The sequence below is a fragment of the Cellulomonas sp. NPDC057328 genome (assembly GCF_042667215.1).
Classification (GTDB): domain Bacteria; phylum Actinomycetota; class Actinomycetes; order Actinomycetales; family Cellulomonadaceae; genus Cellulomonas.
Genome location: NZ_JBHUZW010000024.1, coordinates 1 through 43,509 on the forward strand (window position 1 = coordinate 1; position 43,509 = coordinate 43,509).

At 74.2% G+C, this 43,509-nt stretch carries 37 protein-coding genes; 4 read left to right on the forward strand and 33 right to left on the reverse strand.

Annotated elements, in window-relative coordinates:
- Nucleotides 1–34 precede the first annotated feature (34 nt).
- The 19 genes from ACFUMH_RS06650 to ACFUMH_RS06740 form a co-directional block, all read right to left on the reverse strand.
- Nucleotides 35–844, reverse strand: a complete 810-nt coding sequence (locus ACFUMH_RS06650) for a hypothetical protein (RefSeq protein ID WP_378202285.1) — start codon at nucleotides 842–844, stop codon at nucleotides 35–37.
- Between the two features lies 1 nt (nucleotide 845).
- The gene (locus ACFUMH_RS06655; RefSeq protein ID WP_378202288.1) at nucleotides 846–1,535 is read right to left on the reverse strand and encodes a fimbrial assembly protein; all 690 of its coding nucleotides are present in this window, start codon (nucleotides 1,533–1,535) and stop codon (nucleotides 846–848) included.
- Nucleotides 1,532–2,596 (reverse strand): type IV pilus assembly protein PilM, encoded by a 1,065-nt coding sequence (pilM, locus tag ACFUMH_RS06660; RefSeq protein WP_378202291.1) that lies wholly within the window; start codon nucleotides 2,594–2,596, stop codon nucleotides 1,532–1,534. The genes ACFUMH_RS06655 and pilM overlap by 4 nt, the downstream gene beginning before the upstream one ends.
- Nucleotides 2,597–2,700: 104 nt before the next feature.
- Complete coding sequence (locus tag ACFUMH_RS06665) at nucleotides 2,701–3,498, reverse strand: prepilin peptidase (protein ID WP_378202294.1); 798 nt, start codon at nucleotides 3,496–3,498, stop codon at nucleotides 2,701–2,703.
- Nucleotides 3,495–5,288 (reverse strand): hypothetical protein, encoded by a 1,794-nt coding sequence (locus ACFUMH_RS06670; protein ID WP_378202297.1) that lies wholly within the window; start codon nucleotides 5,286–5,288, stop codon nucleotides 3,495–3,497. The genes ACFUMH_RS06665 and ACFUMH_RS06670 overlap by 4 nt, the downstream gene beginning before the upstream one ends.
- A complete protein-coding gene (locus ACFUMH_RS06675; RefSeq protein ID WP_378202300.1) occupies nucleotides 5,285–5,956 on the reverse strand; it encodes a type II secretion system protein J in 672 nt (223 codons plus the stop codon). Before ACFUMH_RS06675 ends, ACFUMH_RS06670 begins: the two co-directional genes overlap by 4 nt.
- Nucleotides 5,953–7,341 carry a type II secretion system protein gene (locus ACFUMH_RS06680; RefSeq protein WP_378202303.1) on the reverse strand — a complete coding sequence of 463 codons (1,389 nt, stop codon included), beginning with the start codon at nucleotides 7,339–7,341 and terminating at the stop codon, nucleotides 5,953–5,955. Before ACFUMH_RS06680 ends, ACFUMH_RS06675 begins: the two co-directional genes overlap by 4 nt.
- A 109-nt stretch (nucleotides 7,342–7,450) precedes the next feature.
- Nucleotides 7,451–7,909 carry a prepilin-type N-terminal cleavage/methylation domain-containing protein gene (locus ACFUMH_RS06685; RefSeq protein WP_378202306.1) on the reverse strand — a complete coding sequence of 153 codons (459 nt, stop codon included), beginning with the start codon at nucleotides 7,907–7,909 and terminating at the stop codon, nucleotides 7,451–7,453.
- A gap of 146 nt (nucleotides 7,910–8,055) precedes the next feature.
- Nucleotides 8,056–9,282, reverse strand: coding sequence for a type II secretion system F family protein (locus ACFUMH_RS06690; protein ID WP_378202309.1), 1,227 nt, complete (start codon nucleotides 9,280–9,282; stop codon nucleotides 8,056–8,058).
- Nucleotides 9,282–10,874, reverse strand: a complete 1,593-nt coding sequence (locus tag ACFUMH_RS06695; protein ID WP_378202312.1) for a type IV pilus twitching motility protein PilT — start codon at nucleotides 10,872–10,874, stop codon at nucleotides 9,282–9,284. The genes ACFUMH_RS06690 and ACFUMH_RS06695 overlap by 1 nt, the downstream gene beginning before the upstream one ends.
- Nucleotides 10,875–11,028: 154 nt before the next feature.
- Nucleotides 11,029–12,702 carry a GspE/PulE family protein gene (locus tag ACFUMH_RS06700; RefSeq protein ID WP_378202314.1) on the reverse strand — a complete coding sequence of 558 codons (1,674 nt, stop codon included), beginning with the start codon at nucleotides 12,700–12,702 and terminating at the stop codon, nucleotides 11,029–11,031.
- Between the two features lie 168 nt (nucleotides 12,703–12,870).
- A complete protein-coding gene (locus ACFUMH_RS06705; RefSeq protein ID WP_378202317.1) occupies nucleotides 12,871–13,740 on the reverse strand; it encodes a shikimate dehydrogenase in 870 nt (289 codons plus the stop codon).
- Entirely contained in the window at nucleotides 13,737–14,966 is a 1,230-nt protein-coding gene (gene mltG / locus ACFUMH_RS06710; protein WP_378202320.1) for an endolytic transglycosylase MltG, read from the reverse strand. The genes ACFUMH_RS06705 and mltG overlap by 4 nt, the downstream gene beginning before the upstream one ends.
- Before the next feature lie 7 nt (nucleotides 14,967–14,973).
- Nucleotides 14,974–15,543 (reverse strand): Holliday junction resolvase RuvX, encoded by a 570-nt coding sequence (ruvX, locus tag ACFUMH_RS06715; RefSeq protein WP_378202389.1) that lies wholly within the window; start codon nucleotides 15,541–15,543, stop codon nucleotides 14,974–14,976.
- 28 nt (nucleotides 15,544–15,571) lie between these two features.
- The gene (gene alaS, locus ACFUMH_RS06720) at nucleotides 15,572–18,265 is read right to left on the reverse strand and encodes an alanine--tRNA ligase (RefSeq protein WP_378202323.1); all 2,694 of its coding nucleotides are present in this window, start codon (nucleotides 18,263–18,265) and stop codon (nucleotides 15,572–15,574) included.
- A 112-nt stretch (nucleotides 18,266–18,377) separates the two neighbouring features.
- Nucleotides 18,378–18,764: a hypothetical protein gene (locus tag ACFUMH_RS06725; RefSeq protein WP_378202325.1), complete on the reverse strand. Its 387-nt coding sequence runs from the start codon at nucleotides 18,762–18,764 to the stop codon at nucleotides 18,378–18,380.
- Nucleotides 18,761–19,120: a DUF948 domain-containing protein gene (locus ACFUMH_RS06730; RefSeq protein WP_378202328.1), complete on the reverse strand. Its 360-nt coding sequence runs from the start codon at nucleotides 19,118–19,120 to the stop codon at nucleotides 18,761–18,763. Before ACFUMH_RS06730 ends, ACFUMH_RS06725 begins: the two co-directional genes overlap by 4 nt.
- A gap of 170 nt (nucleotides 19,121–19,290) precedes the next feature.
- On the reverse strand, nucleotides 19,291–19,917 hold the full coding sequence (rpsD, locus tag ACFUMH_RS06735) for a 30S ribosomal protein S4 (protein ID WP_378202331.1): 627 nt from the start codon (nucleotides 19,915–19,917) through the stop codon (nucleotides 19,291–19,293).
- 273 nt (nucleotides 19,918–20,190) lie between these two features.
- Nucleotides 20,191–21,579 (reverse strand): replication-associated recombination protein A, encoded by a 1,389-nt coding sequence (locus tag ACFUMH_RS06740; protein WP_378202334.1) that lies wholly within the window; start codon nucleotides 21,577–21,579, stop codon nucleotides 20,191–20,193.
- 80 nt (nucleotides 21,580–21,659) lie between these two features.
- On the opposite strand from ACFUMH_RS06740, the gene ACFUMH_RS06745 reads away from it, so the two are divergent.
- Complete coding sequence (locus ACFUMH_RS06745; protein WP_378202337.1) at nucleotides 21,660–23,903, forward strand: MMPL family transporter; 2,244 nt, start codon at nucleotides 21,660–21,662, stop codon at nucleotides 23,901–23,903.
- A 56-nt stretch (nucleotides 23,904–23,959) separates the two neighbouring features.
- On the opposite strand, the gene ACFUMH_RS06750 is transcribed toward ACFUMH_RS06745, so the two are convergent.
- From ACFUMH_RS06750 to ACFUMH_RS06775, 6 genes are all read right to left on the reverse strand, one after another.
- Entirely contained in the window at nucleotides 23,960–24,751 is a 792-nt protein-coding gene (locus ACFUMH_RS06750) for a GNAT family N-acetyltransferase (RefSeq protein ID WP_378202340.1), read from the reverse strand.
- Nucleotides 24,748–26,544, reverse strand: coding sequence for an aspartate--tRNA ligase (gene aspS, locus ACFUMH_RS06755; RefSeq protein WP_378202343.1), 1,797 nt, complete (start codon nucleotides 26,542–26,544; stop codon nucleotides 24,748–24,750). The genes ACFUMH_RS06750 and aspS overlap by 4 nt, the downstream gene beginning before the upstream one ends.
- A gap of 146 nt (nucleotides 26,545–26,690) precedes the next feature.
- Nucleotides 26,691–27,773: an Rv2578c family radical SAM protein gene (locus ACFUMH_RS06760; protein WP_378202347.1), complete on the reverse strand. Its 1,083-nt coding sequence runs from the start codon at nucleotides 27,771–27,773 to the stop codon at nucleotides 26,691–26,693.
- 31 nt (nucleotides 27,774–27,804) lie between these two features.
- Nucleotides 27,805–28,455, reverse strand: a complete 651-nt coding sequence (locus tag ACFUMH_RS06765; protein WP_378202349.1) for a hypothetical protein — start codon at nucleotides 28,453–28,455, stop codon at nucleotides 27,805–27,807.
- 87 nt (nucleotides 28,456–28,542) lie between these two features.
- On the reverse strand, nucleotides 28,543–29,928 hold the full coding sequence (gene hisS, locus ACFUMH_RS06770) for a histidine--tRNA ligase (protein WP_378202352.1): 1,386 nt from the start codon (nucleotides 29,926–29,928) through the stop codon (nucleotides 28,543–28,545).
- 103 nt (nucleotides 29,929–30,031) lie between these two features.
- Nucleotides 30,032–30,754 carry an MBL fold metallo-hydrolase gene (locus tag ACFUMH_RS06775; RefSeq protein ID WP_378202355.1) on the reverse strand — a complete coding sequence of 241 codons (723 nt, stop codon included), beginning with the start codon at nucleotides 30,752–30,754 and terminating at the stop codon, nucleotides 30,032–30,034.
- A 182-nt stretch (nucleotides 30,755–30,936) separates the two neighbouring features.
- Here ACFUMH_RS06775 and ACFUMH_RS06780 point away from each other — a divergent pair, with 182 nt between their 5' ends.
- The 3 genes from ACFUMH_RS06780 to ACFUMH_RS06790 all read left to right on the forward strand — a co-directional run bounded on the left by ACFUMH_RS06780 (nucleotide 30,937) and on the right by ACFUMH_RS06790 (nucleotide 34,293).
- Nucleotides 30,937–31,716, forward strand: a complete 780-nt coding sequence (locus ACFUMH_RS06780) for a peptidylprolyl isomerase (protein ID WP_378202358.1) — start codon at nucleotides 30,937–30,939, stop codon at nucleotides 31,714–31,716.
- Nucleotides 31,713–33,545, forward strand: coding sequence for a DUF349 domain-containing protein (locus ACFUMH_RS06785; RefSeq protein WP_378202361.1), 1,833 nt, complete (start codon nucleotides 31,713–31,715; stop codon nucleotides 33,543–33,545). Before ACFUMH_RS06780 ends, ACFUMH_RS06785 begins: the two co-directional genes overlap by 4 nt.
- Nucleotides 33,546–33,675: 130 nt before the next feature.
- Entirely contained in the window at nucleotides 33,676–34,293 is a 618-nt protein-coding gene (locus ACFUMH_RS06790) for a hypothetical protein (protein ID WP_378202364.1), read from the forward strand.
- Here the strand turns inward: ACFUMH_RS06790 and ACFUMH_RS06795 are convergent.
- From ACFUMH_RS06795 to ruvC, 8 genes are all read right to left on the reverse strand, one after another.
- Nucleotides 34,280–36,571 carry a RelA/SpoT family protein gene (locus ACFUMH_RS06795; protein WP_378202392.1) on the reverse strand — a complete coding sequence of 764 codons (2,292 nt, stop codon included), beginning with the start codon at nucleotides 36,569–36,571 and terminating at the stop codon, nucleotides 34,280–34,282. The genes ACFUMH_RS06790 and ACFUMH_RS06795 overlap by 14 nt on opposite strands.
- A gap of 292 nt (nucleotides 36,572–36,863) precedes the next feature.
- The gene (locus tag ACFUMH_RS06800) at nucleotides 36,864–37,412 is read right to left on the reverse strand and encodes an adenine phosphoribosyltransferase (RefSeq protein ID WP_378202367.1); all 549 of its coding nucleotides are present in this window, start codon (nucleotides 37,410–37,412) and stop codon (nucleotides 36,864–36,866) included.
- Nucleotides 37,409–38,506: a protein translocase subunit SecF gene (secF, locus tag ACFUMH_RS06805; protein ID WP_378202370.1), complete on the reverse strand. Its 1,098-nt coding sequence runs from the start codon at nucleotides 38,504–38,506 to the stop codon at nucleotides 37,409–37,411. The genes ACFUMH_RS06800 and secF overlap by 4 nt, the downstream gene beginning before the upstream one ends.
- Nucleotides 38,506–40,479, reverse strand: a complete 1,974-nt coding sequence (gene secD, locus ACFUMH_RS06810; protein WP_378202373.1) for a protein translocase subunit SecD — start codon at nucleotides 40,477–40,479, stop codon at nucleotides 38,506–38,508. Before secD ends, secF begins: the two co-directional genes overlap by 1 nt.
- A gap of 81 nt (nucleotides 40,480–40,560) precedes the next feature.
- The gene (yajC, locus tag ACFUMH_RS06815) at nucleotides 40,561–40,959 is read right to left on the reverse strand and encodes a preprotein translocase subunit YajC (RefSeq protein WP_378202377.1); all 399 of its coding nucleotides are present in this window, start codon (nucleotides 40,957–40,959) and stop codon (nucleotides 40,561–40,563) included.
- 145 nt (nucleotides 40,960–41,104) lie between these two features.
- A complete protein-coding gene (ruvB, locus tag ACFUMH_RS06820; protein ID WP_378202380.1) occupies nucleotides 41,105–42,160 on the reverse strand; it encodes a Holliday junction branch migration DNA helicase RuvB in 1,056 nt (351 codons plus the stop codon).
- Nucleotides 42,153–42,767 (reverse strand): Holliday junction branch migration protein RuvA, encoded by a 615-nt coding sequence (gene ruvA, locus ACFUMH_RS06825; RefSeq protein WP_378202383.1) that lies wholly within the window; start codon nucleotides 42,765–42,767, stop codon nucleotides 42,153–42,155. The genes ruvB and ruvA overlap by 8 nt, the downstream gene beginning before the upstream one ends.
- Nucleotides 42,768–42,861: 94 nt before the next feature.
- Nucleotides 42,862–43,428 carry a crossover junction endodeoxyribonuclease RuvC gene (gene ruvC / locus ACFUMH_RS06830; protein WP_378202386.1) on the reverse strand — a complete coding sequence of 189 codons (567 nt, stop codon included), beginning with the start codon at nucleotides 43,426–43,428 and terminating at the stop codon, nucleotides 42,862–42,864.
- Nucleotides 43,429–43,509: the final 81 nt, after the last annotated feature.

A 43,509-nucleotide genomic window follows, 5' to 3' on the forward strand; every position in this document is an offset into this window, starting at 1 on the left:
ACGTGGTCGCGCGGGCCGTCCGTGACGCAGCTGGTCAGCTCGTGACGCCCGTCCCACCCTCGACGGTGATGCGCGGGTCCTTGCCCGTCGGCAGCGGCGGGAGCGTCGGCTCGTTCGACGGTGTCGTGCCGTCGAGCGACGGCAGCACGTAGACGTAGCCGGTGAGCGTCATCTCGACGTCACCCTGCGCCACCGCGGGACGACCGCTCTCCGGCTCCGCCGCCTGTAGCCCCTTGGCGGTGAACTGGGTGACGAGGAAAAGACGCTCGTTCGCCGTCTGCAGCCGCTCGAGGAACGCGAAGGCGTTGGGCACGGACCCGACGACCGTGATGTTCAGCTGCGCGCCCGCGAACCCCTCGACCGGCGCGGGCCCGGCGGGTGCGGCCGGGGCCTCGGTCGCCGGGGCGGCCGCCTCGTCACCGCCGTCGGCAGGCGCGTCGGTCGACTCCGGCTCCTCGTCAGGGACGGGCGCTGCCTCGGGCACCACCTCGGCCGGAGCCACGGATTCCGGGAGGGCGGCGTCGAGGGTGACGACCGTCACGCCGCTGCCCTCCGCGGTCGCCTGGAGCGTGCGCGTGTACTCGGCGATCTGGGCGTCGGTGGGGATCTGACGTCCGATCGTCGCGAGCTCGGCCTTCGTCGCGTCGAGCCCTGCCGCCTGCTCGACCAGCCGGTCCAGCTGCAGCTGCAGCTGGGCGTTGCGGTCCTCGGCGGCGGCGGTCTCGGTGCGGGCCGTGGCGGCGGACGCCAGCGTCGGCGAGATGGCGAGGAACCATGCGAGCGCCGCGACGAGCACGGAGAGCACGACCGTGCCGCCGATCCAGGTGGTCGACTTCGCGTTCATCTCAGCCCTCCGGGGTGAAGCGGTCGGCGTAGGCGTCGGCGGAGACGAGGACACGACTGGTGTAGCCGTAGACCGCCTGACCGTCCAGATCCTCGACGGAGGCGCTGCTGACCCACGCACCGTGGAAGCCCGGGACGGCGTTCAGCGCGTCGATCCACGCCGCCGTGTCGACGAGCGTGGATGCCTTCGCCTGGAAGGTCAGCATCGCCACGCTGGGCTCGTCGAGCGGACTCTGCCGCGCTGCCGGCGCGAGCATCGGCGTCGCGCCGTCCATCGCGAACGCGGTGAGGCCGACACCCTCGGGCATGACGGCGCCGACCGCGCGCAGGTACGGCGCCCAGAGGACCTCGGTGGACATGCCGAGGGCGCGTGCGGCCGTTGCTCGCTCGAGCTGGCCGAGGACCTGTGGCACTTCGGAGTACTGCGCCTGCGCCTGGAGGAGCCGGGTGGTCTCGTCGTCGGCCCGTGCCTGCTCGGTCCTAGCATCGTTGAGCGAGACGACCGCGACCCCGTAGCCGACGGCGGCGAAGGCCACGACCGCCACCAGGACGAACGCCAGCCGCCGCTTGAGCCGGCGCAGTCCCTGACGCGCGAGGAACTCCGGCGGCAGGAGGTTGACCTGCGGCACCGCCGGGATGCCGGCGACGGGCGCGCCCTTGGCGCTGAGCGGACGACTGAGGATGGTGCTCATGCTGCCGCTCCCATCGCGAGACCCAGCGCGATCGCGAGCGTGTGCTGCTCGTCGGCGAACCGCCCGGACGCCAATGAGCGGTCCACGTCGACGTTGTCGAAGGGCTGCCCGGCGCTGACGGGCAAACGGGTCGCGGTCGACAGGTACTGACCGAGGCCCGGCAGGTGAGAGGCGCCTCCCGTCACGAGCACGTGCTCGACGGCGGCACCGGGGTGGCTGCTCGCGTAGTAGACCATCGTGTTCCGGACTGCCTCCACGAGCGCCGACACGACGGTGGTGATCTGCTCTGCCGCGCGCTCGTGCTCCGGTGCCGCCGCATACCCGACGCCGATGGAGCGCTTGGCGAGCTCCGCCTGGTCGAGAGGGATCTGGAGCGCGGCGGCGACGGCCTCGGTGACGTCCTGACCGCCGGACGGCAGCATGCGGACCATGCGTGGGACGCCCTGGGCGACGACTGCGACCGTCGTCACCCGGGCGCCTACGTCGACCACCGCCACCGTGTGGTCCAGGGCTTCGCCCCGGGCCATGGCGCGTGCCAGCGCGAACGCACCGAGATCCACGACGACCGGACGGAGCCCGGCGATCTCCACCGCGGCCGTGTTGGCCGTGACCGTGTCCTTGGTCGCCGCCACGAGTAGGCCCTGCATGACGTCTCCGCCTTCGCCTTGTCGGACGCCGGTGGGCAGGTAGTCGAGGATCGCGTCGTCGACTGCGACGGGAATAAGGTCGGCGACCTGGAACGGCAGCGATGACCGTACCTGAGCGAGCGGCATGGCGGGCAGGTCGAGGTCGCGGACGACGACTCGCTGGTTGCCCACGCCGATCACGACGTTCCTGTGGCTGAACTTCTGCTCCGCCCACAGGCGCTTGATGGTGCTGCCGACTGTCTGGCGCTCCATCACCTCGCCCTCCCGCACGGCCCCGGGGGGCAGCTGCGCCACGCCCAGCCGCACGAGCCGTGGCCGTGCCGTCAACGACGGCCCACCGCTCCCGAACTCCACCTCTGCGGCACGGACATGGGTGGTCCCGATGTCCAGGCCGATCACACGTGTCTTGGCCACGTGACATCCCTTCGTGCGGCGCGACGTCGACTGGTGTATCGGCCCCGGCGCCGTGCGCCTTGAGCCTTCCTGCGGACTCGGCGTGGAGCCGGCTCGGGCGTGCCTCAGCCGAGCAGCATCGCGTCGAGGTACGCGCCCCACATCTGCTCGCCGACGACGAGCCCCAGTGCGCAGCCGAGCAGCATCCACGGCCCGAACGGGACGCCCGACCCCCGGCGCGCGCGGCGCAGGACGACGAGGACGAGCGCGTACAGGCCGCCGCACACGAACGCGGCGAAGGCGCCGACGACCAGGGCGCCCCAGCCGACCCAGCCGAGGTACATCCCGAGCACGCCGGCGAGCTTGACGTCCCCAAACCCCATGCCGCGCGGGTACACGAGCGCGAGGAGGAAGTAGAAGACCCACAGCGCGGCCCCACCGAGGGCCGCCCGCAGCAGGGCACCCCAGTCACCCGTGCCGGCCGCGGCGACGGCGAGGAGGACCGCGACCACCACGTAGGAGGGCAGCACGACCGCATCCGGCAGCCGGTGCGTGTCGACGTCGATCAGCGTCAGTGCGACCCCGATGGTGACCAGGTACCAGACCGCGGGCAGGAGCCACAGGCCGTCGTCCCGGGACAGCACCCACGCGGTTGCGCCCACCAGGAGGACCGCCGTCGCGAGTTCGACGAGCGGGTACCGCGGCGAGATCGGCTCGCCGCAGTCCCGGCACCGTCCGCGCAGCACAAGCCACCCGAGCACGGGCACGTTGTCCCGCGGGCGGATGCGGTGGCCGCAGCGCGGGCACGCGCTCGGCGGGTGCACCACGGACTCGCCGCGCGGGACGCGCCAGACGACGACGTTGAGGAACGACCCGACCGCGAGGCCGACCGCTGCGCTCAGCGCGAGAAGGACGAAGGTCACGGGCCGTCCAGCGAGCTGCCGTCGGCGGCGAACGCCGGCTCGACCTCGACCCACACGTTCACACCGTACGTGGTGGTCACCGGGGAGAGGAACTTCGGCGGAGCCGTCTGCCGGAAGCGCTCGTCGTAGTTGTAGTTCTTCGCGAACCCCGTGGACATCGAGGCGCCCGACCCGGTGCCGACCGGCCCGCGGAACTTCTGGGCGATCGCGCCCGTGACGGTGAGCGTGCCCTTGTTGTCGCCGCTGTCCTTGTTGTAGTTCTGCACCATGAAGGTGTGCGCGACCGAGAGGATCGCCGCGTCGATCCGGCGGTTGTCGGGCAGCAGCGTGTTGCCCGATCCGTTCACCGGGTTCCACACCCAGACGGCGTCGTTGCCCACGAGGCCGAGCATGTCCCCACCGAACCCCTTGTCGGTGTAGGCGATGTCACCGGTGACATACACGTACTTCTCGGCTGCGAGCGTGGCTCGGCCCTTCAGCGTCCCCTCGACGAACAGGTCGCCGGCGCGGCACTCGTAGGCCTTCGAGAAGGGAGGCGTCTCCGACACGCTGGGGTACGCGCCCTTGAGCGGGAAGCCGATCGAGTTGCTGCTGGTGGCGCACGCCGTGGCACCGGGGCTCGGGAAGGGCGGGGTGTTGCCGGTGTGCGCGTTGACGTCGGTCGAGAGCGTCGGCACGTTCTGCACGTAGACCACCAGGTTCTTCGGCACGTCGAGCGTCTGCCCGACGTAGGTGGACCCGTCCCGCTTGGCCAGGCCCGCGCTCCCGGGCGAGCCGCACTTGGCCTCCGCGAGCCCAGCCGTGCCGTTGCCCTTCGCGTTGGTGTGTTTCGTCCAGGGCGAGACGACGGTCATCGTGCCGTTCGCGTGGAACGTGATCTTCGTCGGTCCCGTGTAGAGGCACCCGGGGTTGGGGACCTCGTCGGGCAGATCCGGCCGGGTCTCCTTGCGGATCTCGGCGTTCGTCGCCGGCATCCCGATCTTGGAGACGTGCTGGGGGTCGGTCGTGGGGTACTTGAAGACCGGCGCGGTCGTCCCCGAGTCGCGGAGGTAGTTCTTGCCGCTCGAGGCCTTGTACGTCGTCGTGACCTTGCCGTTGAACTCCGCCTTGCCGTTCGTCTGGATGGCGTCGTTGGAGTGCATCGGGCCGTTGATGTCGTCGGCGCCGCCGAAGTAGATGACGTTGCACCCCGGCCGCGAGCCCTCGTAGTAGTAGATCGCGCAGTTGAGCGTACTGGACGGGTTGCTCGCCTGCGGGTCGGAGGTCTCGTAGTCCGTGAAGTACAGGAAGTCGATGAAGCCGCGCTGCTTGAGGTCCGCGACGATCGAACGGGTCGAGGTGCCGACCCGTCCGGTCGAGCGCACGCGGAGGATGCCCTCGGAGTAGAACGACGAGCTGTCGACCTCGTAGCGGAACTGCGCGTCCCCGCCGCTGCCCGCGACGGTGGCCCAGGTTCCCGTGGGACCGACGCCGAACGCCGGGTTCGCCGAGGTGGAGGGCGGCAGCGACACGTTGCTGCTCGCGCTGAACGGTGCGGCCGGGTTGCCGTACGAGAAGTACGTGAGGTCGGCGGCCAGCCGGCTCTCGTACTCCTCGACGCCGGCGTACGCCGCCGCCAGGGCGGCGTTCCAGCTCTGGTCTCGCTGCGACTGGCGCGCCGCCCCCGTCGCGTACGCGATACCGGCGACGATCAGGCCGGACAGCAGGACGGTGATGCCGAGCACCAGGATGAGCGCGGCACCGCGCTCACGGTCGTCGACGGGTGTGCGCAGCAGGCGGGACACGATCACGGCGTCGTCCTCACTCGGTCGAGGTCGCGGTTGGGGATGCCGACGGCGTTCACCATCGTCACGGGCTCCGCACGGGCATCGGCCTGGACGGTGAGCGTGACGCGGACGGCCGCGATCTCACGCTTGCGCTCGTCCGTGAACCCGGCGGCGGGCACGGCCATCGGCTGGTTGTCCTTGTCGAGGTACTCGAACAGCGGCGCGGCGCTGATCGGGATCGACCGCGCGATGGGACGCACGGTCGTCGGTGACCCGGTCGCGGGGAAGGTCCACGGGCTGGTGGTCGACCCGGTGACCCAGCGCGTCTCGACCAGGCGCCGTTGGGCGTCGATCGAGAACTGCACCTTCACGGGCTTGGGCGCCGCCGCGGCGGTGTCGATGTAGGCGTAGACGGTGAGCGAGTTCGGGCGTGCGTCGACGAAGGCCGGGACGTTGTCGGTCGCGCCGGTCGGACGTACCTCCGTCGCGGACCGCACGATGCGGGTCACCTCCTTCATGCCGGCCGACGCCACCGTCGTCGAGTCCGTCGCCGCACGCTCCCGCGAGAACGTCCGCGAGAACCCGGCGACCATGCCGACGATGAGGAGCGAGACGATGGACATCAGGAGCATCGTGACGAGGAGCTCCGGCAGGGTGACGCCACGGTCGTCCGTGGGGCGGCGGCCGATCACGGGGTCACCGGCTGACGCGGGTCGACGGTCACGGTCACGGCCGACGCGCCGACGGGTGCCTTCGTCACGCTCCCGGCGACGTTGGGCGACGGGATCGTCACCCGCGACTCGGGCAGCGTGCTGCCCGTTGCGCCTGACGAGTTCGCGTAGAACAGGCGCCACGTCCCGTACGGGAGAGCGATCGCCACCTTCTGACCGTTCGTGGTCGGGATGACCTGGCCGTAGGTGAGCGTCTCGGTGGCATCGCAGCCGGGCAGGCCAGAGCCTACCGGGGGGTTCACCGACTCGGCGCGCAGGTAGCGGTTGCTGTTGCCCGTGCTCGACACCTCGACCACGCCCATGGGGACCTCGATCGTGGCGCTGCCGCCGGGCGGTGCCGCGACGGCCGGCGCGAGCACGCCCTCGTGGCTCACACCACCTACGTCCGATACCGGCCACGCCGTGGGGTCCGCCGCCGCGCAGGTGCCCGCCACCGCCTGGTAGCCCGCGGTGAAGGGGTGCAGCCGGTACTGGGGCCTGCGCGGGTCCGCGGTCGAGGTGGCACCGGGTGTCGCGCGCCCGTACGTGCTGAGGAAGGTCATCTTGAGCGACCCGTCAGTCGGCGTGCGGACGGTGCCCGTCGCGTGCGGGGCCAGGTGCGTCGTGTAGGTGGCACCCTGGTCGAGCTGGAAGCCGAGGGAGGCGGTCGCGTTCGCGGTGACCACCGCGGTCTGCGTCGGCACCTGGACCTGGGCGTCGCTGACGTGCCCGGTCCGCGACACGGCGATCGTGTAGGTGCCGGGGTTGACCCGCAAGACGTACGTGCAGCCCTGCGCGTCCGTCTGGCTGATGACGCTGCCGACGCTCGGGCTCGCGGTGACGGTCACGCCCTCGTTGCCCGTCCCGTCCGCGCGGAGGACCGACACGAGGATCGTGCCCTTGGTCGGGTCGTTGATGTGCTCGTCGGGGTTCAGCACCGTGTCGCTGCGGACCGGGTCCGCACCGGGTCGCATCCCGCCCCACGTGACCGTCACGTTGATGCGCTTGTAGCGCAGTGCCGAGCCGACGCCGGCGGACCCGCACGTGAACTCCGTGTCCGGGTCGCTCACCCACTGCGTCCGCCGCACGACCTGGAAGGTGTCGGAGCCGACCGTGACGTCCCGCTCGTCGTCGAGCAGGCCGAAGATGTTCGGCGCGTCGCGTGCGAGGTCGATCTCCTCCGCGGCCAGGTTGGCGGCGATCGCGCGCACCCGTGCGTCGCGGGAGAGGTGGAGGACGCTCAGCAGGGAGTACGCGAGGCCGGAGCTGACGAGTGCGAACAGGAACATCGCGACGAGCACCTCGGCCAGACTGATGCCGGCGTCGCCGGCGCGGGCGCGCTGCATGTGGTGCCACCAGGTGCGCACGTTAGCCTCCGGATGCTCGTCTGGCCGGCCGACGCGGCGCCGGCCCTGGATTACAGCGGTGTGGGGCGCCGCACGTGCGACGCCCCACACCCCGTTTAAGAAGCGGTGATCAGCCGCCGGCGCCACCGGGCGCCGGAGCCGAGCCGGCGACCTCCGTGATGACGCCCGTGTCGCTGCTGTAGGTCCACGACTTGCCAGTGAGGTCGTCGTGCCGGGCCGTCAGCTGGAACTGCGTGGCCGTCGGCGTGGGGACGACCTCGACCGTCACGGCGTCGGTCTTGTTGTAGCCGTTGTCGAAGATCGACGTGCCCGCGGAGCTGGCCGCGGCGTGGGTCAGGCCCGCGTACGAGCCGTTGTTGCTCACGGCGTACGTCTCGGCGGCGAGCGCCGCGTTCTTGAGGTCGGACTCGACCTGGGCCTCCCAGCCACGCGTGCGCTGGTTCAGGAACGCCGGGATGGCGATCGCGGCGAGGATGCCGATGATGATGATGACGACGAGGAGCTCGATGAGGGTGAAGCCCTTGTCGCCCTCACGCTCGTTCATGACCTTGCGGACGCGAGCCATCATGCTGCTGCCCTGCTTTCGATGTCGGGATTCAGTGCCGGCGAGAGCCGGCGGTTCGGTGCTGCGCTCTGGTCATCGGGCCGGGCGGCGGTCCGCTTGAGGCCTTGTCCGCGGTTCACCCGGACGGCGGCGGGCCGTCCGGGTACGCGTCACTCGACCAGTTCGAAGATCGAGAAGATCGGCATGTAGAGGGCGACGATCATGCCGCCGATGATGACGCCGAGGAACGCGATCATGAGCGGCTCGATGAGGCTCGTGAGCTGTTCCGTGGTCGCCGTGACCTCCTCGTCGTAGAAGACGGCGACCTTGTTGAGCATCTGCTCGAGGGACCCGGCGTCCTCACCTGTGGCGATCATCTGCACGACCATCGGGGGGAACACGGAGTGCTGCGCCAGCGGCACCGACAGCGGCTGACCTTGGCGGACGCCCTGCTGGATGTCCTTGACCGCCTGCTCGATGACGTAGTTGCCGCTCGTCTCCCCCACGATGTCGAGGGCCTGGAGGATCGGGACACCGGCGCCCAGCATCGTGCCGAAGTTGCGCGTGAAGCGGGCGATCGCAATCTTCTTGAACAACGGCCCGAACACGGGGATGCGCAGCATCAGCGGCTGCGTGCGCGACCGGATGGCCTCGTCGTTCTTGTGCTTGCGCCACCAGACCGAGAAGACGATCGCCGCGACCGCCAGCAGCGGCGCCGCCCACTTCATGATGCCGGAGAGGAACACGAGGAACTGCGTCGGTGCGGGCAGCGCCCCGCCGAGGTCGGTGAACATCTGCTCGAAGATCGGCACGATGAACAGGAGCATGCCCACCACCGCGAGGATCGCCATGGCGAACACCATCACGGGGTAGGTCATCGCGGACTTGATCTGCGCCCGCAGCTTGACCTCGGACTCGTAGTTCTCCGCCACCGACGTCAGCGAGTCCTCGAGGAACCCGCCGACCTCGCCCGCCCGGATCATGTTGATCATCAGCGGCGGAAAGATTTCCCGGTGCTTGGAGAGCGACTCGGACAGCGACCCGCCCGTCTCGACGTCGCTGCGCACCGTGCTCAGCGCCTTCGCGAGCGGCTTGCTCTCCGTCTGCTCGGACAGGATCGTCAGCGCGCGCAGAAGCGAGAGGCCCGCGCTGATCATGGTGGCGAGCTGCCGCGCCATGACCGCGAGGTCTTTGAGCTTCACGTTGTCGCCGAAGCCGGGGATCTTGATCTCGGTGTTGAGCCCGCTGTTCGAGACCTCGGTGATCGCGATCGGCGCCATCCCCATCGAGCGCAGGCGGTTGGCGACCGCTTCCTCGTTCTGCGCGTCGATGCGGCCCTTGACGACCTTCCCGGTGCGGTCCGAGAGCTCGTACTCGTATGTGCGCATGACGGCCATCAGTACCCCCCGAGAGACGCGATGGTGGCGGGGCCGCCGCCGTTGACGCCACCGAAGCCGCCGGACTGCGTGGTCGACGCGCCCTGGCGCACGCGCGACGTGCGCCCGACGAGCTTGTTGAAGTCCTCGATGTGGTGCGCCTTATCCAGGCCGACCTCGTACGTGATCTTCCCGCGCTTGACGAGCTCGGCCAGGTTCTGGTCCATCGTGTGCATGCCGTCGTCCGCGCCCGCCTGCATGGCGGAGTAGATCTGGTGCGTCTTGCCCTCGCGGACGAGGTTGCGGATGGCCGGCGTCGCGAGCATGACCTCGGTCGCGACGACGCGGCCCGTGCCGTTCGCCTTCTTGCAGAGCGTCTGGCAGACGACGCCCTGGATCGCGCTGGCGAGCTGGGTGCGCACCTGTGCCTGCTGCCCCGACGGGAAGACGTCGATGATGCGGTCGATCGTCTGCGCGGCGTCCTGCGTGTGCAGGGTCGCGAAGACGAGGTGGCCGGTCTCGGCCGCGGTGAGCGCGACGGAGATCGTCTCGAGGTCGCGCATCTCACCGACGAGGATGATGTCGGGGTCCTGGCGCAGCACGTGCTTCAGCGCGTTCGCGAACGAGTGCGTGTCGGCGCCGACCTCGCGCTGGTTGACGATGCACTTCTTGTGCCGGTGGAGGAACTCGATGGGGTCCTCGACCGTCATGATGTGGTCCTCGCGCGTGCGGTTCGCGAGGTCGATGATCGACGCGAGCGTCGTCGACTTGCCGGAGCCCGTGGGGCCCGTGACGAGGACGAGCCCGCGCGGCAGGCCGGCGAACGAGCCGACCGACTGCGGGACGCCGAGGTCCTCGAGCGGCTTGATCTCGTAGGGGATGACACGGAAGGCCGCGCCCACCGACTCGCGCTGCTGGTAGATGTTCACGCGGAACCGCGCGAGACCGCGCACGGCGTAGGAGATGTCGAGCTCGAGCTCGCTCTCGAACTTCTCGCGCTGCTTCTGCGTGAGCATCGCGTACAGGCTGCGGCGCAGCGGCTCGGGCAGCATCGTGCCGAACTGCTCGAGCGGCTTGAGCGCACCGGAGACGCGGACCATGGGCGGCGAGCCGGCCGTGAAGTGCACGTCGGACGCGCCGAGGCGGTGCATCTCGATCAGCACCTCGTCGATCGAGACGTCACCCTCGTGCTGGGCGGTGCCCATGCCCGAGCGGGCGGACGGTCCACCGGCCGCACGGCGCGGCTCCGTGCGCGCCGGCGCGGGCGCGGCGGCCGGTGCAGGGGCGGCGACGGGCGCCGGCGGCTGCGGGGGTGCGAGGGCGGGCGCCGGCGCGAAGGTCGCACCGCCCGGTCCCCCGGGCGCGAACGTCGCGGGCGGGCCGCCCGGCGTGAACGTCGCCCCACCGGGCGCGGCGGGCGGGAACGCGGCGGACGCGTGCGCGGGCGGCGGCACCGACCCGGGCGGCGGGTAGGCGCCCCGGCTCTGGGACGGGACCGGCTGGTACGTCGCGGTGTGCGCCGGCGGCGCCTCCCCCGCGACCGGACCGGCCGGCCGGTACGGCGGCAGCGGCCGGGTCGGGTCCCCCGAGGCCGGCCTGTAGGTCTCACTCACGTCGTCTGCCTCCAGGCTCTCCAGCACGGTCGTGCGCCGCCCCACGGCGGCGCACGGGCACGCGTTGGTCATCGGTCCTGGACGGCCCCGACTTGAGCCACGACGTGGACCGGCGCGGGCGTCGCCCCTCCCGGGGACGCCCGCGCCGGTGGCCTCACGCGACGACGCGGAGGATCTCCTCGATCGACGTGTCGCCGGACGCGACCTTGTACCAGCCGTCCTCGCGCAGCGTCCGCATGCCCTGCTTGACGGCCGTCTGGTTGATGTCCGCGGACGACGAGTGCGCCACGGCGTGGCGCTCGATCTCCTCGGTGACCCGCATGACCTCGTGCAGCGCGAGGCGGCCCTTGTAGCCGGTGCGCGAGCACGCGACGCAGCCCGCCGGCCGGTACAGGTCAGGGATCGGCTCCCCCGGCACCCACGGGAACCGCGCGGCCTCGAGCTCGGCCGGCGACGGCGTGTACGGCTCCTTGCACTTCGGGCACAGCCGCCGTGCGAGGCGCTGGGCGACGACGCAGTCGAGCGCGGACCCCACGAGGAACGGCTCGATGCCCATCTCGGTGAGACGAGTGACGGCCGACGGCGCGTCGTTGGTGTGCAAGGTCGAGAGGACGAGGTGGCCGGTGAGGGCCGCCTCGACGGCGATCTGCGCGGTCTCGTGGTCACGGATCTCACCGAGCAGCACGACGTCGGGGTCCGACCGCAGGATCGAGCGCAGGGCCGCGGCGAACGTCAGGCCCGCCTTGGGGTTCACCTGCACCTGGTTGATGCCGGGCAGCCGGTACTCGACCGGGTCCTCGACCGTGATGACGTTGATGTCGGGCTTGGAGACCGCGTTCAGCGTCGCGTACAGCGTCGTGGACTTGCCGGAGCCGGTCGGGCCGGTCACGAGGATCATCCCGTAGGGCTTGGTGTACGACTCGCGGTACGTCGCGTAGTTGTGCTCGAGGAACGACAGGTCGCGCAGGTCGAGGCTCGCGGTCGAGTTGTCGAGGATGCGCATGACGATCTTCTCGCCCCACACCGTCGGCAGCGTCGCCACGCGCAGGTCGATCTTGCGCCCGTTGTGCGTCACCGACATGCGGCCGTCCTGCGGCTTGCGCTTTTCCGCGATGTCGATGTCGCTCATGATCTTCACGCGGCTGATGACGCCGCCGATGATGTTCTTCGGCGACCGCTGCGTCTCGTGCAGCACGCCGTCGATGCGGTACCGGACGCGCAGGTCGTGCTCGGTCGGCTCGATGTGGATGTCGGACGCGCGGTCCGTGATCGCCTGCGTCACCAGCAGGTTGACGTAGCGGACGATCGGCGCGTCGTCCTCGATGGAGTCGCCGATCCGCGAGAAGTCGACCTCGGGCTCGGGCTCCTCCTCGATGAACGCCGAGGAGAGGTCCTCCATCTCGCCGTCCGCGCGGCAGAAGCGGTCGATGGCACGCAGCACGTTGTCGTACGTGGTGACGACCGGCACGACGGGGACGCGCGCGACGGTGCGGACGTCGTCCACGGCGACCACGTTCGCGGGGTCCGCGGTGGCGACGACGAGTGCGCCGTTGCGGATCGCGATCGGCAGCACCGAGTACCGCCGGCACACCGAGGCGGGCACCATCGTCACCGCCGTGCGGTCCACGGGGTACTCGTCGAGGTCGACGAACTCCATGCCGACCTGCGCGGCGAGCGCCCGCACCAGCTGCGCCTCGCTGATCATGCCGAGCTCGACGAGGGTGCGTCCGAGCGAGGCTCCGATCGAGGTCTGCTCGTCGAGCGCCGCGAGCAGCTGCGCCTCCGTCACGAGCCCCTCGTCGAGCAGGATCTCCCCGAGCTGCTTCACGCGCGTCCCTCCGCCTCCGAGGTGCGCCGGTGCTGCACCCCGAAGGGTCATCGGCACCGTGGGCGGGCGTCCTTGAGGGCGGCGGCACGTCCGATCGGGGACCACTCGTCCGGCGGCGGGGGTTCATCACCCGTTCGTGACCCCCGCGGCCCCGCACGTGACCGGCGGTCAGCCCGCGACGGGCGTGAGCGCCGCCTGCAGCGCGGCGTCCATCGCGTCGACGGGTGCCGTGCGGCCCGTCATGAGGCGCACCTGCTCCACCGCCTGGTGCAGCAGCATCCGCTCGCCGCCGACCGTGCGGCCGCCGGCGCGCTCCCACGCCTGCGCGAGCGCGGTCGGGCGCGGGTCGTAGACGACGTCGAGGAGCACGCCGCGCACCGGCCCTGCCAGAGCGTCCGCGAGGGCGTCGGGTGCGTGCGCAGGGAGCGTCGAGACGACGACGTCGGCCGCCGCGAGCTCCGGCGCGGTCGCCTCGAGCGGGCGCAGCACCGGCTCGACGCCCATGCGGTGCGCCGCACGCAGCAGCGCACCGGCCCGCCCGGCGGACCGCAGGTGCACCGTCGGCGTCGTGCAGCCGAGCTGCGCGAGCGCGGCGAGCGTCGACGCGGCCGTGGCACCGGCACCGAGCACGGCCGCCCGCCGGACGCCGCCCACCACACCGGCCTCGCCCAGCGCCGCGACGATGCCGTGCACGTCGGTGTTCGCGCCGGTGAGGACGCGCCGCGCACCCTCCCCCTGCGGCAGCACCGTGTTGACGGCGCCGACGACCTGCGCGAGCGGCTCGACGTGGTCCAGCAGCGGCAGCACCGCGTGCTTGAGCGGCATCGTCAGGCTCAGCCCCGCCCACGACGCGTCGAGGCCGTCGAGGAACGCGCCGAGCGTCTCCTCGGTGACGTCGTGCACCTCGTAGCGCCAGTCGTCCATGCCGAGCGCCGCGTACGCCGCGCCGTGCAGCACGGGCGACAGCGAGTGCCCGACCGGGTGCCCGAGCACGGCGCAGCGCCGTCCGGCGGGCGCCGGCTGACCCTGCAGCGTCACCCTTCCTCGTTCTCCGCCTGCCACTGGCGCAGCTCGGCGACGTTCGCGTCGTGCTCCTCGCGCGTGGCGGCGAACCGGGTCTCCCCCGTCGCCAGGTTGACCGCGGTCCAGAAGATCCAGTCACCCGGCTCCGGGTTGAGCACGGCGTCGATCGATTTCTCCCCCGGCGACGCGATCGGCGTCGGCGGCAGGCCCACGTGCGTGTACGTGTTGTACGGGTTCGACGCGTCGCGGAGCATCTCCGTCGTCAGCTCCGTCCCGGGCACGCCCTCCCCGTACGCGACGGCCGCGTCGATCTGCAGGATCATCGCCTTCTCGAGGCGGTTCTCGATCGCCCGCGCCATCCTCGGCCGGTCCGGGTCGTGCCGCGCCTCGCGCTCGACGAGGGACGCCTTGTTGAGCACCGTCTCCCACTGGTCCTGCGCGACTCCCTTGGCCGTCAGCACCTCGACCGTCTTCGCGACCATCTGCCGCAGCACACCCGCGGCGTCCGTGCCGGGCTCGATCTGGTACGTCGACGGGTACAGCCACCCCTCGACGTTGCCCCCCGCCTCGGCCGGCAGGCCGATCGCGGCGGGGTCCGCGGCGGCGGCCTGCAGCTGGTCGACCGGGATGAGCGTGACCTCCCGGACCCGGTCGTAGATCTGCGCGGCGCTGTACCCCTCCGGGATCGTGACCTTCATGGACACGCGGTTCTTCGCGTCCAGCAGGGCGACGACCGCGTCGGACGCCTTCATCTCGAGCAGCAGCTGGTAGGTCCCCGGCTGGATCGACGCGGCGTCGGGGTTCGCGGCGTAGGCGTCGAGGAACGCGTCCCGCGTCGCGACGACGCCGGCGTCGGTGAGGGTCGTCGCCATGTCGGCGCCGGTGGCGCCGGCGTTGATGACGACCGGTGCGGCGCCGGGCCGGCCCGGACCGGCGTAGTCCTCGACCGGCGCGGCCTGGTCGGGGTCCCCGCCGCCGAACAGGTTCGTGCCGCCGAGGAGGGAGAACACCACGTAGCCGGCGCCCACCACCATGACCAGCGCGACAACCAGGACGGCGACCGACCGGCGCCGACGCTGCTTGCGCAGCCGTTCCTCGCGCTTGCGTCCCGAGGACCGCGAACGGCGTCGGGGCTCGGTCGGTCCGGGCGCACCCGTCCCTCCGACGCGCTCACCACCGAACAGCTCGGCTGCGCTCTCGTCGGACTTCACCGGGGCCCACCACTCCGTCTGGTTGCTCACCTGCGCGTCACTCCGTCGTCGTCGTGCCGTCGCCCGCAGACCCCTCCACGGCGCGGCGCGAGCTGCGTCGGTCGACGTCGACCCGTTCTCCGGACCTCCGCCCCGTCGCCCTCTCGGCGTCGAGCGCGTGCTGCAGGATGACCACCGCGGCCGCCTGGTCGACGACCTGCCGGTGGCGGCGTCCGGATCGGCCGGACGCCTGGAGCGCCTGGTGAGCGGTCACCGTGCTCATCCGCTCGTCCACGAGCCGCACCCTGACGGGTGCGACCTGGCGCGCCAGTGCGACAGCGTACGCGCGCGCGAGGTCCGCGGACGACCCCTCGGCTCCCGAGAGGTGCCGCGGCAGCCCCACGTACACCACCGCGACGTCCCGTTCGCGCACGTGCGCGGCGACCGCGACCACGTCCGCGGAGCCCGGCTTCACCTTGCCGGCGGCGCGCGGCAGCGTCTCCACGGGGGTCGCCAGCATGCCGTCGGGGTCGCTCGCGGCGAGGCCGACGCGGACCGTGCCGACGTCGACGGCGAGCCGGGCGCCGCGGGTCACGGCGTCCGGGTCCTGGTCCTGGTCCTGGTCCATGGTCGTCGGCAGGTCCGGTGCGGGCACGTCAGCCACGCACCGCCGCGGCGACCGCGTCGAGCGCGGCCGGCAGCCGGCTCGCGTCCGCGCCGCCGCCCTGCGCGACGTCGTCCTTGCCACCGCCACCGCCGCCGAGCACGCCCGACGCCGTGCGGACGAGCGCACCGGCCTTCAGGCCGGCCTCGCGCGCCGCGCCGTTGGTCGCGATCACGACGACCGGCCGGCCCTTGCTCGTGCCGCCCACCGCGACGACCGACGGCGACGCCTCCCCGAGGCGGCCGCGGACGTCGAGCGCCAGCGTGCGCAGGTCGTCGGCCGACGCGACGTCGCCGGCGTCGTGCGTGACGACGAGCGTCGTGCCGATCTGCTGCGGCGCCGCCGCGAGCGAGCCCGCCGCGGCGAGCAGCTGGCCCTGGCGCAGCTGCGCGAGCGCCTTCTCGGACTCCTTGAGGCGCGACATCAGCGAGGACACCCGGTCGGAGAGCTCGTCGGGACGCGCCCCGAGCAGCCCGGAGAGCTGGCTGACGAGCGCCCGCTCCTTGGCCTGGTACCCGTACGCCTGGTCGCCCACGAGCGCGTCCACGCGTCGCACGCCGGAGCCGATGGACGACTCCCCCAGCAGCGTCACGAGCCCGAGCTCGCCGGACCGGCGCACGTGCGTGCCGGCGCACAGCTCGCGCGACCAGTCGCCGCCGATGGAGACGACGCGGACCTCGTTGCCGTACTTCTCGCCGAACAGCGCCATCGCGCCGAGCGCGCGGGCCTCGTCGATGGCCATCGTGCGGTCGGTGACCTCGAGGTCGTCCTGGAGCCGCTCGTTGACGCGGCCCTCGATCTGCGCGAGCGCCGACGACGGCACACCCGCACCGGACCGGAAGTCGAAGCGCAGCCGGCTGGGCGCGTTCTCCGAGCCCGCCTGCGTCGCGGTGTCGCCGAGCTCCTCGCGCAGCGCCTTGTGCACCATGTGCGTCGCCGTGTGGGCGCGGGCGATCGCGCGGCGCCGGGCCGTGTCGATCGTCGCCGTGCCCGCGTCGCCCAGCGTGAGGGTGCCGTCGACCAGGCGGCCGTGGTGGACGGAGAGGCCCTTGATGGGCGCCTGCACGTCGTCGACCTCCACGAGGGCGCCGCCCTCGAGCGCGATCGTCCCCGTGTCGGCCAGCTGACCGCCGGACTCCGCGTAGAACGGCGTCACGTCGAGCACGACCTGGACGTCGGCCGGCGCGGTCGCCGTCGGCGCGGGGACGCCGTCGACGAGCAGGCCGACGACCTTCGTGCGCGCCGTCGTGTCGGTGTAGCCGACGAACCGCACGGGTGCGCCCGTCTCGCCCGACAGCGTCGCGTGCAGCTGCTGGTAGGCCGACGTGTCGGCGTGACCCGTCTTCTTCGCCAGCGCGTCCGCGCGCGCCCGCTCGCGTTGCGCCTGCATGAGCGACCGGAACGCGGTCTCGTCGACCGCGACGCCGTGCTCCGACGCCATCTCCAGCGTGAGGTCGATCGGGAAGCCGTAGGTGTCGTGCAGCGCGAACGCCTGCTCGCCGGACAGGACCGCCGAGCCCGTGCCCGCCGCCGTGCGGGCGCGGCCGACCGCACCCTCGAAGATCGTCGTGCCGGCGGACAGGGTGCGCAGGAACGCCTCCTCCTCGCCGTACACGACCTGCGCGATGCGGTCGAAGTCGGACGCCACCTGCGGGTAGGACAACGCCATGGCGTCGCGGCTCACGGGCAGCAGGTGCTGCAGCGTGGCCTCCTCGACGCCGAGCAGGCGCATCGAGCGCACCGTGCGGCGCAGCAGGCGGCGCAGCACGTAGCCGCGCCCCTCGTTCGACGGCGTGACGCCGTCCGCCACGAGCATGAGGCTCGAGCGCACGTGGTCGCCGACGACGCGGAGCCGCACGTCGTCCTCCGCGACCGCGCCGTAGCGCCGGCCCGTGAGGTCCTGCGCGCGCGCGATGACGGGGAAGACCTCGTCCGTCTCGTACAGGTTGTTCTTGCCCTGCAGCAGGTACGCGATGCGCTCGAGTCCCGCACCGGTGTCGATCGCCTTGCGCTCGAGCTCGCCGAGCAGCGGGTAGTCCTTGCCGCGGCCCTCGCCGCGCACGAACTGGTCGAAGACGAGGTTCCAGATCTCGAGGTAGCGGTCGCCGCCCGGGTCGACGGTGCCGCCCTCGGCCTCGGGCCCGAACTCGGGGCCGCGGTCGTAGTGCCACTCCGCGCAGGGACCGGCGGGGCCGGGCTGGCCCGTGTCCCAGAAGATCTCCTCGCGCGTGAGCCGCACGATGTGCTTCGGGTCCACGCCGACACGCACGAGCGCGTCCGCCGACTCCGCGTCCTCGTTCCAGATCGTCACCCAGAGCCGGTCGCCGTCGAGGCCGTAGCCGCCCTGGTCCTGCGGCGTCGTCAGCAGCTCCCACGCCAGCTCGATCGCGCCCTGCTTGAAGTAGTCGCCGAACGAGAAGTTGCCCATCATCTGGAAGAACGTGCCGTGCCGCGTCGTGCGGCCGACGTTCTCGATGTCGTTCGTGCGGATGCACTTCTGCACGCTCGCCACCCGCGGCCACGGCGCGTCCTGCGTGCCGAGGATGTACGGGATGAACGGCACCATGCCGGCGATCGTGAAGAGGATCGACGGGTCCGGGGAGATGAGCGGCACGGACGGCGCGATGGCGTGGTCCTTGCTCGCGAAGTAGTCGAGCCAGCGCTGGCGGATCTCGGCGGTGCGCATGTCGTCCTCGTCGTGTCGTCCGGCGCCGTGCGGCGGCGGGTGGTTCGCGGTGGTGCGGGCCCGGGGTGCCGGGTCGCCGCGGGGTCGCTGGGGCCTCGACGGCCCGGACCGGTCAGAAGAAGGGCGCCCGGCCGTCGTCGTCGGGGTCGTGCGTGGGGGCGTCGTCCCAGCCGCGCGCCCGCAGGTCGCCGGCGAGGTCGCCGCCCCGGGGCGCGCCGCCGAACGCCGCGCGCAGCTCGTCCTTGCGGCGCGGGGCCGAGGCGCGGAGCTCGTCCACGTCGACGTCCCCGACGAGGGCGTCGAGCAGCTCGGCCTCGCGCGCGGCGACGCCGGTGCGGAAGTCGTCCCGCGCGGCGTGCAGCGCGCGCGTCAGCCGCGTCGCGCCCTCGACGGCGTCCACCGTGCCGGCAGGTGCGTAGGCCTCCACGACCCGACGGCCGTTGCGGACCGCGACGACCGTCACCGCGACGCCGACGCCGACCCAGAAGAGGCGCTTCACCGCGGCCCCCGGCGCAGCCCGGCGAGCGCGCGGCGCACGCCGTAGGAGAAGGCGGCGACCTTGACCAGCGGCGCGCCGACCGTCGCCGTCACGAGGGACGTGAGGGCGGAGACGTTCTCGCTCACCTGCGCGGCGGCGGTCGTCACGGTGTCGACCTTGTCGATCTGCGTCGAGGAGGACGCCACGAGCTGGGCCGTCTCGTCGAGGACCGGCAGGCTGTGGTCCGTCAGGCGGCGCACCGAGGCCTGCGCCTCGTCCAGCACCCGGCCCAGCTTCACGAGCGGCACGGCGAGCACGCCCACCAGCAGCACGAACGCGATGGCGGCGATCAGCCCGGCGACGTCCCCGACGGACATGCCCGTTCCCCTCTCGGTACGTGGAGGCGCGACGGCCGACGGCCGCGCGACCCGGCCACCCTACCCGCGCGGTGCGGGGCGGCCACGTGCACGAACGCCCCGCGGCGCGGCGCGCGGCGGGGCGTTCATGCTGGACCGGGGCGGTACCGCCCCGGTCGGAGCGCTGCAGGTCAGCGGGCGTAGTACTCGACGACCAGCTGGACCTCGCACGTGACCGGGATCTCGGCGCGCTTGGGGCGGCGCACGAGGACGGCCGACAGCTTCTCGAGCTGCACGTCGAGGTAGCCCGGGAGCGTCGGGAGGACGTCGCGGTGCGCGCCGGCGGCGGCGACCTGGAACGGCACGGTGGCCTGCGACTTCGGCTTGATCTGGAGCGTCTGGCCCTCCTTCACGCGGAAGGACGGGCGGTCGACGATCTTGCCGTCGACGAGCACGTGGCGGTGCACGACGACCTGGCGGGCCTGGAGGATCGTGCGGGCGAAGCCGGCACGCAGCACGAGCGCGTCGAGACGCGTCTCGAGGTCCTCGACGAGCGCCTCACCGGTCAGGCCCGGGGCCTTGCGGGCGTTCTCGTACGCCTTGGCGAGCTGCTTCTCGCGCAGCGCGTACTGGGCGCGCAGACGCTGCTTCTCGCGCAGACGGACGGCGTAGTCCGACTCGGTGCGGCGACGGGCACGGCCGTGCTCACCGGGCGGGTAGGGGCGCTTCTCGAAGTGCTTGACGGCCTTGGGCGTCAGGGCCAGGCCGAGGGCGCGGCTCAGGCGGACCTGGCGGCGCGAGCGGGTCACACTGCTCACAGATGTACTTCCTGTCGTGTTCTCGTTGACGATCACACCCGCGCACCGGAGCTGGGCTCCGGACGGAAAGGGATCCGGCGGGCGTGGGGCCGACCACGGTGCGGCGCGCGTCCCTCCGTCGGTCCGGGCTGCTGCTCGGGCGTGTGGCGGGGTGGCGGTGCGTCGCGGGCTGAGGCCCCAGGCGGTCGTCCACCTCGGCGGACGACCGCACCACTGTACCGGACGCGTGGCCCGCCCCCGGCACGGGACCCCGACGAGCCGTCCCGACGGACGTTAGCGCGTGCCGTCGCCCTGCTCGAGGATCTGCCGGATCCGCCCGAGCCGCTCCTGGACCGAGCGCTCGAACCCGCGGTCGCTCGGCTCGTAGTACCGCGTGCCCACCAGCTCGTCGGGCAGGTACTGCTGCGGCGCGACGGCGTGCGGCTCGTCGTGCGCGTACCGGTAGCCCTTCCCGTGCCCGAGCGCCTTCGCGCCGGCGTAGTGGGCGTCGCGCAGGTGGGTCGGCACGGACCCGAGCCGCCCCGCGCGCACGTCCTCGAGCGCCCGGTTGATGCCGACGTACGCGGCGTTCGACTTGGGCGCCGTCGCGAGGTGCACGACCGCCTCGGCGAGGATGATCCGCGCCTCCGGCATGCCGATGAGCGCGACCGCCTGCGCGGCCGCGACCGCGGTCTGCAGCGCGCTCGGGTCGGCCATGCCGACGTCCTCGGCGGCCGAGATCACGATCCGGCGCGCGATGAAGCGTGGGTCCTCCCCCGCCGCGATCATGCGCGCGAGGTAGTGCAGCGAGGCGTCGACGTCCGACCCGCGCACCGACTTGATGAACGCGCTGATGACGTCGTAGTGCTGGTCGCCGTCCCGGTCGTAGCGGACCGCGGCGACGTCGATCGCGCGCTCGACCGTGGCCAGGTCCACCTCGGCCGGCGTCTCGGACGACGCCGCCGGCGCGTCGGCGAGCGCCGCGCCCGCGGCGGCCTCGAGGATCGTCAGCGCCTTGCGCGCGTCGCCGCCGGCGAGCCGCAGCAGGTGCTCCGAGGCGTCGTCGGACAGCGTCACCGTGCCGCCCAGGCCCCGCTCGTCCACGACGGCGCGCTCCACGAGCGCCCGGACGTCGTCGGTCGTCAGGGGCTGCAGGGTGAGCAGCAGAGACCGCGACAGCAGCGGCGAGTTCACCGAGAACGAGGGGTTCTCCGTCGTCGCCGCCACGAGCGTCACCCAGCGGTTCTCGACGCTCGGCAGGAGGGCGTCCTGCTGCGCCTTGGTGAAGCGGTGCACCTCGTCGATGAACAGCACCGTCTCGCCGCCGTCCGTGGCGAGCCGACGACGGGCGTCGTCGACGACCCCGCGGACGTCCTTCACGCCGGCCGTCACGGCCGACAGCTCGACGAACCGCCGCCCGGACGTCGCCGCGACGAGGTAGGCCAGCGTGGTCTTGCCCGTGCCGGGCGGGCCCCACAGGACGACCGAGGACGGCGCGGCACGGCGGGCGGCGTCGTCGGCGGGCTCCACGAGCCGGCGCAGCGGCGAGCCGGGCACGAGCAGGTGCCCCTGGCCCGCGACCTCGGCGAGCGACCGCGGCCGCATGCGCACCGCGAGCGGCGCGCCCGCCGCCGGCGCGGGCACGCCCTGCGCCGTGGAGGTCGCCGCGTCGAACAGGTCCATGCGAGGAGCCTACGGTCGCCCTCCGACGTCACCGTCCGAGGGGTCGTGCGACGTGCGCGCCCGTCCGACGACCTGCGACGATGTCGCGCGTGTTCGCTCGCCTGGGTCGCCTCGTCGCCCACCACCCGCGCCTGACCGTCGTCGTCTGGCTGGTGCTCGCGGTGGCCGGCTACGCCCTGGCCGTGCTCGGCGTGCACGGCGAGAGCCTCTTCGACCGCGTCGCGACCGGTGCGCCCGGGGTGAGCGGCGCCGAGAGCACGCAGGGCCAGCAGCTCCTCAACGACGCCCGCACCGCCGGGCCCGGCGTGACGCTCGTCGTCGACGGCGTCGACCCCGCGACGCCGGAGCTGGGCGCGGCGCTCGACGACGCCCGCGCCGACCTCGCGGCCGTCGCGGGGGTCGCGACCGTCTTCGACCCCCTCGCACTGCCGGGCGGCGCCACCAACCCCGCGGCCGCACCGCTGCTCGCCGAGGACGGCCGCGGCTTCCTCGTCGTGGTCGAGCTGGAGGCGGACCTGGACGAGGGCACCGAGGCGGCGGCGCTCCACGCGGTGGAGCAGCGCCTGCGCGCGGTGCCCGCCGACCTGCGTGCCGTCGCGCCGGACGCGACGGGCCTCGTCGGCGCGGAGCACCTCATCGTCGACGAGATCACCGACCAGGTGGAGCAGGACCTGCGCACCGGCGAGCTCGTCGCGCTGCCCATCGCGCTGGTCGTGATGGTGCTGGTGTTCGGAGGGTTCCTCGCCGCGGCCATGCCCATGGCGGGCGCCCTCGCGTCCATCGCGGGCGGTCTCGGCTCCGTCCTCGCCCTCACGTACGTGATGGACGTCGAGGCGTCGGTCGTCAACGTCGTCACCGTGCTCGGGCTGGGCCTGTCGATCGACTACGGCCTGCTCGTCGTCTCGCGGTTCCGGGAGGAGCTGCACCGTCTCGTGGACGGCGACGGCGGCGCCGCGAGCCGGCGGCGGCGCGGGGACGGGCCGGTCGTGCAGGCGGTCGAGACGACGATGGCGACGGCCGGCCGCACGGTCGCCTTCTCCGCGGTGACGGTCGCGATCGCCATCAGCGGCCTGCTCGCGTTCCGCCCCGACATCCTGCGCGCCATCGCGGCCGCCGGCGTGCTCGTCGTCCTCGTCGCGGTCGCCACCGCCCTCACGCTCGTGCCGGCGCTCCTGACGATCTCCGGGCGGCGCCTCGCCGGCGCGGGCGTGCTGGCCCGCGTGCCGGGCGTGCGCCGGCTGCTGGCCCGCGCCTCCGACGTCGAGCGCGAGGAAGGCGCGTTCTCCACGCTCGCCGCCCGGGTCCAGCGGCACCCGTGGTGGGTGATGCTCGGCTCGTTCGCCCTGCTGGCGGTCCTCGCGCTGCCCGTGCTCCGCATGGACCTGCGCATCAGCGGCATCGAGCTGCTGCCCGCCGGCACCGCCCAGCGCGCGTACGTCGCGGCGCTCGAGGAGGACTACGCCGGCGCCTCGGCACCCGCCGTGACGGTCGTCGCGGCGACCTCCCTCGAGGAGGCGACCGCGTGGTCGCAGGACGTCGCCGCGCTCGACGGCGTCGCGTCCGTCGACCCACCGACCGCCGCGGGCTCGTACGTCGTCGTCGGCGTGCGCCCGGCCGACGCCGACCCGGGCGGCGACGTCGCCGTCGACGTCGTGCGCGCCGTGCGGGGCCTCGACGCGCCGTTCGAGCGGTGGGTCGTGGGCCAGGCGGCGAGCCAGATCGACTTCACGGACGCCCTCGTCGAACGCGCGCCGCTCGCCCTCACCGTGGTGGCCGTCGCGACGCTCCTCCTGCTCTTCCTCATGACCGGCTCCGTCGTCATCCCGGTCAAGGCGCTGCTCACCAACACGCTGTCGATCCTCGCGTCGCTCGGCGTGCTCGTGTGGGCGTTCCAGGACGGGCACCTCGAGGGACTGCTCGGGTTCGAGTCGACCGGCGGCATCGAGACCTACGTGCTCGCGCTCGTCGCGGCGTTCGCGTTCGGGCTGGCCATGGACTACGAGGTGTTCCTGCTCGCGCGCGTCAAGGAGCTGCACGACGGCGGGATGCCGACCGACCGGGCGGTCCGGCTGGGGCTGCAGCGGTCGGGCCGGATCATCACGTCCGCCGCGGCGATCATCATCGTGGTGTTCGCCGGGTTCGTGGCCGGCGACCTCATCGTCATCAAGCAGGTCGGCTTCGCGCTGGCGGTGGCCGTGCTCATCGACGCGACGGTCGTCCGGCTGCTGCTCGTGCCGGCGACCATGACGGTGCTGGACCGCGCCAACTGGTGGGCGCCGGCCCCGCTGCGCCGGCTGTACGAGCGGTTCGCGATCCTGCACTGAGCTGAGCTCGTGCGGTCGGGCCGGCCCGCGGGGCCGGCCCACCCCCACGCCGGCCGTCAGCGCCGGAAGCCGCCGGTGTGGCCCGGACGCGCGTACGACGCGTTCTCCTCGTCGACCGTCATGCCCAGGCGCAGGTAGAGGCGGCGCGCGACGTGGTTGTCGGCGTACAGGCCGAGCGAGACCCAGGCCAGGCCGGACCCGAGGCCCGCGCGCAGCGCCGTCGCCGTCAGCGCGGCGCCGATCCCCCGCCCCCGTGCGGAGGGGACGACACCGAGGCCGTGCAGGTGCCACGACCCGCGCCCGTCGAGCGCACCGAGCCGCTGCGCCGCCCCGATGACGCCCACGAGCCGTCCGCCGTCGCGCACGCCCCACCAGCCGGCGTCGTCGGCCGACCCGGGGTGCGCGTGGGTGCCGGGGTTCGCCTCGGCGAGGCACGCGGCGACCTCGTCCGCGGCGGGGTCGCCGAGGCGCTCCACCGCCTCCTCGCCCGGCACCGGCGGCGGCGCCGCATCCGTCGACATCCGATCCCACGTCGAGAACGGTGCGACGCCGAGCGTCGCGAGCGTGCCCGCGTCGACGACCGCGCTGCGCGGCACCGTCAGCCAGGCGAGGGTCCGGCCGTCGGCCACGAGCTCGCACGCGAGGTCGCCGAGCAGGCGGCCGACGGTCGCGCCCTCGCCCGCGCACATCGCGACGAGACCGGCGTCCGCGCTGCGCACGAGCAGCACGTCCGGCCCGTCGCCGAGCACGCGCGCGTCACCCCACCGGTCGCGGTCCGCGAGCAGCCACCGACGACCGCGGAACGCGTCCGGCAGGCGCGTGACGAGCGCGTCGGCCGCCGCCGTCACACCGCGGCTGCGGCCGGCCCCGCCGCGTCGCCCGCCGCGGCCTTCGGCTTCGCGTCGACACCCGTCTCGCGCCGCTGGGCGGGCGAGATCGGCGCCGGGGCGCCCGTCAGCGGGTCGTACCCGCCGCCCGACTTCGGGAACGCGATGACCTCACGGATCGACTCGGACCGCGTGAGCAGCGCCGTGATGCGGTCCCAGCCGAAGGCGATGCCGCCGTGCGGCGGCGCGCCGAACTGGAACGCGTCGAGGAGGAAGCCGAACTTCTCCTGCGCCTCCTCGGGGCCGATGCCCATCATGGCGAAGACACGCTCCTGCACGTCCCGGCGGTGGATACGGATCGAGCCGCCGCCGATCTCGTTGCCGTTGCAGACGATGTCGTAGGCGTACGCGAGCGCCGCGCCCGGGTCCTTCTCGAAGCGGTCGACCCACTCCGGCGTCGGCGACGTGAACGCGTGGTGCACGGCGGTCCAGGCGCCCGCGCCGACCGCGACGTCGTCGTCCTCGCCCGTGGGCTTGAACAGCGGCGCGTCGACCACCCACACGAACGACCACGCGTCCTCGTCGACGAGCCCGCCGCGCCGGCCGATCTCGAGCCGCGCCGCGCCGAGCAGCGCGCGCGCCTCCGTCGCGGAGCCGGCCGCGAAGAACACCGCGTCGCCGGGGTTCGCGCCCACGGCCGCCGCGAGGCCCGCCCGCTCCTCGTCCGTGATGTTCTTGGCGACCGGGCCGCCGAGCTCGCCGTCCTCGCCGACCGTCACGTAGGCGAGGCCCTTGGCCCCCCGCTGCTTGGCCCACTCCTGCCACGCGTCGAAGCCGCGGCGCGGCGTGGCGGCACCGCCGGGCTGCACGACGGCGCCCACGTACGGCGCCTGGAACACGCGGAACGGCGTCTGCGCGAAGTAGGGCGTGAGGTCGGTCAGCTCGAGCCCGAACCGCAGGTCGGGCTTGTCGGTGCCGTACCGCTCCATCGCGTCGGCGTACGTCATGCGCGGGATCGGCGTCGGCACCGTGTAGCCGATGAGGTCCCACAGCGCGACGAGGATCTTCTCGCCCAGCGCGATGACGTCGTCCTGGTCGACGAAGCTCGCCTCGACGTCGAGCTGCGTGAACTCCGGCTGCCGGTCGGCGCGGAAGTCCTCGTCCCGGTAGCAGCGGGCGATCTGGTAGTACCGCTCGAGCCCGCCGACCATGAGCAGCTGCTTGAACAGCTGCGGCGACTGCGGCAGCGCGTACCAGCTGCCGGGCGCCAGGCGCGCCGGCACGACGAAGTCGCGCGCGCCCTCGGGCGTCGAGCGCGTCAGCGTGGGCGTCTCGACCTCGACGAAGCCGTCCGCGTCGAGCACGCGGCGCGCGGCCGCGTTCGCCTTGGCCCGCAGGCGCAGCGCGTGCGCGGGCGCCGGGCGACGCAGGTCGAGGTAGCGGTGGCGCAGGCGCGCCTCCTCGCCGACGGGCTCGTCGAGCGACGTCGAGACCGGGAAGGGCAGCGGCGCGGACTCGTTGAGCACGACGACCTCGGCCGCGACGACCTCGACCTCGCCGGTGGCGAGGTTGCTGTTCTCGTTGCCCTCGGGCCGCCGGCCGACCTCACCGGTCACCTGCAGCACGTACTCGGCGCGCAGACCGTGCGCGACGGCCTCGTCGCGGATCACGACCTGCGCGATGCCGGACGCGTCCCGCAGGTCGACGAACGCCACCCCACCGTGATCGCGGCGGCGGTCCACCCACCCGGTGAGGGTGACGGTGGTGCCGATGTGCTCGGCTCGCAGCGAGCCGGCGGTGTGGGTGCGGAGCACAGCGTGGTCCTTCGTGGTCGAGGGGTACGGGAGCGCCCGAGGACGCCCGCCCGATCCTAGTGGGCCGCGCTCGGACGGGCCGCCGGGTCACGGCCGTCGTCGGCGCCTCCTCAGGACAGGGCGCCTCCTCAGAACAGGGCGCCTCCTCAGAACAGGGTGGCGACGGCGGGCTCCGGCACGGTCGCCACCGCGGGCGACGCGTCCGCCGGCCCGCCCGACGCCGCGGGCCACGACGTGGAGCCGGCCCGCCACGCGCGGTGCCCGCGCGGGTCGGCGAAGCCGTGCCGGGTCAGCAGCGGTCCGACGCGGGCGTCGAGCCAGTGCCGGTACTCGTCCGACGTGTACGCCGAGCGGCCGTACAGGCGCCGGTACCGCGCAAGCAACCCCGGCCGGTGCGTCCGCAGCCAGTCCTCCATGAGCGGCTTCACGGCGCCGCGCAGGTGCAGCGCCATCACGCTCACCCCCGTCGCCCCCGCCTCGGACAGAGCGCCGAGCAGGGCGTCCAGGTGCTCCTCGGAGTCGGTCAGCCACGGCAGCACGGGCGCCACGAGCACCCCGCACGTGAGCCCCGCGTCCCGGACCGCACGCACGAGCGCGAGTCGTGCGCGGGGCGTCGGCGTCCCCGGCTCGAGCAGCTGCTGCAGCTCCTCGTCCACGGTCGCCAGCGAGATGCTGACCGCGACCGACCCGCCGGCCGCCGCGACGTCCGCGAGCAGCGGGAGGTCGCGGCGCAGCAGCGTGCCCTTGGTGAGCACCGACAACGGCGTGCCCGACGACGCGAGCGCCTCGAGGATCCCCGGCATGAGCCGGTACCGGCCCTCGGCCCGCTGGTAGGGGTCGGTGTTCGTGCCGAGGGCGACGTGCTCGCGCCGCCACGACGCCCGCCCTAGCTCGGCCCGGAGCACCTCCACGACGTTCGTCTTGACGACGATCTGGCTCTCGAAGTCCCGGCCGGCGCCGAGGTCGAGGTACTCGTGCGTCGGCCGCGCGAAGCAGTAGGCGCACGCGTGCAGGCAGCCGCGCATCGGGTTGACCGTCCAGCGGAACGGCACGGACGACGCGTCGGGCACCCGGTTGAGCGCGCTGCGGCACAGCACCTCGTGGAACGTCACCCCGGCGAAGTCGGGCGTCCGCACGCTGCGGACGAGACCCGGCAGGGTGCGCACGTCCATGCCCGGCAGCACGGCCTCCGCCGCCGCGGCTTCCACCTTCTGCCCGTCCCATCGCACACACTCAGTCGAACACGTGTTCGAACGGGTGTCAACGGGCGGGACGTCCGCCGATCACCACGTGCACGGCCGTGACTGTCGGCCGGGCGGGCACGGAGGAGAACCCGAACCGCACGGGCGGCGCCACGGGCCGCAGCGCGCCGAGCGAGCGGTCGCCCCAGCGGGCGTCGAGGCGGACGACGGCGTGCTGGTCGTGGGCCGCGTACCGCTCCGGCGTGCCGTCGCGCCCGGTCCCGCGCGTGCGGACGCCCGGCAGCACGACGCCCGCGACGGCGGCGACGACGCCGGCGGTCGCGTCGGCGGACGTCACGGCGCGCGGCAGGCCGTGCAGCAGCCGCCCCACCGCCGTGCGGCCGCCGATCGCGAGCCGTGCGTCGAGCGGACCGGCGGCCACCGTCCACGTCCGCCCCGCGCGGTCGGCCGCGACGCGCACGTCCACGACGTGCACGGCGTCGAACGTGTACAGCCGGGTGACGAGGGCGGCCACGTCCTCGCTGGGCGCGAGCAGCACGCGGGTGCCGTCCGGGCGCTCCACCATGACGTCGGCGAACGCCCCCAGCGGCGACCGCAGCCAGCGGCCGACGACGACGCGTGTGCCCTCCTCGCTCCCGGCGCCGGCGATGTGCCCGTCGAGCGTCACGCGCTCGGCGGCGGGCGGTGTCGCGTCGAGGACGTGCGTCATGCGCGCCACGCTAGGGCGGCGGCGCCGCCCGCGCCCCCGGGGACGCGGGTGGGCCGCACGCACCCGCGCCGCCGAGGGCGCGCCCCGTCAGCCCGCGTCGACGGGGACGACCCGCGGCCAGAGGTCCTCCGCCGGCGGCGTCCACGACGCGGCGTCGGCGGGCACCTGCTCCCCCGACCGGATGTCCTTGACCTGGTCCTCGGCAGCCGCCCCGTCGGCGTCGTCGTCGCCGACGAACCACACGTACGGGATCCCACGCCGGTCCGCGTGCCGGATCTGCTTGCCGAACTTCGCCGCGCTGGGCGCGACCTCGACCGGCACGCCGCGCGCGCGCAGCGCCGCGGCCACCGCGTCGGACCGGCCGCGCCGCTCCTCGGACGTCACCGCGACGAGCACGGCCGTCGGGACGGACCGCGACGCCCGCACGAGGCCGGCGCCGAGCAGCCGGGAGACCAGCCGCGAGACGCCGACCGACAGCCCGACGCCCGGGTACGTCGTCGCCCCGTCGGACGCGAGCGTGTCGTACCGACCGCCCGAGCAGATGGAGCCGAGGTCCTCGTGCCCGACGAGGACGGTCTCGTACACCGACCCCGTGTAGTAGTCGAGGCCGCGGGCGATGCGCAGGTCCGCGACCACGACGCCGGGCGCCCGCTCGGCCGCCGCCGCGACGAGGGCGCCGAGCTCGGCGAGCCCCTCCTCCAGCAGGTCCGTCGTGGCGCCGTGCTCGGCGGCCAGCGCGCGCACCCGGGCGACGACGCCCGCGTCGTCCCCGCGCACCTCGGCCAGCCGGAGGCACGCCTGCGCCTGCTCCGGCGTCGCGCCCGCCTCGGCGACGAGCAGCTCCGCGACGGCGTCCGGCCCGACCTTGTCGAGCTTGTCGATCGACCGCAGCACCGCGTCGACGTCCGTCAGGCCCAGGCCGCGGTAGAAGCCCTCGGCGACCTTGCGGTTGTTGACGAGGATGCGCACGGGCGGCACGCCGATCGGGCGCAGCGCCGCCAGCGCGTCGGCCATGACGAGCGGCAGCTCGACCTCGTAGTGGTACGGCAGCGCGCCGGCCCCCACCACGTCGATGTCCGCCTGCACGAACTCGCGGAAGCGCCCGTCCTGGGGACGCTCGCCCCGCCACACCTTCTGGACCTGGTAGCGGCGGAACGGGAACGCGAGGTGCCCCGCGTTCTCGAGCACGTACCGTGCGAACGGCACGGTGAGGTCGAAGTGGAGGCCGAGACGGCGGCCCGGGTCCTGCTCCTCGGCGTCCGCGTCCTCCTGCAGCCGGCGGAGCACGTAGACCTCCTTGGAGGTCTCGCCCTTGCGCAGCAGCTGGTCGAGCGGCTCGACCGCCCGCGTCTCGATCCCCGCGAACCCGTGCAGCTCGAACGCGTGCCGCAGGGTGTCGAGCACGTGCTGCTCGACGAGCCGCCCCTCGGGCAGCCACTCGGGGAATCCGGACAGGGGTGTGGGTCGCGCCATGCGCCCGATGATCCCAGACGCGCGGGCGCCCGCCGGCACCGTCCCGGGCGCGGCCAGCGGGCGGGCGCGACCAGCGGCCGGGCGCGGTCAGCGGGCGGGCGGGTCAGCGCGCGCGGGCGAGGTACGGGTTCGTCGCCAGCTCGGTGCGCACGTCGGTCGCGGGACCGTGGCCGGGCAGGACGACGGCGTCGGGCGGGAGCGTCGCGACGACGTCGCGCAGCGTCGCGGCCATCGTGGCGTCGTCACCGCCGGGCAGGTCCGTGCGCCCGACGCTGCCCGCGAACAGGACGTCGCCGGACAGCACGGTCGGCGCGGCGCCGTCGGCGTCCAGCAGGTACAGCGTCGAGCCCTCGGTGTGCCCCGGCGCGTGCCGGGCGACGAGCCGCACGTCGTCCCACGCGAGCAGCGCGTCGGCCGACCGGGCGTCCGACGCCGACCCGAACGGCTCGACCCGGGCGGGCGGCTGCCACGCACCGACGTCGACGCCGGCCGCCCCGAGCGCCTGGGCCAGCGGTCCGTGCGGGTCGTGCCGCGGGTCGAGCACGCCGAGCGTGCCGAACGGGTCGGCGAGCCGGTACGCGTCGGCGGCGTGGAGCACCACGGGCACGTCCCAGGCGGCCGCCAGCCCGGGCGCGTCCCACGTGTGGTCCGCGTGCCCGTGCGTGGCCAGGACCGCACGGGGCCGCAGGCCCCGTCCCTCGACGAGCGCGCGGACCTGCCCGCCGACGCCCGCCCCGGCGTCCACGACGACGCACGACCGGTCCGGGCCGACCACCACCGAGCACCGCGCGCCGAACACCGGTGCCACCACCGTCAGGATCTCCATGCCTCGCACGCTAGACCGCGCGCCGGGGGCGGAGGGGCGCCCGCCCGCGCCGACCTCGCGTGGGCGCGTGGCGCGCGGGTGCACCCGGTGGTCGCGGCGCGCCGCGCCCTGCCTAGACTGTGCCGGGTCCGGCGCGGGTCCGGACGGCGGCGCGGCCTCGGCCGCCGGCACGACCACGAGGGGTGGCGGTGAACTCCAAGCGCGAGTACGAGCGGCGACGGTACGAGAAGTGGCAGGCACGGCAGGAGGCCGCACGCACGCGCCGGCAGCGCCAGCGCGTCATCGCCGCGTCCGTCGTGGGTGCCCTCGTCATCGGCACCGGTGTGGTCGCCGCCGTTGCGCTCAACCAGGACGACGGAGCGCCGCAGGCCGCCCCGACCGCGAGCGACGTCGCCGAGGCGACCCCCGCCCCCACCCTTCCCGCGCGCACCGGCAACGGCGGCGTCGTGCCCGACCCGGCGGCCGCGGAGGGCCGCACGTGGACGGGCACGCTCACGACGTCGGCCGGCGTGGTCGAGGTCGAGCTCGACGGCGCCGCCGCACCGCAGGCCGTCGCGAACTTCGTCACCCTCGCGCGCGAGGGGTACTTCGACAGCACCCTCTGCCACCGCCTCGTCCCGTCCGGGATCTTCGTGCTCCAGTGCGGCGACCCGACCGCGACCGGCACGGGCGGCCCGGGGTACAGCTGGGGCCCGGTCGAGAACGCCCCGGCCGACGACGTCTACCCCGCCGGCACCCTCGCCATGGCGCGCGTCGGCAACGACGCCGAGTCGATGGGCAGCCAGTTCTTCCTCGTCTACGAGGACTCGACCATCCCGTCCGACACGGCGGGTGGCTACACCGTGTTCGGCCGCATCACGTCCGGGTTGGACGTCGTGCAGGCCATCGCTGACGCCGGGACGCAGCCGGGTACCGAGCGGCCCGTCCAGGACGTCATCATCGAGGGAGTGGAGATCCAGTGACCGAGCAGCAGACGACGCCGTCCGCGGACGACGCCGAGCAGTCTCCCGCCCTCACGGACCCCGAGGCCGCGCCCGCCGCGGCCGACGGCACGGACGAGCAGCCCGTCGCCGAGCCGACGCAGGACGACGCGGCGGCCGCCGACGCGACGCAGGACGAGGCCACACCGGCCGAGGCGACGCCGGACGACGCCGCACCCGCCGACGCCACGCAGGATGAGGCAGCGCCGACCGACGCGACGCCGGACGAGGCCGTCACGGCCGACGACGCGGCCGCCGACGACGCCCCTGCCGCCGACGAGGCCACCGCCTCGACCGACGAGACCGCCGTGTCGACCGACGAGCCCGCCGTGGCCGCGGAGCAGCCGGCTCAGGCCGAGACCGCCACCGACGACGCCGAGCAGCCGGCCGCGGCCGACGAGCCCGGCGACGCCACGCCGCGCCCGGCACCGCGCCCCTCGCCGGCGTCCCTGCGCGGGCTCCCCCGCCCGTCCGCCCGCCCCGTCGCTGCGGCGGCCGGTGCGCCGGCTGCCGCACCCGCGGCACCCGCCGGCCCGCCGGTCGACCCCGCCGAGGCGGCGCGCGCCGCCGAGTTCGGCCGCGTCGACGAGGACGGCACCGTCCACGTCCGCGAGGCGGCGGGCGAGCGTGTCGTCGGGCAGTTCCCGGGCGCGAGCGCCGAGGAGGCGCTGGGCCTGTACGTCCGCCGCTACCTCGACCTGCAGGCGAAGGTCGTGCTCTTCGAGACGCGGCTGGCCGCCACCGACCTCTCGGTCAAGGAGATCGACCAGACGCTCACCAAGCTCGGCCAGGAGCTGGCCGAGCCGGCCGCCGTGGGTGACCTCGACGGACTGCGTGCGCGCCTCGACGGGCTGCGCGAGCGCGCCGCCGAGCGCCGGGCGCAGGCCGAGGCGGAGCGCCAGGCGGCGCGCGAGGCCGCCGTGGCCTCCCGCACGCAGATCGTCGAGCAGGCGGAGAAAATCGCCGGGACGGACCCGAGCCGCATCCAGTGGCGTCCCGCCGGCGAGCAGCTGCGCGCCCTCCTCGAGCAGTGGAAGGAGGCGCAGCGCCAGGGTCCGCGCATCGACCGCCCGACGGAGGAGTCCCTCTGGAAGCGGTTCAGCCACGCCCGGACGACGTTCGACCGGGAGCGGCGGCACTTCTTCGCGGAGCTCGAGTCGCGCAACGCCGAGGCCAAGGCCGCCAAGGAGGCCCTGGTCGCGCAGGCCGAGGCGCTGTCCGGCAGCACCGACTGGGGGGCGACGTCGGCGGCCTTCCGCGACCTCATGGCGCGGTGGAAGTCCGCCGGCCGGGCGAACCGTCAGGTCGACGACGCGCTGTGGGCCCGGTTCCGCGCGGCGCAGGACGCCTTCTTCGCGGCCCGCGACGCGGCGAACCAGGCGGTCGACGCCGAGTTCCGCGCCAACCTGGAGGTCAAGGAGGCGCTGCTCGTCGAGGCGGAGGCGATCCTGCCGGTCCGCGACCTGGGCGCCGCGAAGGCCGCGCTCCGCTCGCTGCAGGACCGGTGGGAGGCCGCCGGCAAGGTGCCTCGCGGCGACCTGCAGCGCGTCGAGGGCCGCATGCGCGCCGTCGAGCAGGCGGTGCGCGACGCCGAGAGCGCCCAGTGGCGGCGCAGCAACCCCGAGACGCGGGCCCGCGCCGAGGGTGCGGCGGCACAGCTCGAGCAGGCCATCGCCGGCCTCGAGGACGACCTGGCGAAGGCGCAGGCGGCCGGTGACCAGCGGCGCGTCGCCGAGGCGCAGGCTGCGCTGGACGCGCGGCGCGCGTGGCTCGAGCAGGTCCAGCGCGCGGCGGACGACGCCCGGGGCTGAGCCGCCCCACCCGCGACCGCGGCGCAGGGCCACCCGCAGCGGTCGTCGGAGCAGTCACCGGCGAGGGCGCCCGTCCACAGGACGGGCGCCCTCGCCGCACCACGGCGTCGCCGCGCGTCATCCTGGGCGTGTGACGACCTCCAGCACCGCCCCGCCGGCCCTCGCGCGGCTGCGTCCCCCGTCACGCACCGTGCCGGCCCTGCTCCACCGCCACGACGTCGGCCCGCTCGCCTGGGCGGGCCTGCTCGCCGACGGCCACCTCGTCCCGCTGTGGGGCGCCGTCGCGCGGACCGCGGGCACCGCCGAGACACCGGCGGTCCGCGCCGCCGCGCTCGCCGGGCTCGTCCCGGCCCGCGGCGCGGTGGGCCGCCTGTCCGCCGTCTGGGTGCATGCCGGCGGCGTCGCGCCGCGGCGCGCGACCGTCCTCGTGGGCGCGGGGACGCGACGCCCCGACGCGCACCCCGACCGGTGGGTCGCCGAGGCACGGCTGCCCGCCGCCGACGTCGTCGTGCTCGGCGGCACCGCGGTGACGACGCCGCTGCGCACGGTGCTCGACGTCGCACGCTGGGAGCCGCCCGCGGCAGCGCGCGCGGCGGTCCACCGGCTGGCGGACCGCTGCGGCGTGGACCTCGCCGCGGCGGCGGCGGTCCTCGACGACCTCGAGGGGCACCGCGGGGTCCGACGGGCCCGCGCCCTGCTGCGCGGGGCGGCGGGCGCCGGCGGGACGCGTGCCGTCAGGCCCGGATGACCGGCTCCTCGGCCGCGCGGGCGCCCGTGACCCGGTAGACGTCGAACACGCCCTCGACCTTCCGGACCGCGGCGAGCACCGACGCCAGGTGCGACGGCTCCGCCATCTCGAAGACGAACCGCGACAGCGCGACGCGGTCGCGCGACGTCGACACGGACGCCGACAGGATGTTGACGTGGTGGTCGGACAGCACGCGCGTGACGTCCGACAGCAGCCGGCTGCGGTCGAGCGCCTCCACCTGGATCTGCACGAGGAACAGCTGCGAGCTCGTGTGCGTCCACCCGACGTCGACGAGCCGCTCGGGCTGGCGGCGCAGCGCCTCCACGTTGATGCAGTCCGTGCGGTGCACCGACACCCCCTGCCCGCGCGTGACGAACCCGAGGATCTCGTCACCGGGCACCGGCGTGCAGCACTTCGCGAGCTTGACCCAGACGTCCTCGACGCCCTTGACGACGACACCGGGGTCGCCCGTCCGCACGCGCCGCGCGGGCTGCCCCGGGCGCGCGGTCTCGGCCAGGTCCTCCTCGGCGGCCGGCTCGCCGCCGAGCGAGTGCACGAGGCGCTGCACGACCGACGCCGCCGACGCCTGCCCCTCGCCGACGGCGGCGTACAGCGCCGACACGTCCGCGTACCGCATCTCGTGCGCGAGGGCGACGAGCGCCTCGTGGGACATCAGGCGCTGGATCGGCAGGTTCTGCTTGCGCATCGCCTTCGCGATGGCGTCCTTGCCGTGCTCGACCGCCTCCTCGCGGCGCTCCTTCGTGAACCACTGGCGGATCTTGTTCCGGGCGCGGGGGCTCTTGACGAAGCCCAGCCAGTCGCGGCTCGGGCCGGCGGTCTCCGAGCGCGAGGTGAACACCTCGACGACGTCGCCGTTCTCGAGCGTCGAGTCGAGCGGCACGAGCCGCCCGTTGACGCGGGCGCCCATGGTGCGGTGCCCGACCTCGGTGTGCACGGCGTACGCGAAGTCGACCGGCGTCGAGCCGGCAGGCAGCGCCTGGACGTCGCCCTTCGGCGTGAACACGTACACCTCGGCGCCGGCGATCTCGTCGCGCAGCAGGTCGAGGAACTCGGTGGGGTCCGCGGTCTCGCGCTGCCAGTCGACGAGCTGGCGCAGCCACGTCATGTCGTCGCCGGCCGGCTGGCCGTTCTTGGCGTTCTCCTTGTACTTCCAGTGCGCGGCGACGCCGTACTCGGCGCGGCGGTGCATGTCGTGCGTGCGGATCTGGATCTCCACCGGCTTGCCGCCGGGGCCGATCACCGTCGTGTGCAGCGACTGGTACAGGTTGAACTTCGGCATCGCGATGTAGTCCTTGAACCGGCCGGGGACCGGGTTCCACCGCGCGTGCAGGGCACCGAGGGCCGCGTAGCAGTCGCGGACCGTGTCGACGAGGACGCGGACGCCCACGAGGTCGTAGATGTCGGCGAAGTCGCGGCCGCGCACGATCATCTTCTGGTAGATCGAGTAGTAGTGCTTCGGCCGCCCGGTGACCGTCGCGCGGATCTTCGCCCCACGCAGGTCCGTGCCGACCTGGTCGCGGACCGTCGCGAGGTACTCCTCGCGTGCGGGGGCGCGCTCCGCGACGAGGTGCACGATCTCGTCGTAGACCTTCGGGTAGAGCGTCGCGAACGAGAGGTCCTCGAGCTCCCACTTGATGGTGTTCATGCCGAGGCGGTGGGCGAGCGGCGCGTAGATCTCGAGCGTCTCGCGCGCCTTCTTCTCGGCCGACGACGCGGCGACGAACTTCCACGTGCGGGCGTTGTGCAGGCGGTCGGCGAGCTTGATGACGAGCACCCGGATGTCACGCGACATCGCGACGACCATCTTGCGCACGGTCTCGGCCTGCGCCGCGTCGCCGTACGCGACCTTGTCGAGCTTCGTGACGCCGTCGACGAGCATCGCGACCTCGGGCCCGAACTCGCGCCGCAGCTGGTCCAGCGAGTACTCGGTGTCCTCGACCGTGTCGTGCAGCAGCGCCGCGACGAGCGTCGACGGCGTCATGCCGAGCTCGGCGAGGATCGTGGCGACCGCGACCGGGTGCGTGATGTACGGGTCGCCGCTCTTGCGGAGCTGGCCTCGGTGCGCGCGCTCCGCGACCACGTAGGCCTGCTCCACCGCGGACAGGTCCGCCTTCGGGTGGTTCATGCGGACGGCCTGGAGCACCGGCTCGAGTGCCGGGTACGTCGCGCCGGACCGGCCCGACAGCCGCGCGAGGCGGGCGCGCACGCGCGACCCGGACGACCCGACGCCGTCGCCGCCCTCGCCCGCGACGGGCACGCCGGTACCGGGTGTGGACGCCGCGGCGGGCGCCGCCGTCGCGGGCGGCGCGTCCGAGGGCGCGGTCGCGGGCGTGCCCGTCTCCGACGGCGCAGCCTTGACCTTCTCGTTCACGGCACCCCCTCCCCTGACCGTCGTGCGCACCGACGGCGACGACCGGCGGCGGACGGCCGACGGTGCGGTCCTGGTCGGACGAGTCTACGTCGGCGCACGCGTCGACCCGCACGCGGCGGTCCGCACGGGTGACGGGCCGCCGCGCGCGACGGGAGGTGCGACGCGCACGCGGCGCGGGTCAGAGGGTGAGCAGCGCGTCGATCTCGCGGCCGGGCAGCAGGTCCCGGCCGCGCAGCGCCTCGAGCTCGACGAGGAAGCTGAGACCGACCACCTCGGCGCCGCAGCGCTCGAGCAGCTCGACCGTGGCGGCGGCGGTGCCGCCGGTGGCGAGCACGTCGTCGATGACGAGCACCCGCGCGCCGGCCGGCACCGTGAACGGCTGCACCTCGACGGTCGCCGTCCCGTACTCGAGCGCGTACGTCGCGGACGCGACGGGGCCGGGCAGCTTGCCGGCCTTCCGCACGGGCACGACGCCCGCGCCGAGCGCCGTGGCGACCGGCGCCGCGAGCAGGAACCCGCGGGCCTCCATGCCGGCGACGAGGTCCACCCGTCCCGGGGCGTCGGCGGCCAGCGCCGCGACGACCTCGGCGAACGCGGCCGGGTCGGCCAGCAGCGGCATGATGTCGCGGAACTGGACGCCCGGCTCCGGGAAGTCCGGGACCGTCCGCAGCAGGCCGTCGACGCGACGCGCCAGGTCGGCGCGCGCGTCGCCCGTCAGCGCGCTCACCGGCTCTTGCGCCGCGGCTGGGCCGCCTGACCCTGGTGCCCGCCCGGCCGGAGCGCCCCGGTCGCGCGCGGTGCGCCGGCGAGGGCCGGCTCCCCCGCGTCGCCGTCCGCCGTCGCGGTCCCCGCGCGCAGCGCCAGCACCTTCGCGGTGTGCTCGCGGATCCGCGGCTCCCGCTCGCGCAGCGTGACCTCGAACGGCGTGGCGATGAAGACCGACGAGAACGTGCCGACCACCATGCCGACGAACAGCGCGAGCGCGATGTCGCGCAGGGTGCCGGCGCCGAGGATGAACGCCCCGACGACGAGGATCGACGCGACGGGCAGCAGCGCGACGACCGACGTGTTGATCGAGCGCACGAGCGTCTGGTTGACGGCGAGGTTCGCCTTCTCGGCGTAGGTGAACCGTGTCTGCTCGAGCGTGTCCGCGGTGTTCTCGCGCACCTTGTCGAACACCACGACGGTGTCGTACAGCGAGTACCCGAGGATCGTGAGGAACCCGATCACGGTGGCGGGCGTGACCTCCCAGCCGATGCCCGAGTACAGGCCGACGGTGATGATGAGGTCGTGCGCCAGGGCGACCAGCGCCGCGACGGCCATCCGCCAGTTGCGGAAGTACAGCGTCATCACGGCGGCCACGAACAGGAGGAAGACCCCGAGGCCCGTGAGCGCCTTCTGCGACACGTCGCGCCCCCAGGCGGGGCCGATGTAGTTGCTGGTGACCTGCTCCTCCGGCACGTCGAACGCCGTGGCGAGCGCGTCGGTGACCTGCTGCACCTGCTCCTGCTCGAGCTGCGACGTCTGGATGCGCAGCGAGTCGCCGCCGAGGGTGGTCACGCGCGGCACCTCGTCGGGCGCGACCTCCTGGACGGTGCGCGTGGCGAGCCCCTGGTCGAGGTCGTCGACGTCCGAGACCGTGAACTCCGAGCCGCCGCGGAACTCGATGCCGGGGTTGAGGCCCGGCGTGATGAGCAGCACCACCGAGATCAGCAGCAGGACGGCGGACACGGCGTACCACCGGCGGCGCTTGCCGACGATGTCGTACGAGCGACGACCCGTGTACAGGTCGTTGCCCCACTGGGCGAATCCGGCGGCCATCAGCGGTCGCTCCCCTCGGGGCGCCCGGTCCCGGGCGCGTCGGTCCCCGTCGCGCCGTCCTCGGTCGCGTCGGTGGTGTCCTGCGCCGCGGCGGCGGCCCGGGCGGCGGCCCGGCGCTCGGCGATGGTCTGGTGCCCGGCGCCCACGGCGACGGGCTGCTTGCGCGGCCGCGAGGACAGCCCCGCCACGTCGGCGCCGTCGTCCGTGGCCGGCTCGGTCGGCGCGCCGTCGCGGGCGCCGGTGACGACGCGTCCCCGGCCGACGTAGCGGACCTTCGACGGGTCGACGCCGAGCCGCTTCGGGTCCAGGCCGGACGCCGGGTGCCCCTGCGCGAAGAAGCGCGTCCGCGACAGCAGCACCATGAGCGGGTGCGTGAAGCACACGACCACGAGGAGGTCGATGAGCGTGGTCAGCCCGAGGGTGAACGCGAACCCGCGCACCCCGCCGACGGCGGCGAAGTACAGCACGACGGCGGCGAGGAGGTTCACCGCGTCGGACGCCAGGATGGTGCGCCGCGCGCGCCGCCACCCGGTGTCCACGGCGGCGCCCAGCGAGCGGCCGTCCCGGAGCTCGTCACGGATGCGCTCGAAGTAGACGATGAACGAGTCGGCCGTCACGCCGATGGCCACGATGAGACCCGCCACGCCGGGGAGCGACAGGCGGTACCCCTGCCACCACGACAGCAGGGTGATCACGCCGTACGTGAGCACCGCGGCGATGACCAGCGACGCCACGGTGACCAGGCCGAGCGCGCGGTACTGGAACAGCGAGTACACGACCACGAGCAGCAGACCGAGCAGGCCGGCGAGGAGGCCGTTGCGCAGCTGCTCGGACCCGAGCGTCGCGGAGATCTGCTCCTCGCTCTGCACGGTGAAGCTGATCGGCAGCGAACCGAAGCTGAGCTGGTTGGCCAGCGCCGCCGCCGAGTCCCGCGTGAACGTGCCGGAGATCTCGGCCTGCCCGTTCGGGATGACCTCGTTGACCGACGGCGCGGAGATGACGAGCGCGTCCAGCACCACCGCGAACTGGTTCAGCGGCGGCGCCTGCGACGCGAGCCGCGTGGTGGTCTCGGTGAACTTGGGCGTGCCGCCCGAGGTGAACTCGAGGTTGACGACCCACTCGTTCGTCGTGGCGCCGGACTGCAGCTGGCGCAGGCCGGACGTCGCCGTGTCGATGTCCGCGCCCTCGATCTCGACCGGGCCGAGGATGAACTTGGCGGTGCCGGTCTGGTCGCAGGTCACGACCGCGGCGTCCGCGGCCCCGGGCGCGCCGCCCGTGCGGTTCTCCGGGAGCGTGCAGTCGAGCGCGTCGAACTGCGCCTGCACGGCGGGCGTGACGTAGTACGCGACGTCGCTGGGGCTCGTCGGCTCCGCCGTCGCCGGTGCGTCCGACGGCTCCTCGGCCGCGGGCGGGGTGGCCGCGGGGTCCACCGCCGGCTCGACCGGCTCGGCGGTGGCGTCCGTCGCGGGCAGCACGGCCGTCTCGCCCTCGGCCGCGTCCCCCTCTGCCGGTGCGGCGGACTCCTCCGGCGCGGGGGCGCCCGTGGCCGCCGGGTCCGTCTCGGCCGTCGGCGTGGGCGCGCCCATGACGAGGACCGGGCGGAACTCCATCTGCGCGGAGGTCCGGACCAGGTCGAGGGTCTCCTCGCTCGGGCGCCCGGGCAGGGCCACGACGATGTTCGAGCCGCCCTGGCTCGTGATCTCGGCCTCGGCGACGCCGGAGGCGTCGACGCGCTGGCGGATGACGCCGATCGCCTGGTCGATGGTGTCGGCCGTGACCGCGCCCTCGGCCTCGGCGACGGGCCGCAGGATGACCTGCGTCCCGCCCTCGAGGTCGAGCGCGAGGCTGGGCGTCAGCTCCGCGTCGCCCCACCGGCTGCCGGCGAGGATCGTCGCGAAGATCGCGACGAGGACGACACCGAGGGTGACGAGCGTACGGACCGGCCGTTCACGGCGGCGGGGAGGAGGAGCCAACGCAGTTCTTCTCTCGTGCGCGCACCGGCCGCGGGGCGGCCGGTGGGATCCAGGCCCGGGCGTCGTCGCCCGGGCCGACGGTCACTTCCTGTCGGTGTCGTCGTCGCGGCGCGGGTTCTCCGGCGGCAGCGACGACAGGTCGTCCGGGACGTCGATGACGCCGTCGCGGTCGTCCGCGTCGGTCACGTCGTCCTCGACCACGACCTCCTCGGCGTCGGCCACGACGGGCGGGTCGACGCGGCGGGCGATCGCGGCCTTGAGCCACCGGGTCTCGGAACCCGGAGTGGACTCGAGCGTCACGACGTCGCCCTCGACGGCGGTGACGGTGCCGAAGAGCCCGGACCCCGTCATGACCTCGTCGCCGACCTCGAGGTTGGTGCGCAGGTCGGCCATCTCCCGCTGCTGCTTGCGGGTGCGGCTCGACATGAACCACAGGGCCGCGAAGGCGACCAGCAGGATGATGAGGAACGAGTAGTCCATGAGGGGGAAGGTCTCCGCATCGGTGTCGACGTCCGCCGCAGTCTAGGCGCCGCGGCCGGAGCCTCCAACGTCCGTCCGCCCCGGACCGTTCCCGGACCCGCCAGGCGGCGGCTCCGGTGGCTCGGCGGTCAGGGCCCGGCCGACCTCAGCCGAACAGCGTGTCCGCCGGCGCCGGGCGGTCGAGGCCGAGGTGGTCCCACGCCGCGGGCATCGCCACGCGTCCGCGCGGCGTCCGGCCGATCAGGCCCTCCCGCACGAGGAAAGGCTCGGCGACCGTCTCGACGGTCTCGGGTTCCTCCCCCACGGCGACGGCGAGCGTCGTCAGGCCCACCGGCCCGCCGCCGAACCGCAGGCACAGCGCCTGCAGCACCGACCGGTCGAGCCGGTCGAGCCCGCGCTCGTCGACCTCGTACACCGCCAGCGCGGCCCGTGCCGCGTCGAGCGTGAGCCGGCCGTCACCGCGCACCTCGGCCCAGTCGCGCACGCGGCGCAGCAGGCGGTTGGCGATGCGCGGGGTCCCGCGGGAGCGCGACGCGATCTCGGCGGCGGCCTCGCCCTCGAGCGGCACGCCGAGCAGGCCGGCGGACCGCAGCAGGACGCGCTCGAGCTCGTCGTCGTCGTAGAAGTCGAGGTGGCCGGTGAAGCCGAAGCGGTCCCGCAGGGGCGCCGGCAGCAGCCCGGCGCGCGTCGTCGCGCCGACGACCGTGAACGGCGGGAGCGACAGCGGGATGGCGCTGGCGCCGGCGCCCTTGCCGACGACCACGTCGACTCGGAAGTCCTCCATGGCGACGTACAGCAGCTCCTCGGCCGGGCGCGCCAGCCGGTGGATCTCGTCGAGGAACAGCACCTCGCCCTCCTCGAGCGAGGACAGCACCGCGGCGAGGTCGCCCGCGTGCTGGATGGCCGGCCCGCTGGTGACCCGCAGCGACGTGCCGAGCTCGGCAGCGATGATCATGGCGAGGGTCGTCTTGCCCAGCCCGGGCGGCCCGGACAGCAGCACGTGGTCCGGTGCGCGTCCGCGGTTGAGCGCGGCCTGGAGCACGAGCGACAGCTGGTCGCGCACGACGCGCTGCCCGACGAACTCGTCGAGGCGGCGCGGGCGCAGCGCCGCCTCGGCGGCGCGCTCGAGCTCGTCCGCACCCGCGCGCACGAGCGACTCGGGCGCGGCGCCGTCGTCCGCCGGGGGACCCGCCTCAGGCACGCGAGCCCCCGAGCACGCGCAGCGCGGCACGCAGGACGCCCGGCACCTCGTCGGCGCCGACCGGCTCCGTGCCGCCGTCGAGCACGCCGGCGACGGCGTCCTGCGCGGCGCGCAGCGGCCAGCCGAGCCCGACGAGCGCGTCGACGACCTGGTCGCGGTGGTCGGCCGCGACGGCGGACCGCACGGGGCCGCCGCCCACGGGCGTCGGCGCACCGAGGCGGTCCCCCAGCTCGAGGACGATGCGCTGCGCGCCCTTGCGGCCGATGCCCGGCACGCGCACGAGCGCGGCCAGGTCCTCGTCGGCGACCGCCCGCCGCAGTCCGTCGGGCGTGTGCACCGCGAGCATCGCGAGGGCGAGGCGCGGCCCCACGCCGGTGACCGTCTGCAGGATCTCGAAGACGTCGCGCTCGTCGGCGTCCGCGAACCCGAACAGCGTCAGCGAGTCCTCGCGGACCACGAGCGACGTGAACAGGCGGGCCGGCGTGCCGACCCGGAGCCCGGCGAGCGTCGTGGGCGTCGCCTGCACGAGCATGCCGACGCCACCGACCTCGACCACCGCGGCGTCGAGCCGCACCGTCAGCACCGTCCCGTGCACGGACGCGATCACCGCACGCACCTCCTGCTCCCGCGCGCGACCCACGCGGCCGGCGCACCGGCGCCCACTGTGCCACAGCGGGCGAACACCTGTACGAACGACACGCTCACGCCCGGCGGCGCGCGGCCTGCTCCGCGGCGGCCCACGCACGCTGCGCCGGCGTCAGCGACCCGGGCGCGCGCTGCGGCGCGCCGATCGCCCCGGCCGGCCGCCACAGGTGGCAGATCGCGAGGGCCAGCGCGTCCGCGGCGTCGGCGGGCCGCGGCGCGACCTCGAGCTCGAGCAGCCGGCGGACCATCTGCTGCACCTGCGCCTTGTCGGCCCGGCCGCTGCCCGTCACGGCGGCCTTGACCTCGCTCGGCGTGTGCATGGCGACCGGGATGCGGCGGCGCGCGGCGGCGACGAGCGCCAGGCCGGCGACCTGCGCCGTGCCCATCACCGTGCTCACGTTGTGCTGCGCGAAGACCCGTTCGACGGCCACGGTGTCGGGCGCGTACTCCTCGAGGTACTCCTCGATCCGCCGCTCGATGCGCAGCAGCCGCTGGTCGACGTCCAGGCCGGGCTCGGACGTCGCGACGTCGACGGCGACCATGCGCAGCCGGCGGCCGGGCAGCCCGTCAACGACGCCGAGGCCGCAGCGGGTGAGACCGGGGTCGACTCCGAGGACGCGCACGCGGCCATCGTCGCAGGCACCGGCGCCCGGTCCGCGCAGGCGTGCCCGGACACGGCGACGCGCCGGGCCCCGTCCGGGACC

Excerpts from the sequence above, each read along its gene's own strand:
- ACFUMH_RS06650 (WP_378202285.1), bottom strand. The coding sequence starts at position 844 with ATGAACGCGAAGTCGACCACCTGGATCGGCGGCACGGTCGTGCTCTCC.
- ACFUMH_RS06655 (WP_378202288.1), bottom strand. The coding sequence starts at position 1,535 with ATGAGCACCATCCTCAGTCGTCCGCTCAGCGCCAAGGGCGCGCCCGTC.
- ACFUMH_RS06685 (WP_378202306.1), bottom strand. The coding sequence starts at position 7,909 with ATGATGGCTCGCGTCCGCAAGGTCATGAACGAGCGTGAGGGCGACAAG.
- ACFUMH_RS06690 (WP_378202309.1), bottom strand. The coding sequence starts at position 9,282 with ATGGCCGTCATGCGCACATACGAGTACGAGCTCTCGGACCGCACCGGG.
- ruvX (WP_378202389.1), bottom strand. The coding sequence starts at position 15,543 with ATGGACCAGGACCAGGACCAGGACCCGGACGCCGTGACCCGCGGCGCC.
- alaS (WP_378202323.1), bottom strand. The coding sequence starts at position 18,265 with ATGCGCACCGCCGAGATCCGCCAGCGCTGGCTCGACTACTTCGCGAGC.
- ACFUMH_RS06730 (WP_378202328.1), bottom strand. The coding sequence starts at position 19,120 with ATGTCCGTCGGGGACGTCGCCGGGCTGATCGCCGCCATCGCGTTCGTG.
- ACFUMH_RS06740 (WP_378202334.1), bottom strand. The coding sequence starts at position 21,579 with ATGGACCTGTTCGACGCGGCGACCTCCACGGCGCAGGGCGTGCCCGCG.
- ACFUMH_RS06745 (WP_378202337.1), top strand. The coding sequence starts at position 21,660 with ATGTCGCGCGTGTTCGCTCGCCTGGGTCGCCTCGTCGCCCACCACCCG.
- ACFUMH_RS06765 (WP_378202349.1), bottom strand. The coding sequence starts at position 28,455 with ATGACGCACGTCCTCGACGCGACACCGCCCGCCGCCGAGCGCGTGACG.
- hisS (WP_378202352.1), bottom strand. The coding sequence starts at position 29,928 with ATGGCGCGACCCACACCCCTGTCCGGATTCCCCGAGTGGCTGCCCGAG.
- ACFUMH_RS06775 (WP_378202355.1), bottom strand. The coding sequence starts at position 30,754 with ATGGAGATCCTGACGGTGGTGGCACCGGTGTTCGGCGCGCGGTGCTCG.
- secF (WP_378202370.1), bottom strand. The coding sequence starts at position 38,506 with ATGGCCGCCGGATTCGCCCAGTGGGGCAACGACCTGTACACGGGTCGT.
- yajC (WP_378202377.1), bottom strand. The coding sequence starts at position 40,959 with ATGGACTACTCGTTCCTCATCATCCTGCTGGTCGCCTTCGCGGCCCTG.